Source organism: Synechococcus sp. Nb3U1, assembly GCF_021533835.1.
GTDB lineage: Bacteria > Cyanobacteriota > Cyanobacteriia > Thermostichales > Thermostichaceae > Thermostichus.
Genome location: NZ_JAKFYQ010000002.1, coordinates 57672 through 113941 on the forward strand (window position 1 = coordinate 57672; position 56270 = coordinate 113941).

Here is a 56270-nt window from a genome sequence, read left to right on the forward strand (position 1 = left end):
GGTGCGGATCGGGATCCCGGCCAACTCAAACCGTAGCCCACTGAAGGCGAACGCCAACAACGCCAGCCAAAGCACCAACCACAATCCCCGTGCCACTGGGAAGGGGATCCCTTTCTGAAGGGGTGGCGGCGGCTGGGTGGGTTGCCCCAGCGGGATAGAGTCCTTGTTCACTCGACTTTTTTTGTTAAATCAATGCCGTAGTAACGCTCCGAGAGTGTCGTCAGGGTGCCATCGGCGTGCATGGCTTCCAGAATCTCGGTAATTTCGGCTTGCAAACTCTCTGAGTTGGCAGGACTGGAGCGATCCAACGCTACCGCCAGGGCTTCCTAATAGACGGGATCCCCAAGCGTTTTCAGCGGTAGACCTTCTTGAATGGCATCTTCTGCGGTCGGTAAAGCCGTGAGAACCGCATCCAGCCGGGTACCATCTCCCAGAGCCAAATCTTGGATGGCCAAACTATCCGTATCGTAGATACGAATATCCACACTCGGGGCTGGTATGGCTATGGTCTCCCCCTCCAGGGTGAGAGTACCCTCCAGGTAGGCTTGATAGGTGGTAGCAGTGCCAACCCCAACCCGTTTGCCCTCCAGGGCGGGGATATCGGCTGTGGTGGAGGTTTCATGCACGATAAAACTGGCAGGGGTGTAGTAGTAGGGAATGGTGAAGAGCAGGGCTTGCTGGCGTTCAGCGGTCACGGTCATGGAGCCGACATTCACATCCCAGCGGCCATTCCAGGAGCCGGCGGTAATTACATCAAAATTGATATCCAAAAACTCAGCTTCTACCCCCAAGCGACTGGCGATCTCCCGGGCCACATCCACATCAAAGCCCTCCCAAGTGCCGTCGGGGTTGAGGTAGCTTTGGGGACGATAGTTGGAGTCGGTAGAAACCCGCAGCACCCCCCGTTCCTTCACCTGAGCCAGCAGATCGTTGCTTTGGGCCAGCAGGGATCCCTGGGCTGTACCCAAGGTTAGGCATCCGGCTAGGGTGAACAAAAGGGCTTGTAAGGATCTGCGTCGAGAGACAAACATCATCGACAAAACCTCGGGTGAATGTGAAGAGCAACCCCACTGGGATCCAACTGGGATCCATCTAAGATATCAAAGGCTGTCATAGTCTCCGCCACAAGACGGTATCACCCGACACGAACCCGTCAAGCAGGGATCCCACAGAGCAGAACGGATCCAGATGAGCCAGGTTAGCTGAGATTATTCTCAATTCTTTATACTTACAGCAATCCGTCTTGAAGCCTACACCTTGTCAATCGTGCCGTGTTCCGCCAGAATTTTCTCGATGCGGGTTTCATCCAGGCGTGAGAACAACCGCGAAGCCTCTGCCTCTTGCTTGTCTCGAATGGTTTTCGCCAACTGACATCCTCCCTATGCCAACCGCAAGTTGGGGAAAGCTGGATTTCCTAAACGGACAGAGCCTCTTGCCGATGTTGCAGCAGTCGCTCTGGGGTGAGAGGACCTTCAAGGTGATCCCAAGGCAAGGGATCCCCAGGGATCCAATGGCTGTGGACATAGTATTCCAAAGGCGGAAGCTGCCCCTTGAGTTCCTTAAAAGCCCGTTTGTAGCTCCCCAAAGACTCCCCAAACTCTCGTGCCAAAATCAACACTTTGCCCACACGGCGATCCCCTCGCGAAATTAGGGCTTGAATCACTGACCAGCTATAGCTTTCGGGGCGAAAATCGATCCCTAAAGGTCGCAATTGTTTCTGAAAAAACTGCAATTTTTTCTCTGCTTTTGGGTCTACTCCGTACCACTGAAAAGGCGTGTGGGCCTTGGGCACAAAGGTACTGCAACCCAGAGTGAAGCGCAAACGGGGAGCCACCTGTTTCAGCTCTTTGAACAGGGCAACGGTTTGCTCCAAATCGGCTTGTGTTTCTGCCGGGATCCCGGCCATGCCGTAGAATTTGATGCCCCCTAACCCGCCGGATTGGGCATGGACTGCCGCTGCCAGAATTTCTGAGTTGCTGAGTTTCTTGTTGACGATTTGCCGTAGCCGCTCTGAGCCACTTTCAATCGCCACCGTAATGGACTTGCTGCCCCGACTGGACAACACTTGGGCCAAACGGGGAGTAACGGTGCCCGTCCGCACCGAGGCCAAGCTGAGGCGCACTTGCTCAAAGCGATCCTGGGCCAAGTAGTCCAGCAGCTGCTCAAACTGCGGATGTTGGGTGACCGAAGCCCCCAGCAGGCCAATCCGTTGGGTGACCTGTAGCCCCCGCTCCACCGCTGGGATCAAATGCCCCTCCACATCCGCGACGCGAAAAGGCAAAGTCAGGTAGCTGGCTAAGCAAAAGCGACACATCTCCGGGCAACTGCGCACCACCTCCAGCATGTAGATGTTTTCCCAGGCGGCTTTGGGGGTGACCACCGTTGAGACTGAAAGGGTATTGCCGCGGAAGGTATGTTTGCGGATCCTCTCTGGGATCCCTGCCCGCTTGGGCAGGATCTTCTCCACAGGACCTGTTGGCTCCAAGTATTGAGGTTCGTAAAGGCTGGGCACATAAATCCCCGGCACTTGTGCCAGAGCCAGTAACTTTTGGGCACGGGATCCGCCCCGCACCGGTTGGTAGGACTGGATCAATTCATCGACCAATCCTTCCCCATCCCCTAATAGGATCACATCGAAGAAGTCTGCAAAAGGCTCTGGATTGGCCGTCAGCACAGGGCCACCCCCGAAAATCAGCGGATCCGATTCACCCCGCGCCTGAGACTGGATCGGGAGCCGGTGCTGTTCCAACAGGGCCAGAATATGGACATAGTCCAGCTCCCAGGACACCGAAAAGCCAAATAGCTCCGGTTGCTGGGGCAAAGGCTCAGACAGATCGGTGAACAGGCGGCACACGGCCACATCCCTACGGCTGGCTAACATACTCCAGATCACCTGGTAGCCCAGGCTGGTAATGCCCACCGAGTAGGTATTGGGAAAAGCGTAAACCACCCGTACCGCCTCTGCATCGGGTGTGGCCGGGGTAAACAGCAGTTGTTCAAAGTCAAAATCTGAGCTGGCCAAGGGATCCCACTATGGAGGTTTCAATTGTCTATTTTGATGTGCCTGCTTTCCCACCTTAGTCGGAGACTTGGGAGACTTCCAAATGGCAGGATCAATCTGGATCAACCATACGGATGCCCAGGAGCTAATCCATGACCTCTGCCCTCAACCAACGTATTCGCAACTTTTATGATGCTTCTTCGGGCCTGTGGGAGCAGGTATGGGGAGAGCATATGCACCATGGCTATTACGAAGCGGGGCAACCGGGTAAAGGACGGCGGCAAGCGCAAATGCATTTGATCAACAAGGTCATCAAGTGGGGCCACATTGGGGATCCCTTCTCACCCCGACACATCCTCGACTTGGGCTGTGGCATTGGCGGCAGCAGCTTGGAGTTGGCCCAACGCTTCGGGGCCAGAGTGACGGGCATTACCTTAAGTCCTGTACAGATGAAACGGGCCCAGGAACGCGCCGAGGCTGTCGGCCTGAGCCAGCAGGTACAGTTTCAGGTGGCGGATGCCCTGCAAATGCCATTTGAGACGGGATCCTTCGATCTGGTGTGGTCTTTGGAAAGTGGCGAACATATGCCCGATAAGCACCAGTTTTTGGCGGAATGTTGGCGAGTTCTGCGACCGGGCGGACAACTGTTGTTAGTGACCTGGTGCCACCGCGAGGGATCCCTAAGCCCGCAGGATCGGCAGCATTTGCAGAAGATCTACGATGTCTACTGCCTGCCCTATGTGATCAGCCTGTCAGAATACGTTCACTTGGCCCAGCAGGTGGGGTTTGAGCAGATTTACCAGGCCGACTGGTCGGAACAGGTGGCCCCCTTTTGGGATGAGGTGATCGCTTCTGCCCTCGATTGGCGGTGGATCCCAGGTTTACTGCGCAGTGGTTGGGGGACGATCCGGGGAGCCTTGGGCTTGGGTCTGATGCGTCGCGGCTATGCTAGTGGCCTAGTGCGCTTCGGCCTCCTGAGCGGATTCAAACCAGTAGCCCATTGCAGAGACAAATCAACCTAACGCTGAGACGATTTGGCCCCGTCACGGTCAATAAACTTCCCCCCACCACCCAATCCAGATCCGCATCGGCAAAGGCTGGGAGCAAGACCAGAACAGGGTGTCAGGCTGCAATACCGTGAAATACCGTGATCGTGAGGGAGATAGAGTTGCCCTGTGGGATCCGATAGGCTGGATCCACCCTTAAGGTGTCGGCTTATGGCTTTGCAAACTCCAACCCTACTGCTAGTCGATGGGCACTCGCTAGCTTACCGATCCTTTTACGCCTTCGCCTACAGCCGCGAGGGGGGGTTGCGCACATCCACCGGGATCCCCACCAGCGTCAGCTTTGGTTTTTTGAAATCGTTACTGGAGGTGCTGGATAAACATACACCGACCCATGTAGCCGTTGCTTTTGATACTCGCCAACCCACCTTTCGCCATGAAGCCGACGAAACCTACAAAGCCGGTCGCCCAGAAACTCCACCGGAATTTATTGAAGACGTGGAAAACCTCAAGCAGTTGTTAACGGCGCTGCGGATCCCCATCTTGATGGCTCCAGGGTTTGAGGCAGATGATATATTGGGCACCCTCAGTACAGCATCTGCCAAAGACTATAAAGTCCAGATTTTAAGTGGGGATCAAGATCTCTTTCAGCTCATTGACAACGATGGAAAGATTCGGGTTTTACACTTGAACAACAAAGATCGAATTAGCGAGTTCGGCCCGGAGCAAGTGAAAGAAAAGCTAGGGATCTGGCCCTGGCAGGTGGTAGACTACAAAGCCCTTTGTGGAGATTCTTCCGATAATATCCCTGGAGTCAAAGGGATCGGCCCCAAACGAGCCGTAGAGCTGTTGGAACGCTACGGTAGCCTGACGGAGATTTTCAAGCATATTCCTGAAATTAAAGGCAAGGTTCAGCAATATCTACAGGAAGGGATCCAAGCTGCTCAGCATTCCCAGTTTATGGCCCAAATCAAGATGGATGTACCTTTGCCCCTAGACTGGGAGAGCATGAGACTCACAGGGTTTGATCAGGAGGAGTTAATCCCTCTTTTGGAAAAATTGGAATTTCAGAGTTTCATCAATCAAGTTCGTAAAATCCAGGCTTCCTTGGGCGGGATCCAAGCGGAATTAGGGGATCCCAGCGAAGGGAATAGCTCAACAGATTCGGAAAAAATTGTAGACAATGACGAAGCTCTTTGGTTTGATTTTGCCTTAGCTCCTACCCGCACCTTACCTGCGGTGTGGATTGTGGATACTCCCGAGAAGTTAGCTATTTGGGTTCAGGATTTGTTGGCCTGTGAAGGGATCGTGGCCTGGGACACAGAAACCACCAGTTTGGATCCGCGAGATGCCCAGTTGGTGGGCATTGGCTGTTGCTGGTCAGAACAGGATATTGCCTATTTGCCCATCGCTCACAGCAGTGGCACCAACCTGAATTGGGAACTTGTCAAATCAGCCCTTCAACCGATCTGGGAGGATCCCCAACGGCCCAAGAGCTTACAAAATTGCAAATATGATCTGAGCGTCCTACGTGCCCAAGGGATCCGACTGCGAGGGATCCAATTCGATCCGATGTTGGCCAGCTACGTTTTGGATCCGGAAGCCAGTCACAATTTGGGGGATCTAGCAGCCACCTATCTGAATTTACCCACCACCCGTTATCAAGACTTAGTCGGGAAGAAGGGATCCATCGCCGATATTAGCATTCCCCAAGTGGCGGAATACTGCGGCTCCGATGCCTATTGTGCCTACCAACTGGTGCCCATACTCACCGAAAAACTCCAACAGACCGGCCCACGTCTTTGGGATCTCTTCACCCAAGTTGAGTTACCTCTGGCGTTGATCCTAGAAGAAATGGAGTGGCTGGGCATTCGTATTGACACAGAGTTTCTCCGTCAACTCTCTCAGGAATTACAAGCAGAACTAGAAGCCCTCGAAAACACCGCCTATACACAAGCTGGGGAGACCTTCAACCTCAACTCCCCCAAACAACTGGGATCCCTGCTGTTTGAAAAACTAAAACTGGATATTCGGAAAACCCGCAAAACAGCCACAGGCTACTCTACAGATGCCTCTGTTTTGGAAAAACTAGAAGGAGATCATCCCCTAATCGCGACCATCCTCCAACACCGCACTTTGGCCAAGCTAAAATCTACCTATGTGGATGCCCTGCCAGCCCTAGTGAGAAACGATACCGGCAGAGTGCATACGGACTTTAACCAAACCGTGACTGCGACGGGCAGGCTGAGTTCCTCAAACCCTAACCTGCAAAACATTCCGATCCGCACCGAGTTTAGCCGCCGTATTCGACAGGCCTTTATTCCCCAAGCAGGGTGGTTGTTGGCTGCTGCCGACTATTCCCAAATTGAACTGCGCATCCTGGCCCATCTGAGTCAGGAACCCACCTTGGTACAAGGTTTCCAATCAGGAGAAGATGTACATATCCTCACAGCTCGTTTATTGCTGGATAAATCAGAAGTCACCAGTGAAGAACGGCGATTGGCCAAAACCATTAACTATGGGGTGATCTACGGCATGGGAGCACAACGCTTTGCCCGTACTGCTGGGGTTTCTCTTTCGGAAGCGAAGCAATTTTTGGAACGATTCAATGAACGCTATGCTGGGATTTTTACCTATATGCGCTCCACGGAAGCCTTTGTAGAAGAGTATGGCTATGTGGAAACGATTTTGGGCCGCCGCCGCTACTTTCCCAACCTGTCTCGATTAACGGGCTATCGCAAACAAGCAGAATTACGAGCAGCCATCAATGCCCCAATTCAGGGATCCGCCTCTGACATTATCAAAGTAGCTATGGTGCACCTGCAAAAGAAACTCCAGCAATTTCAGTCACGATTGTTGTTGCAAGTGCACGATGAATTGGTTTTCGAGGTTGAGCCCTCTGAATGGCAGGAGTTGCAACCTTTGATTCGTTCGGAAATGGAGGGAGCCCTCCCCCTATCCGTGCCGCTAACCGTGGATCTGCAAATCGGCCAGAATTGGAAAGAAGCCAAATAATCCTGGTTGACAAGCCTAGGGATCCTTCTCTAACAAGAGTGTTAAGATATATAAAAGCATTCTTTGATTCTGCTATGGCTGTTGAAATCTACACTTGGCGCTTCTGTCCCTTTTGCATTCGAGCCAAGCAACTTCTGGATCGCAAAGGTGTGAAATACACAGAATACGCCATCGATGGAGACGAGGTGGCGCGGGCGGAAATGGCTAAGCGAGCCAATGGCCGCCGTTCTCTACCGCAGATTTTCATCAACAACCAGCACATCGGCGGTTGTGATGACCTACACCATCTTGAGGCCCAAGGTCAGTTGGATCCCCTCCTGCAACAAGCCAGTTGAAGGTAAATTTTCCCGCTACTTCCGAACCTGAGCACGGGCCTGTTTCACCATCTCGATCAGGGTGTGGTGAGCATCCTCTGAATCTTTAAGAGGATGGTCGAATCGAATCCGAACCGTCTGCTCTCCCTCTTCCCCCTGCACCTGCAAATCCATGCCCTCAGAGTCAATGGCTTGCATCTGGGCCTGAGTAGCCCCCTTGACCTGCCCAAACACCAGGGCATAGAGCACTACGGCGTCAGCGTGGTCGTCATTCATGTGCTTGCAGATGCGGTCGCTAACTTGCGGGGTGAGAAGGTCAGGCATGGCAAGGGATCCCTTCTGGATCGGCTACTGGCTTCAGTTTAGCCCCGGAATGGCTCTACCTCACCGTTTGGGATCCCCTTTCATCTCGTCAATTTCAAGCAAGTTGATCAAGACCCCCGTCACCGGGATCGCCAGGAAAACCCCCAGTAACCCTGCCAGAGTCCCGCCCACAAATAGGGAAAAGAACATTACCACCGGGCTGATATTCAGGGATCCCTGCATCACGCGGGGCAAGAGCAAGTTCTCCTCCACCTGCTGCAAAGAAATACAAATCACCAGCACCTGGATCGACAGCCACACACTTTTTGGCAACAAAATGAGCGCGATCAGGCTAATACCAATCGTGGCACCAATACCCGGAATTAGGTCGAATAAACCCGCGATCATCGATAAAGTCAAAGCGGAGGGAATCCGAAAGACTAGAAAAACCAAAAAGCTAGAAACAGCAAAGAAAAACGATAGGACGACTCTCCCCCAAAAGAAACCCAAGAAATTTCGCCGCACCGTTTCAGTGATGCGGGTTTGCCACTCATCGGAAAAAGGCTTAAGGAACAAGCTCCACAATCGTTTGCCATCCAACAGCATAAAAAAGGCAACGATGAAGATCAAAAATAAATTCACCAAACTCAGGAGCAAACTGCGCAAAGTCAATACCCCAGATCCCAGCAGGTTCAGGGTTTGATCTTTGATCTGTTGTTCAAACTCTTGGATGTCGATTTCGATATTGAAGTTACCCAGTAGGAGCTCTAGTTGGTCGATGGCGTTAAAAACGGTATTCAAGAAAGTGGCAATACTTTCCTGAAGCTGTGGCAACTGGGAAATCAACGTTAGGCCCAATACTGCCGTCATGCTGGACAGAGAAATGACAGTAACAAAGGTAACTAGATAAACCGAAAAATTATGGGAAAAAAAGTGTGTCAGCCAGCCGACGGGGTAACTGAGCAAGTAAGCCAAAATAGCCGCGATCACAAAAATGGTGATCACCAGCTCGAAGTAGCTAAGCACCTGAGACAAAGCCCACGCGCAGGCCAAGAATAGCAAAATACGCAACAACTGAGAGTTGTTCAGTTTCGCCCAAACAGGCCAACGGGAAGGCTCAGGCATCAGGATCCTGTCTAAACAGTTTTCCTATCTTCTCTCATCCAGACAAAGGCTGCTCCACCAGGATCGGCGGTCGCAACTGCTCACTGCGCCGAGACCACCAGACAGCCCCCAAGCCGACCCCCAAGTTGGCAATACAGGAGGCCAAGAAAACACCATTCACGCCGATCAACTGGCTGCCCACATAGGCCAGCGGGACATAAACCAAAAACATACGGGTCAGAGATAGGATCACAGCAGCCAGAGGCTTACCCAAGGCATTAAAAGCGGCACTCACCGTCAGGAGCAGCCCAGTCCCGGCATAGCTGAGGGGCACAATGCGTAGATAAGAAGCCGTGACCTCAATCACCGCAGGATTGCTATCAAACTGGGCGGCAATGGCCGTGGATCCCAGCCCCAACAGCACGGCCATCAGAACACCCCAGCCCAGACAAAAGAAAAAACTCAGGCGCAAACTCTCCTGAACACGCTGATACTGTTTGGCTCCCCAATTTTGGCCGATGAAAGGAGCGACACTGGTGGAAAGAGCTGCTAGAGCAGACAGGGAGAGTAACTCCAGCCGTGAAGCCACCCCAAACCCCGCCACCGCCTCTGGGCCAAACCCGGCCATCAAGCTGGTGATGATCCCCGCTGAGATCGGGATCACCATATTGGTTCCAGCAGCAGGCAACCCCACATGCAAAATTCTCGACCAACAGCCCCGTACATCCTCCCAAGTGGGCAGAAATAAGCTGAGCATGTGCTGGCGAAAATGCAAAAAGAGCAAGGCCAAAACCAAGCTTAAGGCCCGTGCTGCCACCGTTGCCAAAGCGGCTCCCTGCAATTCCAGTCGGGGGAACCCGCCCAAGCCAAAGATCAACAGCGGGTTCAGGCCAATATTGGTGATGGCCGCCAAGGTCATGATCAGGCTGGGGATCTCGGAGTTGCCAGCGGCTCGGATTGCCGTATTGCCCACCATCGGTACCACCAGAAACACCATGCCCAGATACCAAATGTGCATGTACTTCCGGATCAGGGGCAGGATGTCTGGTTCCGCCCCCAGCGCGGTGAACAAGGGATCCAACGTCAAAAACCCAAAGAGGACACACACCGCCACGATCAGCAAGGACAGGAACAGGCTATTGGTGGTCAGGCGTTGCACCCGCTGCGGGTTGCCTTCCCCGATCGCCCGCGCGATCACCGAAGAAGCCCCCACCCCCAAGCCAATCGCCAAGTTACTGAGCACCATCGTCACCGGGAAGGTGAAGCTCATGGCCGCCAGCTCCAGCGTGCCCAGTTGCCCGACGAAATAGGCATCCGCCAGCTCGATCGCCATGACGGCAAAAATGCCCCAGATCATCGGCAGAGTGAGGCGAATCAGCTGGGATCCAACCGGGCCTTCGGTAAGGGTTTGGCGCGGGGTAGGTTGTGACATGTAGGTTCTCAAATAGGCAAGATGTACGGAATTATTTAATTCACTTCCTAATTAAGACACATCTCCCCAATGGATGTCTGTCTGGGATCCCACGCTTTTTCTGGTGGGGGAGAGAGCTTTCGGTAAGATCGAACGGGTATTCCCAATCAACCAAAAAAGCAGAAACAAACGTGCGACAACAAGTCTTAGGGTTGGGCATTGCCGGGCAGGCAGCAGCAAGGCTCTTGCGAGCCCAAGGGCATGAGGTACTGGCCTGGGATGAGAAAAACTCGGATCGGCTCCAGCAGATTCAGCAAGAACTGGAACCAGAAGGGATCCTGGTTCGATTGGGGGAACCGTTTCAACTGCAAGCGGGGGTGGAGCAGGTGGTGGTCAGTCCTGGCATCCGCTGGGATCATCCTCTGTTAGAGCAGGCCCGACAGAAGGGCATTGCAGTTCTGGGGGAGGCGGAATTGGCCTGGCAAAGTCTGGACTTTTTACCTTGGGTGGGGATCACCGGCACCAACGGCAAAAGCACCACCACTGCACTCATTGCAGAAATGGTTCAGGCAGCAGGCTTGAAAGGGATCCCCTGTGGCAACATTGGCCTCCCCCTCTGTCAGGTAGCTCTGGACACCTTACGGGGTGAGCGGCAACCGGATTGGATCGTGGCAGAACTCAGCAGCTATCAACTGGAGGCCAGCACCAGCCTGATGAGCAGCAGCCCATCTGGGCCAGCTCGGATCGGGGTTTGGACAACCTTTACCCCGGATCACCTAGAACGGCATGGCACCCTGGAGCGCTATGCCAGCTTCAAAGCCCGTCTGGTGGATCGGGCCACCTGGCGGGTGCTCAATGGCGAGGATCCCTATCTTTTGGGCCGCAAGCAGGATTGGCCAAACACCTACTGGATCTGCACTCAGGATCAGTCGGCGCCGGTGCATCTGCGCAAGAATAGCCTTTGGATTCAAGCAGAACCCATTGCCGAATTGGAAGCCTTTGGTGAACGGTGCCCAGGTCACCACAACCTACAGAACCTGCTCATGGCAGCAACAGCAGCCCATCTGGCCGGGATCCCCAACACGGCGATTCAACAGGCGATTCGATCTTTTGCTGGGATGCCCCACCGCCTGGAGCGTGTTGCCCAACTGCACATCGGCCCCACCCCCATTCGCTTCGTCAACGACAGCAAAGCCACCAACTACGATGCCGCCTGGGTTGGGTTGAATGCAGTGGAGCCCCCGATCCTCTTAATTGCGGGAGGAAAGGCCAAACAGGGAGATGCTCAAGCCTGGTTAAATCTAATTCAAACCAAGGTGGCGCGGGTGCTGCTGATTGGGGAGGCTGCCCCCGCTTTTGCCGCCGCTCTGGACAGGATCCACTATACTGGCGTTGAGCTCGTGCAAACCCTAGATGTAGCGGTGGTGAGAGCCTTTGAGGCGGCTCGCTCCCTAGCCCAAACCCTGACGGATCCCACCCAACCGATCACGGTCTTGTTCTCTCCCGCTTGCGCCAGTTTTGACCAGTACCGCAGTTTCGAACACCGTGGCGACCATTTCCGCACCTGCTGCCAAGCCCTCCAGGGATCCCTCGCCTGCTCTGGATCTGAGTCTGCCTTGGAACCCTGAAGCCCGCTTGTTGCGCTGGCTAACCCTAATCTGGGTGGTGCTGGGGCTGGCGATGCTGTTTTCCGCCTCCTACCCCGTGGCCCAAAGAATCACCGGGGATGGCCTCTACTTCTTTAAGCGCCAGTTGATCTGGGTGGGGCTAGGGGCGCTCAGTTTTCTGGTCTTGGTGCAGATCCCGTTGCGCCGCTGGTTCCCGTGGGCCGGACTCCTCTGTCTACTGGGAATTGGCTTGGTCTGGGCCACCCAAGTGCCGGGGTTGGGGGTGACCCGGTTGGAAGCCAGCCGTTGGCTGGATTTGAAAGTGATCCCGATCATCCAACCCTCGGAATTTCTCAAACCCCTGCTAGTACTGCAAGGAGCCTGGGTGTTTGGGCGTTGGTTTCATCATCCCCGCTGGTTTCGCTGTGTTTGGGTGGGCATTTTCGGTATCAGTCTGTTGGGCATTCTCACCCAACCCAATTTGGGCACAACCGCCATTTGTGGCCTCACCCTCTGGATCATGGCCTGGACAGCAGGGATCCCTGCTCTGACGTTATTTGGCACAGCCGGCTTGGGGGCAATGGCAGCGGTGCTGAGCATCCTCAGCAAAGAGTACCAGCGGCGGCGGATATTGGCCTTTTTGGATCCCTGGGCTAGCGCCCAAGGGGATGGCTATCAACTGGTGCAAAGTCTCTTGGCGATTGGCTCCGGGGGGTTATGGGGCAAAGGCTACGGCCTCTCCCAACAGAAGCTCTTTTATCTGCCCATTCAATACACAGACTTCATCTTCTCAGTGTTTGCAGAAGAATTTGGCCTGGTTGGATCCCTGTCGTTTTTGGGGTTGCTGTCGCTCTATGCCTTGGTGGGGCTACGGGTGATGATGCGCTGCCGGGAGCTCCCGATCCGCCTAGTGGCCTGTGGCTGTGTGGTGTTTTTGGTGGGGCAGTCGCTGCTGAACATTGGCGTGGTCACCGGGGCATTGCCCACAACAGGGGTGCCCTTGCCGCTGTTCAGCCATGGGGGCAGCTCTATTTTGGCGGGGTTAATCACAGCAGGATTATTAGTACGGGCGGCACGAGAATCGGAACTTTGAATTAGGACTAGAACAAAAGAGCGCATTTCCATCGGGATCCCTTACGAAAGTCCGCATTCTAACAGTGCGGAAAAATGGGTTGACGGGATCCTATTCCTGAACTAACCTAAGTAGGGCTGAAGAGTTTCTCTTCTGGCTCTGCTAGTTTTGTGCTAGCGAAAGTTCTTTCGAGGAAAACGATCAATAATGGACGCTTCTGGCAGTAGTTTGTGTGCTACCGAGCAGGAATTTGTCCTCGCGGATGAAGACCCTTATGGGCCCAGGTGTGGCCTACCCTGCCCTGAAAATGGCTGGGATCATTGGGTGATCGGGTTAGTGAGCTTGCTAAGTTAATTTTTGGCTTGGGGAGCTCATCTCGGTCGGCGATGAACCTAGCGACTGAGCAGAGCTCCGACAGGGTGTTCCTTGTGAGAGTTTGTGTGAGCCGATTTGGCTTGCCTTGTTCAGAATTTGGGCAGCTTTGGGTGCTTCGGAGGAGAGGTTATCTCTATCCGGGCACCCTGCTTGTTGCGTCATCAATCCAAGAGGGATCCCTTGGGATGACCGATATTGGTTTGTACATTCTTATGTGCATCCTTAACAGGACAGCTACATTTTTTAGGTGTTCATAGGCTATCTGTGAGCAACAAATTTCTGTGCTGAAGATGGCCAATGATTTTAGTGATCCTGGCGATCTTTAGGGATTGGTTTTGAGCGTTTACGGAAGGAGCATCATCCTGAGTTAATCCAAACGACTGGAGGTGTATTATGCAAAGCAAAGCCAACGTACTCAACGATCTCCTGCAACCCTTTGCTCTAGAAGCCGCCAAGCAAGAGGCCAATCGCATTGCGGCGGTGGAGCTGGTGCAGCTGTTGCTGGAACTACCCCACCACAAGCGGATCCTGGCCTTTCGGTTGTTGGAAAAAGACAAAGCAATAGCGGTGTTTGAGTACCTGCGACCGGAGCAGCAAGCGGATCTGATTCGCTCCATGGAAAGCCCAGAGGCCCTGGGATTAATCGAATCCCTTAAGCCAGATGACCGGGTGCGCCTGTTCGACGAGCTACCCGCCAAGGTGACCAAGCGATTGATGGCCAACCTTAGCCCCCAGGCGCGGGAGAGCATCAACCTGTTGTTAGGCTATCCTCCCCGCAGTGTCGGGCACATTATGAACGTCCGCTACCTAGCGGTGCGGGATACCGTTACCAATCGAGAAGCCCTAGAGCTGGTGCGGCAATCAAATCTTTCGGATAACGAGCTGGCCATTGTCTTCGTAGTCGATAGCCAGCGGTTTTACCGGGGGTTTGTGCGTACCATTCGCCTACTCAAAGCGGATCCTGATCTGCCCATTACCTCTCTAACCGAGGGGCAGCGCATCAGCATTGCTGCTACCGAACGGGATCTGATGGCGGCCAAGCTGCTCAAAGATCACGATCTACCAGCGGTGGCAGTGGTGGACAAAGAAGGCCGTCTGATCGGCGACATCACCTTCGACGATGTGATCGATCTGGTAGAAGAAGAGGCCACCGATGCTGCCTTTGCCAAAGCCGGGGTGGGCAACCTCCTCAGCCGAGACAAAGTCTGGAGCGAGAACCTAGTCAAAGGATCCATGTGGTACAGCGTCCGCCTGCGGATTCTGTTTTTGATCGTCACCCTCATCGGCGGAATGATCGTCGGGACGGTGATCACCACCTATGAGGAGGTTTTAGAAGCGGTGGCGGTGGCGGCCGTCTTCATCCCAGTGGTAATGGATATGGGGGGCAACACAGGGACTCAATCCACCACCATCTTTGCCCGGGGTTTGGCGTGGCAACACGTCAACACCAACCGGATCATCCCCTACATCCTGCGAGAAGCCCGGATTGGCGCCACCATGGGGGCTGTTTTGGGAGTTGCAGCTGGGGTGATCGCTTACTTTTGGCAAGGGTTGCCTAATGATGTCCCGCAATTGGGCTTGGCAGTAGGGCTGGCTTTGTTCTTTGTGGTCACCTTGGGGGCCGTCTTGGGGGCCATCCTACCTTGGGCTCTGTTAAAAATGGGCTTCGATCATGGGCCTGGAGCAGATCCATTCATCACCACCATCAAAGATTTCACCGGCTTGTGGTTTTACTTTGTCATGGTGTCGTGGTTGCTCGGCATTCAGGTTGAGTAGCCTTCTGATTGAACTAAGCAAACAGGAAGCACACAGGAAGAATCTGGTGAGAACCCTGATATCTCAGGGTTCTCCTGGTAACTCCTAAGATTGAACATCAAATTTGGAAACTTTGCCTACGCATCTAGGAGGTGTGTCATGAACCGCTTTCCCTCTCAAGCTCCCCTAGAGCAGTTTGAAAAGAAGCTACAGTATTTTGCCCATCGAATCTCGATCATCACGGCTCTAGAAACCGGGGGCAAGTTATCTCCTGGCCAAGCCTTTGACATGATGGAATCCCTTTGGGTAAATCTAGAATCAACGGGTGATGAAGCGTTTTTAGCCATCAGTTATGACTATGAAGGGGGTGAGAGCTGATTCACAAACAGAATCCATGAGATGGATCAGGGTTTAGGGCTGGTCAACAGATCTTGAGGGCTACCGGAGAGACAATAACAAACTGCAAAACTCCTCCCATCCGGGATGCTTGACTTTCGCAACTTTCGTAACAGAAAGCACATTTTTGCTTCAGGGCAGATCCTAGCCTAAGCCCATGACACAGCTACTTTCTGAGACCGCCCGCACCCAGGGCATCGACTATTTTCTGCTCTCCTTTACGGATCTATTCGGGATCCAGCGGGCCAAGCTGGTGCCTACCTCAGCGATCGACGCGATGGCGGATGGTCAGGCGGGGTTTGCCGGGTTTGCTGCCTGGCTGGATCTCACCCCGGCTGACCCGGATGTGTTTGCTCAACCGGATCGAGAGCGACTCTACCAACTGCCCTGGCAGCCTGAGCTGGGCTGGATGCCTGCTGATCTGATCCAGGCGAACGGGGATCCCCTCGAGCAAACGCCCCGCTGGGTTTTGAAAAGGGTGCTCGCTCAGGCGGAGGCCATGGGCTTGCGGGCGAAGACGGGGGTGGAGTGCGAGTTCATGCTCTTCTCCCCCGAAGAGTGGGCGGTTTCCGATCCGCGAGATCAGCAGGCTAAGCCCTGTTATGACCAACAGAGCCTGATGCGCCGCTTCTCGGTGATTCGAGACATTTGCGATGGCATGCAAAAGCTGGGCTGGAATCCTTATCAAAACGACCACGAAGATGCCAATGGTCAGTTTGAGATGAACTGGCTATTTGATGATGCCCTCGTTACCGCCGATCGCCATGCTTTTTTTAAGTACATGGTGAAAAGCATTGCCGAGCAGCAGGGCTACCGCGCCACCTTTATGCCCAAGCCCTTCCCCCATCTGACGGGCAACGGCTGCCATACCCACATTTCCCTCTGGGATCCCTCGGGGACAACCAATCTGTTTACCGATGCGACTGGAGAGTTGGGCCTGTCTAAGCTGGCCTATCACTTCATAGCGGGGGTGCTGCACCATGCCCCGGCACTGTGTGCCCTAACCAACCCAACGGTGAATTCCTATCGCCGCCTCAATGCACCCGTTACCCTCTCGGGTGCCACCTGGTCTCCCAGTACCATCAGCTACAGCGGCAACAATCGCACCCATACGATTCGTATTCCGGATGGGGGGCGGTTTGAGCTGCGTTTAGCGGATGCCTCGGCTAACCCCTATCTGCTGACAGCGGGCCTGATTGCAGCGGGCCTGGACGGGATCCAACAGCAGCGGGATCCTGGGCCTCGGTCTGATAACAACACGTACACTGCTCCGACTGCTAATGCCCCGATTCTACCAGGCTCTCTGCATGAGGCGCTGGATAACTTGGCTCAAAGTTCCGTCTTGAGAACAGCTTTAGGGGATCCGTTTGTGAATGCCTATTTGAAGCTGAAGCGGCAGCAGTGGCAGGAGTTTAGCCACCAGATCACCCCTTGGGAGCGAGAGACTACTTTAGATTGTTGAAGAGGGTCTCCACAACAGCCACAGAATCGGGGATAGTTGAGGCATCCTCCCTGCTTCCACCCATGCTCAGGCGACCTGGCGCTTTCGGCCTCTCCTCTATCCTGTTGCTAGGCAGCCTTTTGACGGTAATCCGTTCCGAGGAACCTACCCTGGCCTTGGAAGTGTTGCAACGGGGCATCACCGTCACCGTCCCGGCGGGAGAAGGAGCGATCACCCTCTACGAGGATGTCAATCTGTTGGGGCGCTCTCTGACCTTGGTGCGAGATAGCGACTTCTTGGGCCATCAAAACTTTAACGACCGTGCCTCCAGCCTGCAAGTGCATTCTGGCCAATGGCAGCTTTGCCCCGATGCCTACTACGGGGCGGGCTATGTCGGCAGGTGGGGCCAGGGGTATATCCGAATCTGGCCAGCCTCGGGATCCCCAACGATACCCTCAGCTCGGTGCGATGGGTCAGCGGTGGGGGCAGTGGGGGCTCCGTGTTGCCCCCTAGCGGCGGCATTCAACCTCTCCCGCAACCGATCGGATCCCTGATCCTCTACGAAAACGCCAACTACCAGGGCCGTTCTTTGGGGGTATCCGACAGCCTGCGCGACCTCAACACTCAAGGGTTTAACGACCTCACCACCAGCTTGCAAATCAACAGCGGGGTTTGGGATCTCTGTGAAGATGTCAACTGGCAGGGTTACTGTCGCCGCTTGGGGCCAGGACGCTATCCAGATGTCCGGTTGGTGGGCATCAACAATGACACCATCAGCTCCGTCCGCTTGGTTTCCGTCGATGGCTCCGGTGGATCGGGGGGAACCATTCTGCTGCCGCCCTCGGTCGTCTATCCACCCTATGTGCCCTCTGTGCCACCCCCTCGAGACAACTATGGCCGCGACAGCAGCGGTTGCTTGGATGGCTACTATCGCCAAGGGGCCTATTGCGTGCGGTACTGATTCGGTTACAGAGGAGAACCGACTGGCAAGGCGGTTGCAGACTGCTTTGTCGCCAGCTTGTCTCCTCCAATCAGGGCATTGAGGCTTGCTGCCAAACCAAACCCTCCTGTTGCGAACTGGGTTAGTACCTGCGGGGCCAGATCTCCGAGGCGATACAAACTGACCCCCGCCACCAGCCCTGGAAAGAGGCCACTACCCCAGCCTCCCCACAGCCAAGATCCCAGCCCTTCCGCCAACAGCAGCAGGGCACTATTCACCACCAGCGGTCGCCACAAGCCCTCCTGACGGGATCCTAGCGCCCCACGTAGCGTTCCCCAGGGCAGTCTCAGTCGCAGACAGAGGCCCAACAGCCACAGGCCATCCAGGAGCGGGGCCAGCAGCAGATCCAACCCCAGGGGGGCCAACCCGATCCCAAGCCCTTTGGCGAGGCTACAGGCTTTGCTCCACCGATCCACAAAACCGGCATGATGCTGCCATTGTTTGCGGAGAATTTGGGCCTGAAGGCGATCCAGCCGCTTCAACACATTCAAAGCCAGCAGGGATCCCGCCTCTGTTTGCAGAATCTGCAAAATTCGCCCCCGCAAAGCATCCATCTGGGGCGCAGGACGTTCCCAGTCGGTGGTGATGCGGCCATCCGGCCAGTGGGTACGCACCTTAACCGGTTTGGGGCAGGCGGCTACGGTTAAAATCTCTAACCCCAGGCCCAACTGCGGACGACTGATCTGGGCGCGAATTGCTTCCAAATCCTCTGCGGAATAGAGGTCGCACTTGTTCAACACCAGTAGGATCGGCTTGTGCAGGGTGCGCAGCTCGAGTAGCGCCTGATACTCCAATTGGGTCAAATCGGCGGCGATGACAAACAAGATCAGATCTGCCGAGCGGGCCACATCCCAGGCCAACTGCTCACGGGCTTCCCCTTCTACTTCGTTCAAACCAGGGGTATCGATCAGCCTCACCCGCCACGGAATCCCTGACTCTGGACGCCACAGCATCGATTGCGGCTGTTGAGTCACTCCATTCAAAGGCCCTACTTTCAATCGTGTTTCCCCGGTCAGAGCATTCAACACTGCCGATTTACCTCGATTCACCAAACCAAACACAGCAATGGAAAACAGCCGCGATCCAAGCCGCTTGCGTAACTCCGACAAAGACCGTAACTCCGGCTTCAGATCAGCACGGTTGGCGACCGCTTGCCAGTGCTCCCAGCAGTGATTCAAAACAGTTTCCGCTTGGGCTAGGGGAGTGATCATAGACACCCGCGAACAGCTAACCCTCACTCTAGTGGGAATTGCCCGCCACAGCCAGCCCACCTCTGCCTCCCCCCGAGCGTGGGGAAATGCGACTGGATCCGAACCCCTGAGAATAGGGCATGATCACTTTAGGATGTGCTTGCGCTATCCCATGGTTAACAATTGACCAAGCTAGACACCCTCATCCTTGGCTGCCATGCGCTATTCCATCCCCAAATCCCTCCGGTGGTTACGTCTAGGGGGATCCCATCGCTCCAAACAGGAGCGCATGATCGTGCGGGGTCTGCTGGCCTTTTCCGGGGCACTCCTGATTATGGATATTGTGCTTTTGAGCCTTCTTCCCTGACCGATTCAAATCGGGGCGACAAGGCCCCCTTGGGCTTAGCTGTGCGCTTTCGGCAACAAGGGAAAGATCAGGAATAATAGAAGCGGCCCGGGAAGAGCACGAGCTCCAGAGCCTGGGTTGTCCTATTTTCCATTGTTTGAGGTCGATTATGGCTTTGCACGAGGCGGCTAATACGCCCCGGATTAATGCGCGTGAGTTCGATGCTTTCGATATTTTCAACCTCAAGCACTACCTCGGCCCCAACCCCTACCTAAATACCGCTGCCCTCACCTTCGACTTCACCCTCACCTACTCCCTCAAGCCGTTACCCATCGAGAGCTATCTAGCCCAGGTGTGTCAGCATCTACCGCAGCTACAGGGAGAAAGCTACCTGTCCTATGCCCACTTGTTTGCCCACCTAGTGGCGGAGGTGAACCGGTTGCAAATGGGCTTACACCTCTACCGTTGGAGCTTCCGCCTCTTTCCGGAGTATGTGCGCATTGCCGTTCAAACCTTGCATGGCCGCACCACCCGTGCCGCTGTGTACCTGGCCTGGGATTGGTTAGAGGCAATCACTCAAGAGCAGTTGTTTGATTTTGAAGGCGAGCTGCGTCGTCTACAGCAATTGTTTCGGGAGTCGGTGTATGGGGGGCCGACAGTGTACGCCCTGTTGCGAGCTGCCCACGAACGCGGCATCCCCACCTATTACCTGTGGGATGAGGGGGTGATGCAATACGGCTATGGACGCAAGCAAGTGCGCGGGGTTGCCACCACCTTTCACAGCGACAGCAACCTCGACTCCGCCTTCACCACCCGTAAAGACGATTGCAAAGCCTTTTTGGCAGCTCAAGGGTTTCCAGTACCGCCAGGGGAGGTAGTCACCTCCTTGGCAGAAGCCCTAGAGCAGGCTGCAGGGATTGGTTACCCAGTTGTACTCAAGCCGGTGGTCGGCCATAAGGGCATTGGGGTCACCGCCCACATTCGCACCCCGGAGGAGTTGCAGTTTGCCTATGACAAAGCTGTAGATGCTATTCCTTACGAACAGCCGATTCAGTTGATTTTAGAAAAACATTTGCAGGGCAGCGACTTTCGTCTATTGTGTGTGGGTGGGCGTTTTGTAGCGGCTACAGAACGGCGTCCAGCTTCGGTGACAGGAGATGGCCAGAGCACCATCGGTCAGCTGATCCACCAAGCCAATCAGGATCCCGCCCGTTGGGATACCCCCACTTCCCCCTTGGGGCCAATCCAGTGGGATGACGCCATGGAGCATTTTTTGGCGGAGCAGGGCCTGACGGTGGAAAGTGTGCTTGAGCCGGGGCGGACGGTTTATCTGCGCAAGGTGTCTAATCTTTCGGCGGGGGGGGTGAGCCGGGATGTTACCGCCAGCGTTCATCCCGATAATATTGTCTTGGCCCAAACCATTGCCCAACAGTTTTCGCTGGTGTGTCTGGGCATTGATGTGATTGCCACCAGCCTGGAACGCTCCTGGACTGAGGGATCCCTGGGCATCATCGAGATCAACGCAGCGCCGGGGGTGCTGATGCACCAGAAACCTGCTATCGGGGATGGGGTAGATGTGCCAGGGGCGATCCTCAACCATCTATTTCCGGCCAAGGCAACCGCCCGTATTCCGATTTTGACCTTCAATCGTTTGGCTCTAGGAGAGGTGCAGGCCTTGGTGGAGCACATTTTGGCTGCCCATCCCCAGTGGTGTGTGGGATCCCTCTGTCGCGAAGGAGTCTTGCTCAACCGGACTGTGAGACCGCGACAAGGCAGCCATTTCCGCCAGGTGAAAACCCTGTTGCGCCATCCTCACCTAGATCTACTTCTGGTGGAAATCGACGAAGATGTTCTGGAGCACGAGGGCTTGGCCTATGAGGGCAGTGATCTGGTGGTGTTGCGGGATCCCTCTGAAAAAGAGCAGCAGATGCTCAAGCGGGATCTCAACCCCGGTGGCACCTTGATCCTGCAACAGGGATCCACCGTAACCCTGACAGTGGCGGGCCAAGTGGAACGGTTTGATCTGATCGGGGCAGAACCGTTGCAGGGGATCCTGTTGCGTGCGGTGAGCCAGCTGCTCCAGACGTGGCGTGGGTAGAGGAGTTTGGATTTTTTTCAGATTCCCGGCAAAGGCAGAAAGGATGGGGGATCCCTGCCGGGCACACAGGGGTGCTCGCAGGTCAACTCTACACCAATCGAAAAGAAACGTTATCATAGAAGTCTGCTGGAGAGTCCCCCTTGGTAGCTCTGTAAACCCTACGAGGCAGATCGGAATGGATTGGGTGGAAAAAGTTCTGGAAAAGATCCGGGAATGGGTGGAACGTGTGCTCGACACCCTATTAGGGGATCCCCAGCCGCAGCCGCAACCGATTCCCATTCCGGTAGAAAATGGATCCCATCGTCGTCGCTGATCCGACCGCCATTGCCCCCGGCCTGGAGGTTCTCAGCTTACTCGTGTTGCACGGCCCCAATCTGAACCTGCTGGGGGTACGTGAGGTTGGTATCTACGGATCCCTGTCTTTGGAGCAGATTGATCGGGCCCTGCACCAGCAGGCTCACTCCCTCAAAGCTAAGTTGGAGCTCCTGCAATCCAACCATGAAGGGGTGTTGATCGATGCCATTCACCGCGCCCACCAGCAGCACCAAGGCATTTTGATCAACCCCGGCGCCTATACCCATACCAGCATTGCCCTACGGGATGCGATTGCCGGAGTGGGCTTACCGACGGTGGAAGTACACCTGAGCAACATTCATCGCCGCGAAGCTTTCCGCCAGCACTCCTACATCGCCGCGGTAGCAATCGGGCAAATCAGTGGGTTCGGGGCACAAAGCTACCTGCTGGGGTTGCAAGCCCTGGTGCAGCACCTGCGACTGCAAACTTCTTAGCTTCAGCTCAACAGACTGGGGTAGCATTTTGAGTAGCTGTTGCACCGATGGATAGGTTATCCGATGGGATCCGGTTACCGCAAAGCGTTGTTGATCCTGGCAGGTTTGTCCTTGAGCTTGGGCGTTCCGGTAGCCTGGGGGCAAACCTCCAGCACGTTTCAGCCTGGGTTTTTCCAGCCTGTGGCCCGTTTTGATCCCAGCCGCCCGGTGCAAGTCGTGTTGATCAACTGCTCCGACGCAACTGTGGAATATGGGATTACCACCGATCTTGGCTCTGATCAGGAGCTGCTGCCGGATGAACAAGTGACCCTCACCATCCGCGAGTTGCCTGCCTACCTATCTATTCATACCCCCAGCCGACCTCCCTTTTCCGAGATCAGCCTGCGGTATGTGGTTTCAGGCGATGCAGACCAAAATCGGATCACCGTGAATGTGGTAGTGAATCTGCTGCAGGAAGGGGGAGGAGATCGCACCCTCGACTTCAACCCAGAAGGAGGAGTCTACGTTTATTAGTCTTATTGAGTCTTATTGTATTAGTCTTAGTCCAGTATCACCAAGTACAGCCTTTTCCGACTTCACGCAGGCCCTTGAGCTAGGCAAAAAACCTTATGGAGGGGGTTGAGATCCCCGGGGTACTGCGATTTGGGATTAATGAACCTCCGGTTCAAGATTGGGCTTGCTTTCTGAAAAAGTACGGCGCAACAACAACGAGTTCAAAACAACACTGACGGAACTAAAGGCCATCAACCCACCTGCCATGGCCGGGCTGAGTACAATGCCGAACTTGGGCAAGAGCACACCCGCCGCCACAGGGATCCCCAACAGGTTGTAGCCAAAGGCCCACACTAGGTTCTGGCGAATTTTGCGGAAGGTGGCCGAACTCAGCCGAATCGCTTCCACCACATCCCAAAGGCGGTTGCGCATCAGGATGATATCGGCAGTTTCAATCGCCACATCCGTAGCCGAATGCAGAGAAATACCCATATCCGCCTGCGCTAGGGCGGGAGCATCGTTAATGCCATCTCCCACCATGCCCACCCTGATTCCTTGGGCTTGTAACTCTCGGATCACTTCTGCCTTGGCAGCCGGATGCACATTGGCAATCACTCGGATCCCTGGCAAGTTCAAAGACTGAATCATCTGTTCGGCCACTTCAGCTCGGTCGCCGGTGAGGAGCATCACCTGCAAGCCCATCTTTTGCAGTTGTTGCAGCGTGGCCCGAGCATCGGGACGCAGTTGATCTTGGGCGGCGATTAGCCCCATCAGGGATCCCTGTGGGCCGGAGCCTGGCGCACCCTGCACCACCACTCCCACCACGGTCTTTCCTGCCCCCACTAGAGCATCGATCTGGGCTTGAGCCTCTGGAGAAATCGGGATCCCCAGATCCGCTAACCCGTGCAGGGATCTCAAGATCACCCGTTGCCCCTCCACCTGAGCGGCAACCCCCAACCCCGGCTCCGTTTGAAATGCTGTGGCGGAAAGCAGCGGCAACCCCTGAGCGCGGGCTGCCCGTAAAATGGCTTCTGCCAAAGGATGGCGGGTTCCAGCTTCTACGGTGGCGGCCAGTTGTAGCAATCGGGTCGGGTTTAGGGAGGCATCCAGACTCAAGCAATCCGTCAGGCGGGGATCCCCTTGGGTGAGGGTGCCGGTTTTGTCGAACACCAACGTTTGCAGGTGATGGACCTTTTCCAAGACATCTCCCCCTCGGATCAACAGGCCCCGTTCTGCCCCCAGGCCCGTACCCACCAAAATGGCCGTCGGGGTGGCCAACCCCAACGCACAGGGACAGGCCACCACCAAAACCGCGATCGCCAACTTGAGGCTATTGAGCAAGGGAGTAGGGTGAGGAACATGGTCACTGGCCAGCAGGTGTGTACCCAGATGCAGACTCTGCCCCATCAGCCACTCGCTACCCCAAAGGGGGATCCCGATCCAATACCAAAACCCGAAGGTGAGCAGGGCCAGCGTCACCACCCCGTAGGTAAAATAGCCCGCCACAGTATCGGCAATCCCTTGAATCGGGGCTTTGCGAGCTTGGGCTTCTTCCACCAGGTTGATGATTTGAGCCAGGGTAGTCTCTTTTCCGGTGCGGGTGGCCCGACAGACCAGCACCCCCGACTGGTTCAAGGTTCCGGCCACAACGGCATCCCCCGGCTGCTTCAGCACCGGCAACGGTTCCCCGGTCAACATCGCTTCATTGACTGTCGCCTGTCCTGCAATCACCTCGCCATCTACCGGGATCTGCTCTCCGGCCCGTACCTGTAGATAATCCCCCACCCGCACTTGCTCGATCGGGCACCATTCCTCAGCTTGTGACCCAAGGTCTAGGTCACCTTCTGTCAAGCCGGAAGGAGAAAGTTCAGCTTCGCCTCCCTGCGCGCCGGCGCCTGGCGCATCCTTGGTTTGTCGAGTAACTTGTCGAGCCAAACTCGGGCGCAAGTTCACCAGCGCTTGCAGACTGCTGGCAGCCCGCATACGGCTGTGTTGTTCCAGGGCTCGCCCCAGCAAGATAAAACTGAGCAGCATCACGGGCTCATCGAAAAAGCATTCCCAGCCCACCTGCGGCGCCAAAAGCCCCACCAAACTGGCGGCATAGGCCGAGCCGGATCCCAGAGCCACCAAGGTGTTCATGTTGGGAGCCAGTCGTCGCGCTCCTTTCCAGCCATCCCAGATAATGCCTCGCGCCGGGCCGACAAATGTGAGGGTGGCCAATCCCCAGTGCAACCAGACATCGTTCAGAATCGGCAAACCCACACGAGTAAACAGGTTGAGATGTCCTGCCCCAGAGATCACCAGCAAAAAGGCAGCCGTCAACACTTGGCGAATTTGCTGTTGGGTCTGTTGTCGTTGTTGGGTCACCGGATCGGCAGGGATCCCGATCTCGGCACTAGGTTCGGTCTTGTCTATGGGCAGACGGGGGTGACTTGGAAACCCGGCTTCTGTCAAGATTTCTGCCAAATGCTCTGGGTCGGGCCTGATCCCTGCCGCAAACTCTACCAAGGCTGACTCGGTAATTAAGTTAACGCTGGCCTTGACCACCCCTGGCTGTTTCAACAGCTCCTGCTCCACAGCCCGGACACACCCGGCGCAACTCATACCCCCCACATCCAACGAAAGGGATCCCGCTGTGGTGATAGCCTGCTCAACCGGATCCCTCAGCGTGGCCACTGCATCAATATCAATGATGGGCATTGTGCTGTCTTTCATGGTCAACTGCCTAAGCTCTCTGGGGAGCGCTTCCTCTACAACGTTCTAAAATCAAGCTCTAGGAATCCTCCACCCCCAGTGTCTGCAACTGTTCTGCCAGCCGTGCTGCCTGTTGCTCAGCCTGCTTTGCTCGCTCGTTCGCTTCTTATTCTGGCGTCGGGATCCATCCTGCTGATCACGTCCCTGATCCACCTCAATCGTCCTGGGGGAAAGCCATTCCACCACCACAATCAAGGAGCGACCTTCTTGCCAAACTACATAGCTGAGTCGGCCATGATCCAGAAGGGGGGGCACGCCCACAACCGCAAACCAGTCGGGACGCTTATATAGGTGAGTCCGCTGCGAGTCGTAGTCAAGATTCAGATCCGAAGCTGTAAAGACTTGTTCCGGGGGATAGGTTTTCGATTGTGGCTGCCACAGGTGAAATTCATCTGGCAAACCCGGATCCTCTGGGTACTCGCTGGGCAGATCATACATGCTGGGCAAGATCTGCTGCTGAGAGGAGATAAGGGTCAGGGCCATAGACAGGGAAAAAAAGAGCGCTCCCTCATCCTAGCGTTCTGAGTTGGAGGAGTTTGCAGCTTATCTATCCGTTCTGAACCCGCCGCTCGAACTCATCGCGGGTGGCATCCACCAGCTGCACAGCCTCTGGGTAGATTTCAGCATGGTTTTGCTTCAGCCAGCTAAGCAGACGCGCCAGTTGTGCCGCACACAAGTCCAAATCTGCTTGGAAGATCACCGCTGCTGCCATGTGTTGGGCATAGTGCGGCGGATGCCCCTGCTTGGCCAGCTCGCTGGTGAGGGCAGCTAAGGCTTGCTGACGGATCAACTCAGGGGAAGCATCGGAAGGCATAAGCTGGAGGGTTAGGAGTGGGGGTAGCGCCGCAGCACCAGAGTGACGTTGTGGCCACCAAAACCAAAGGCATTCACTAAGGCCACTTGCAAAGGCATCTGGCGAGCTTTGTGGGGGATAAAATCCAGATCACACTCGGGATCCGGGTTGTCCAGGTTGAGGGTGGGGGGAGCCCAACCGTGGTGAACCGCTAGGGCTGTCGCAATGGTGGCAATGCCGCCGGATCCCCCCAACAGGTGGCCGGTCATGGACTTGGTGGCGCTGATGGCCAAGGCGTGGGCATGCTCCCCAAAGACGGCTTTGATCGCCTGGACTTCTGCGATATCCCCCACGCCGGTGCTGGTGGCATGGGCGTTGATGTATTGCACCGCTTGTACGGGGATCCCGGCATCTTTGAGGGCTAGGCGCATCGCTCGGGCCGCACCCTCTCCTCCAGGGGCGGGGTTGGTCATGTGGTGGGCATCGCAGGTGAGGCCGTAGCCGGCGATCTCGGCGTAAATACTCGCCCCACGAGCACGGGCATGTTCCAGCTCCTCCAACAGGAGGATCCCGGCTCCCTCTCCCATAACAAAGCCGTCCCGATCCCGATCGAAGGGGCGACAGGCTTGCTCTGGGGCCTCGTTGCGGGTGGAGAGGGCCTTCATAGAGGCGAACCCCGCCATCGACAGGGGGGTAACCGCCGCTTCTGTCCCGCCCGTGATCACCGCCTGCGCATCCCCCCGCTGAATCAGTCGGAAGGCATCCCCAATCGCATTGGATCCCGAGGCACAGGCCGTCACTGTGCAGGAGTTGGGGCCTTTGGCCCCGAAATGAATGGCCAACTGACCGGCGGCCATATTGGCAATCATCATCGGCACCATAAAGGGGCTACAGCGATCCGGCCCTTTTTGCAGGTAGATCGTCTGCTGTTCCTCCAGGACGCGAATGCCGCCGATGCCGGTACCCAGAATTACCCCCACCTGCTCAGCATTGAGATCGGTGATTTGAAAGCGGGCATCTTCTAGGGCCTGTTGGGTTGCCGCCAGCGCCAGATGTACAAAACGATCGTTGCGCTTGACATCCTTGCGATCCAGATAGTCGAGGGGATCAAATCCCTTCACCTCCCCCGCGATACGACAATCGTGGTGAGAGGCATCGAAGAGGGTAATCGGCCCAATGCCAGAACGTCCCGCCAGCAAGCCCTGCCAAAACTCGGCCGGGGAGTTGCCGATCGGGGTCAGCGCACCCAAACCCGTAATCACAACGCGGCGATGACCCTCCGGGTCGTGCGGAGCACGATAGGGAGTTGGCTGAGCAGGCATAGAGGCAATTTCGGGATCCATAACAACAACTATCCGGTTAAGTCAGGAGCGGCAAAAGGGAAATCCCTTTACAGTCAGGCAGCTTTTTTGGAGATGTAATCGACAGCATCTTGCACCGTGGCAATGCCTTCTGCATCTTCGTCGGGGATTTCCAGGTCGAATTCTTCTTCAAAGGCCATGACCAGTTCCACCGTATCGAGGCTATCGGCCCCCAGGTCGTTCTGGAAATTGGCTTCCGGGGTCACTTTGCCGTCTTCTACCCCCAGCTGATCCGACACGATCTTGCGAACACGGCTATAAACGTCATCTGCGCTCATGCTTGGAACCTTAGATATCGATAGAAGTGTCTTGGCCGAGCCAACCGGCGGCCATTGAAGCAACTTTTATTCTATCGGAGAACGGATCCCCTCTACTGGGAGGTATGGCCCTTGTCTACCAACGCTAGCAGGGCCCAACTCTTGAAGTTCTTGGGTCACGATCTTTTCGATCGCCAGTTGAAGAAGTTAAGATAACCAACTGCGTCTCTACTGATTGATATTGATCTTAATCCCCAAAGGAGAACCCACTTCCATGCCCCGCGCCTATGAAACGATGCTGATTTTGCGTCCTGACATGTCGGATGAACCTCTCGAGCAGCTGCTCAACAGTCAGGAGGCGATCCTGCGAGAAAATGGGGCGGCCAATTTGGAGACCACCAACAAAGGGAAGCGCCGCTTTGCTGGGTTTGAGATGAAAGGCTTTAAGGAAGGGCTTTACATCCACATGAACTACGAAGCGGAACCCAGCGCCGTGGCCACCTGGGAAAAAGGATTGCGCCTGAATGAGAGTGTGTTGCGCTACATGACGACCCGGCCCGATTTGGTTTGACGGGATCCCGGTCTGTGGGCATGATGGAGTTGCTTTGAGCTGCCCTTCTACACCCTGCTGGTACTGAGATGAACTCGATCGTCTTGATCGGTGAGGTTCTGGCCGAACCGGAGCTTCGCTACACTCCTGACAACCTAGCCGTGACTTCTCTCCTGCTCAGCTTCCCTAGTTTGCGTCCTGAAGAGCCAGCGTATCAGGTGCGGGTTTCTTCTTTCGGGGAGCTGGCGCAAAAGGTGGTGGATAACTGCCGTGTGGGGGATCAGGTGACGGTGGAAGGGCAACTGCACATGAACCTGGTGGAGCGAGACGGACGCAAGGAGAAACTGGCAGAAATTACTGCCCGACGCATCCATCAACTGGGAGCCGGCCAGGTGCTCTCTTTAACGGGGATGAGCGAATCCTCAACTGCCGTTCGCGATAGCGGGACGGAGTCCTTATCGCCCAAGCCTGCCCCTGCTGCTGCTCCGTCTAACCCGGACGAGATCCCGTTTTAGCTTTTTGCCGGGTCAAGCCCATACCGCAAGAGCTCAGCACCAGTGTCCAAAGGATCCAAACCCTTTTGTCATCCCTGGAGTTGAGGGAGCAATCTGATCTGATTCGGATCACTGAAGGGGAAATCATTGCTGTTGTCGCCCAGCCCGGGAGGATCAAAGTTGGTCGTTCTACCCTGAGACATGCCATTTGCAAGCCGCGGAGCGGAGGACTGACCGAGAGTGCAGCACCCAGAAAAGAGCGAATTGCCCCGGCAGCAGGTTCTCGGATATTCAGTGCAGGGGCGGCCTATCCACCTGTGGCAACTCACCCAAGGGATCCCTTCCCTACTTCTGATCGGAGGGGTTCACGGCAATGAGGTAGAGGGGTACAACCTGATCGAGCAGTATGTGACCTCAGGCCTTTGGGGATCCCTGGCAGGCAGAGCAAGCCTGTGGGTGATCCCACGACTGAATCCGGATGGCTGTGCAGTGGGGCAGAGGGTGAACGCTCGCGGCGTGGATCTCAACCGCAACATGCCCACCCAAGATTGGATTCAAACTCCCTTAGAAGCCCGTTATCCACCGGGATCGGCGCCAGGATCCGAACCGGAAACGCAGGTATTGCTAGCTTGTCTGGAGCAGATCCAACCCCAACTCATTCTCTCCGCCCATGCTTGCGAGAAAAATCCTTGTGTGAATTACAATGGCCCTGCCCTAGAGCTAGCAGAGGTGATGGCTACCCACAACGGTTTGCCGGTCACCGACGACATTGGCTACCCCACCCCTGGCTCTCTGGGCACTTGGGCCGGCTGGGAACGGGGGATCCCCACCCTGACCCTAGAAATCTTGCGGGGTACGCCCCTAAACCAGGTTTGGCAGGAGCAAGCTCAGGCGCTGCAGGCACTGTTGGAATATGTGGCGCGGCTGTCAAGCGAATAAATTTTGGATTGTGTCAAGATCCTTGAATTTTGGTTACTGTTCCAATGCCGGGCTGGGCATGTTCACAATTTCCTCACTTAGATCTTCTACAACGCAAATAGGGGGCAAGGAAAAGGAAGTTGGAGTCGAAACCCAAGTCAACCATCTCATCTCCATCCCTTGCTCGGCTGTTGACAACCTGGAGGAAGCCAATATGTACAGCAGAATTTTGGTGGCCTTGGATCGGTCAGAATTGAGCGACATGGTGTTTCAGAAGGCGATCCAACTGGCGGAAGCCATGCAAGCCAATCTGATGGTGCTGCATGTTCTATCCCACGAAGAGCCTGGCGCCCCAGAACCGCCGATGATCTTGGGAGTGGACTATAGTTCCACCATTAGCGCCGAGCTGTGGCAATCCTATCGGGAGCAGTGCGCTATCTTCGAGCAAAACCAGCTGGATTATCTGCGCTCGCTGACCGATAAAGCCAGTGAACGCGGGATCCACGCTGAATTTAGCCTTAACTACGGTAATCCCGGTCGCGTGATCTGCGATCTGGCCCGCTCTTGGGAGGCCGATTTGGTGGTGGTGGGCCGCCGAGGGCACTCCGGCTTAAGTGAGTTGTTCATGGGTAGCGTCAGCAACTACGTGTTGCACCGCGCCCCCTGCTCCGTGCTAACGGTGCAAGGGGAAATCCTGAAGAAAACGGCTGCTCCCGTGGCAGAGATGGCGACTGCCAGTTAAGGATATACCTAGACCTACGCCAACGACTTGCCTCATTCCTCAAACAGCAGATTCACTTCTGTTTCCAGAGTGTTGAAGGTGCTCAGGTCAATCACGGCGATATCCGGTTGGTAGCTGCTCTGCACATAGGCCCGTAACCCCGCAGAAGCTAGGCTCAAAGTCAGGGGATCCTGCCCAGAATCTGGTGTTGGCCGGAAGGTCAGCCGCAGGGCGGGATCCTTCAAGGTGTTTTGGGCCTCTGGGTCGTCCTGCAGAAACTCGCTGGCTCGGGTGGAGTTGAGGGTGGAAAAAATGGTATTCAGTTCCACCGCTTGCCCCGGTCGGTTGGGGTTTTCCCAGCGTGGGTTGAGGGATCCCGATTCAGCAGGCAGCCGTTGCAGGGTGATCTCCTCTCCATCGGCTTCTAGGGTGATTTCCTCAATTTGGTTGATATTGAGGCGGGCAATGCGATGATCCCGCAGATCCTCGAGATCGGAGCGCAGAATATCTGCCGTACTGGTGAGTAGGGTGGCCACCGCCGGATTCTGTGAGGTGATCACGTACACTTGTTGATTGTCGTTTTCCGAGCCGAGGGCAACAGTGAGGGTTTCTGGCGGGGAGCCTTCCGGGGGGTTGGCAAGGTGAATCGTGAACTGGGCCGAGGGCTGATCCAGACCGTAGGGGGCCAAATCCGCTTGGGTTTCGGCGGGGAACTCAACGGCTTGTAAACGGGCCAGGGTATTGAGCAGACGGTTCACATTGGCATCATCGGCAGGTAGCACTTTCGGCTCGACAATCTGCCAGCCATTGCCCTGCCGCTCAATCTGAAATTGCTCGGGCTCTGCTTCCGCTAGCCGCACCTGGAAAGAATCCACCTCAGCCGAATCAAAGCTGAGCAGGGTTTTATCCCGTAGGGCCAGCAGCGAGGGCAACAGGGATCCCTTTTGGTTACTGGCGATCAGCACCACTTCCCCGTCATTAGCACGAGCGTAGAAACCGGAGCCATCAAAGTTGTCGTTGCCGATCGAGAGCCGATAGGGATCCCCTTCCCGAGGAATAAGGGTGATCTGCTGTTGGGGACTATCCAGGCCAAAGGCCGCACCATCGGGGTTATCCAGAGCTCCCTCGAGGGTGATTTCCGGGGTGAGGCGGGAGAAGGTCACCAACAGACTGGAGATGGGAAAATCCAGAGCTGTCGACTGAATGGGGCTGAGAATCTGCCACTGGGGGGGATCCGCATCGGCAACCCGTTCCAGGATCAGCTCTTCCGGCTCATCAGGGCGATTTTGGCGAATCTCGATGCGGGCAATCGTATCGGTCTGGAAATGGAACAGTTTTGCCCGCTCGGCTTCCGCCTGTTGGCGCAGTTGTTGGACATTGTCCAAGAGGAAATAGCCGAGGATGCAGGCCACGGCCAAACCCAACAGGATCAGTGTGGTGCGCTTGAACATCGTCCTCCTTGCTCCTCTGATTCTCTGATTCAGATCAAGATTATTTGATTAGATTATTTGACTATTTAGATTAGATCTTTAGATCTATCCAGAGATTGATCCAGATTCACGGGCATCCAATCGATTGGGAATCCCTTCTCCCACCCGGCCAGCAGCCCCATTTCTCTACCGTCTTTGCCACCAGAGTACTGCACCGGATCCCAAGGCCAGCAAGGGCAGGAGCACCGTTGATCCAAGGATCAGCAGGTTCAGATTTTGCCCCGTCAGAGTCAGGCGACGGTTGGTGATCGATTTGGGTCGAATGGAGATTTGATCCGTTTGTTCTGTCAACCAGTTCAGGGTGTTCAAGAATAAGTCGCGGTTACCCTGCTGTTGTAAGTTGCCATTGACGGCAAAATTGACGTTGCCGATCACCACGAAGCGGGCCTCTTCCGGTTCAGATCCCCCCTCAGATTCAGCCTCGTCGTTCTCCGGGCTGCGGGTTAGAGCCACTCCTAGGGTTAGGGGGCCGGGCTTGTCGCGATCGGGATCAAATTGCACTGGGGTATTCTCCAGGTCGGTGCTGGTCTCCCCCCAACTTTGCGGGCTGGTGCGAAGCAGAGGCGTGGCCTGGATCCCTGAGCGCTCCTCGGTTTCGACGGAACGAGCCAGCGGGAAGAGGGTCATCAACCGCTGGGCTGCCAAGGGTGCGGTGATCGGGTGATCGCCATAGCTGGTGACCAGAGCGACGGCCGGGCCTGTCCCCAAAAGCTGGCTAACGCTGCTGGCTTCAACAACAATGTCATCCGCCAAGACCACCCCCCACTCCTCCAACAAAGGATCCAGTCCGGCCTCCACCCGAGGGCCAATCAACAACAAAACTCTGCCTCCATCGGCTAAGTAGTCTTGCAGCTTCTCGACTTCCCCTGGGAACAAAGGCCGCTGTGGCCCCGCTAGCACCAGCACGTCCGCATCCTCAGGGATCTCCGCCTGCACCAAGTTCAGGGGTTCAGCCCGGTAGCCTTCCCGCCCCAGGGATCCCACCGCCTGGACAAAACTGAGGTTGCCGCCACCGGCTTCCAGAGAGACCTCGCCATGTCCTTGTACAAAGTAGGCCACAGCTTCTCCCCGGTTCACCACCCTAGCAAGAATTGGGGTGAGGTTGCTTTCCAGATCGGGGGCGGGCGGTTGCGGCAGTTGTTGGCGGCTGTCTCCCGATTCCACCACCAAGGTATTGCTCTGGGTAACCTGGAGACGTTGGGCCACCAAGGGGTTGCGGTTGGGATCCACAAATTCAAACTGGAAGCGGCTGGGGTTGAGGTGCTGGTAGCGTTCCAGTTGTTCTCGCAAGTTGGGATCCGCAGCGGTGGTTACCACCCACACTTTCACCGGGCGCGGTAGGCCCTGTACCAATTGCTGGGTTTGGGGAGACAGGGTAAATAGCCCCCCTTCGGTCAGATCCAGGCGGCCATCGTAACGCACCGCCACCACATTCAGCAGCACCAGAATCACCCCCATGGCTGCCACCGATACGAGGATATTGGCGTTGGTTTGGGTGGAGCGCAAGCCCAGGAAGGATCCTACCTGTTGCCGGTGGGTGATACCCCAAAACACCAGCAGCCCCAACCCGGTGGCCAGCACAGCAAAGGGAATGGCTGTCCAACCCGTCAGGGCGGATCCCAGCATCAAACCGATGGCAATCACCCCAATGCCGACGATGCCCGTCCAATCGGATAAGGCTTGCCAGTCTTTCATCCTCCACCTCCTAAACCGCTATTTTCGGTCATGCCCAAATCTTGAGTGCTCAGCCTGAAACCTTGTCATCTTTTGGCCATCTATGAGTAGATCCCGTAGCGATCGCCCCTCCGCTCTAGCTCTGTTGCCAGCGCAGGCTCTCCACCGATTGCACCGTGGCAAATAACCCCAACACCGTGATGCTAAGGAACAAGATCAGGCCGCTGCTGCTGACGAGCCCCTGCACCCAGTTGCCATACTGCTGCAACAAAGACAAATGTCTGAGGGTGGCCGCAATCCAGTTGCTCTCCTGCCCAGCCGCCGCATCCACCACCCAAAGCAGCAGCACCAAGCCAAAGGTGGCTACCGCCGCAATCAAGGTATTGTCGGTGAGGGAGGAGACGAATAACCCCAAGGCCATGACACTGCCCGCCATCAGCGCCAACCCGATATAGCCCACCAGGGGCAGCCGATAATCCACTGCCGGATTGGAACTGCTTAAGGTGAGCAACTGGTACACCAAAGGCGGGATGAGCAGCGTAATAAAGAACACCCACACCGCCAGCCACTTGCCCACCGCCACCGCCAAGTTGGTGACTGGGGAGGTGGCCAGCAACTCCATCGTGCCCCGCCGCCGTTCTTCGGCATAGGATCCCATCGTCAGGATCGGCAGCAAAAACAGAAAAATCGTGCCCAACAGGTTCAAAAACTGCTGCGAGAGGATGGTGGCCGCATCGAAGGAGCTGTCTTGGCCAAATTGGGCGAACACATCCACCTGCTGAGAATAGTTGATCACCCGCACCAAGATATTGGTGAAAAAGAACCCGGCCAAGCCCCAAAAGACGGCAGCCACTACGTAGGCAATCGGGGAGGTGAAATAGCCGCGCAACTCTTTGCGGAAAATGGCAATCACTCCGTTCATGCTGCTACCTCCTCAGGGTTCTCAGAGTCTGGGGCTGAGTCGGATCCCTCTTGGCCAGCTCCCTCTTGGGTAGTCAGTTGCAGGAAAATTTCCTCTAAAGAGGCCTGGGAACGACCAATTTCGTAGAGAGCTATCTCCGACTGAACCAGAGCTTTGGCCACTCCAGGGATCCACTTATCGGCAGGGGTGCTGCTGCTCAGTTGCAGTTGCCAACGTTGGCCCTCTGCTGGGGGGCTGGGTTCCAGGCTTAGAATTTGTACCTGTGGGATCCGTTCTACGGCTTCGCGGATGGCGGTTTCGCTGGAAGCACCGATGTGCAGATGGGCCTGGTGTTGCCCCTGAAATTGCGCCGTTAGCTCACCGGGGGTACCGATGGCCGCTACCTGGCCGCGGTTGATGATCACCACCCGGTCACAGGTCATGCTCACCTCCGGCAGGATGTGGGTAGAGAGGATGATCGTGTGTTCCCCGGCTAGGCTTTTGATCAGATTTCGCACCTCAATAATCTGCTTGGGATCCAGGCCAACAGTCGGCTCATCCAGGATGATCACAGGCGGATCATGAACGAGCGCCTGGGCAATCCCCACCCGTTGCTTAAACCCCTTAGAGAGCTTGCGGATCAGGGTGTGGCGTTTTTCTTCTAGGCTGCAGCGCTGAATCGCTCGATCCACCTGGGTAGCTCGGTTGCCGGGGCTGACCCGCTTCAGTTGCGCCACAAAATGTAGATAACCCTCCACCGTCATTTCGGTGTACAGGGGGGGATTTTCCGGCAGGTAACCGATGTGTTGCCGCACCGCCATAGAATCTTGGTGGATATCGAACCCCGCCACCCGTGCTGTGCCTTCACTGGCGGGCAAAAATCCGGTCAGAATGCGCATGGAGGTGGTTTTTCCAGCCCCGTTGGGCCCTAAGAACCCCATGATCTCTCCGGCATTCACCTGAAAAGAAATATCCCGGATAGCGGTGAAAGTGCCGTAGGTTTTGCTCAGATGTTCAACTTCGATCGCGTTTCCTAGAACGGTCATCAGTGGCTCCTACAGGGTCATCGATGGCTCGCAAACGGCCCTGGTGTGTGAACCTCAGAGGCTGTCGCGGGTTGTCTGCATCCCCTTGCGGGACATAGGCAACTGTGCTTAGGCCACATGCAAACTTAGCATAGCCAAGCATGGTTTCGCGGGAACGGGATCCCGTTCCCCCTTTTGGTGGGGATCCCGCTCATCTCAGAGGGATCCCCAATTCTCAAGACCCAAGACTCGTACAGGGTCTTCCCCAGAACTGGCCCGCCCCGGGGCTGAGGCCACCACTTCCCCAATGGCCTGGGCTTCCGGCAAGAGAGTTTGCACCTGCGCCTGTGCCTCGGGGGGCACTACCAACACGTAACCCACCCCCAAATTAAAGGTTCGGAACATCTCGGCAGTCTCCACCTGCCCCTGTTCCTGCAACCAGCGAAACTCCGGCGGGATCCGCCAACTGTGGGGCTCAAGACGAGCGGCCTGGGTAGGAGCCAAACAGCGGGGCAAATTTTCCGGAATGCCGCCGCCGGTGATGTGGGCCATGCCGTGAATAGGAATTCCTGCTTGCTGAAGCTGGTGTACGGCCCCAGCGTAGATACGGGTCGGGGTGAGAAACACTTCCCCCAAGGGCCGATCCCATCCCTGCGGTTGATGATCCCAAGTCCATCCTCTCTCAGCCACAATCCGGCGTACCAAGCTGTAGCCGTTGCTGTGAATGCCGCTGCTGGGCAGGGCCAACAGTTGGTCTCCGATGTGTACCCGGGATCCGTCTAGGATGGCGGGTTTCTCCACAATGCCCACACAAAATCCTGCCAAGTCGTACTCTCCGGGGGGATAAAATCCCGGCATCTCCGCCGTCTCGCCGCCGAGCAGTTCACAGCCTGCCTGTTGACAGCCCTCCAGGATCCCGTCGATCACCTGCAGGAGGGCGGCTGGCTCCAGCTTGCCTGTGGCGATGTAATCCAGGAAAAACAGCGGCTTTGCTCCCACCGTCAGCACATCGTTGACGCACATGGCCACCAAATCGATGCCGACGCCGCGGTGCTGACCCCATTGCTGAGCAATCTGCAGCTTGGTGCCCACCCCATCCGTCCCCGCCACCAAAACCGGTGCTTGATAGCCCCCCGGCAACTCAAACAAACCGGCAAACCCACCGATCCCCCCTAGCGTTCCTGAGGAACTTGAAGACGGAACTTTAGCACGTGCAACTCGTTCCTGGATCGCCTTGACAAGGGCACGACCCAGATCTATGTCAACCCCTGCCGAACGGTAGTCCAATGTGCCGAGAGTCCTTTGCTGGCGAGACTTGGTCTTTTCGTGCCACGTTGCCGTAACTTGTCAACTTAAAAACCTATGGTACATTAGCTTTTGCTTCAACTGTCGCATCGGAAGTTGTACAAGTTTGGAGAGGAGCGCGGCCTCATGCGAAATTGGAAACAGCTTGGACAGGGACTCGAGCCCGCCCAGAAATTGGGCTTAGTCAGTTGCCTCTGTGTCACGGCTTTGGGCTTGCCTATCGGAATTGTCGGTAGTTTTGCCCCACGGGCACAAGCCTCGACTCGAGTGGGATCCCCCAGTGGTTGGGCAGCAGAGTTGTTAGCCGAGCCTATTCCCCCAGTCCCAACTGCCGACCTCATCCCTGCAGTCCAATCCAGCACCGTTGGAATGGCTCAAGCGGGATCCCGGGTCGAACCCAAGAAAAATCCTGCCACTGCTACTGTTCCTGCCCCTGCCAAGCCGGGCACTCTCAATTTGGAACAGCTCCTGGAGCAGGCCCGCCAAGCGATTCCCACTCCTGCCGAAGAATCTGCCCTCAAGATTGGTGAACAACAGCAGCAACCCAGCCAGCCCATCTCCACCCTGTACAGTTACCAGATGGACGGCCAGCAGGTGGTGACGGTTTATGTGCGAGATCTGCCCGTGGTCAGCTTTGTGGAGCGACCGGAGTTGGATGCTCCACTAGAACGAGCAACTTCTCTGGTGGCTCAGCTGAACCAAATGGCCCAGGGATCCCTGAAAGACACGACGATCACCCTCGATTGGACAGAACCGGAGCCGCACGAGACGGAGTCAGCCCCCCTCCTCTACGCCATCCATGTCAACGACGAGGAATTGCTGCGCATCGACAATGGGGTTCTGTTGGTGGATAACCAGCGTCAGGTAGATACAGCAGTTTTGGCTACCAACCGCTTGCGCCGTCTGTTACTGGATGCCCCCCCCATTCAAGCCCCAGCTTTGCCTCAAGCTCCCACCCTAACTGCCACCGCCCACGAGACGGGATCCCCGCAACCACCGGTTCCTACTGCCACTCGCGTCGTTGGGCCTGTGCAAGAGGGCATTGCCTCCTGGTACGACCTGCACAAAACCCGCTACGAAATGACCGCCGCCCACCCCACCTTGCCCTTTGGCACAGAGGTACGGGTCACCAATGTGGAAAATGGCCGCCAGGCCATTGTGCGCATCAACGATCGAGGCCCTTTTATTCCTGGTCGTATTATTGATGTCTCCCTCCGAGCAGCAGAGGTGCTAGGGATGGTGCGCTCCGGGGTTGTCCCTGTACGGGTGGAAGTGGTGCAGCCCTAAGGAATGGGGGAAAACCGCTTGGAATCTGAAGAATACCGCCAGGAGATGCCATCGGGATCCCGGCTGCGGCTCCACTCAGGAAACCCTGTTTTGAATTTCCAGTAGGTGATGGCGGAAACCACCACCCCTAGACGTTCTGCCAACTGAGTTTGGTTGAGGGGGCGTAGCGTCGCCCGTGGTACCGTGATCGCCTCACCCGTAACCACCGGGGTCGCAGGGGGAAAAGTTGAAACTGCTGCCTGCATAGGCATAGTAGCGACTCCAGCGGGCGGAGTTGGCGCAGACAGAGTGGGCCTTTCCCCTTCCGCCAGCCGACCCTGACTAGGTTCCTGAGGCCGCAAGAGGCTGAATTGGCTAAGCAGGCCGACATTTTCCAAGTTGAGTAGCTCTTCCAGGTTAGAGGTCTGGTGGATCAGCTCCAACTCGCGGCGAAATTCGTCTTCGAACACCTGCAGATAGTGCTCGCGCTTGGGGTCAACCTCAGCATCCTTAAGAAGTTCCAAAGCAAAGCTGAGGTTGGATAGCGGCTCGCTCAGATCCTGCAAGAACTTTTTGAACAGAGTGTCCTTCACATCGGTAAACTGCTGCAGCTTTTGGAGGTTTTGCCTTAGCTCCTCGATTTTTTTCTCCTCTGATTTGCGGTTTTCAATATTCTGCCGGTGATTGTGCAGGGCGATCTCGATGGTGGTGTACAGCTCCCGCTCTTTGAAGGGTTTGATGATGTAGCCGAAGGGCTGAGTTTCCTTGACACGAGCCAAAGTGTCATCGTCGGCATAGGCAGTCAGATGCACCACCGGAATATGGAACCGCTCAGTAATGCGCTTAGCCGCCTCTATACCGTCGATATTCCCTTTCAGGACGATATCCATTAAGACCAAATCCACACGGGCCTCTTCCAACCGCCGGATCGCTTCTTCTCCCGAGGAGGCAATGGCAGGCACGGTATAACCAAATTTTTTCAGAACGGTGGCGATATCCTTGGCAATAATCTTTTCGTCTTCGACGACCAGAATACTGCCTTTGACCAGTGGGGAAACTTTCTTCAAGACTCGATCCTCGGGAAGGTAATGATGAAGGTTGTACCAGCTTTGCTTTTTAATTCTATCTTGCCCTCCAGCTGATCGGTGAGAGTTGCAACCAGTTGTAAACCCAAAGATTGAGTTTCCTTGAAATCGAAATCGGGAGGTAGGCCGATGCCATTGTCAGAGACCCGCAGTTGCGTGTTTTTATGAGTTTGGCTGAAGTGGACGCGGATTTCGCCACTGCCCCCCTTCGGAAAGGCGTATTTGAGGCTGTTGGTCACCAGCTCGTTGATGATCAGGCCACACAAGACGGCATCATCAATGCTGAGGCGGATCCCTTCGGCCCGAATGCTGGCGCGAATGCTCTCCGGGTTAACTCCATAGGAGTGAAAGAGGTTGGAGATCAAATTGTGGAGGTACTGGTTCAGATCCACCGCAGCCAGATTGGTAGATTGGTACAAACCCTCGTGGATGAGGGACATGGCTTGAATGCGGCTGCCGGCATCCTTAAACACACGGGCATACTTGCGGCTTTTGATCTGGTCGGCCTGTAGGCGCAGCAGACTGGAGATGATTTGCAAGTTGTTCTTAACACGGTGATGGATCTCCCGTAGCAAAATTTCTTTTTCCTGGAGGGCCGCCTGAATTTGCAGCTCGGCTCGCTTCTCTTCGGTGATATCTTCAGAGATGCCGATGGTGAAAAGGTTCTTGCCCTCTGGGTCGCGTACAGAAGAGACTGCCAGTCGGCACCAAAACACCTGTCCGTTGCGGTGGATGTAGCGTTTTTCCAGGCGATAATGATCCCGTCGACCATTTAGAATTTCCTGAAAAAGCTGCCAATTTTGGGGGGCATCCTCAGGATGAGTGAAGTCGCAAAAGCTCATGTTGGCCAGCTCGGCAGCGCTATAGCCCAACATCTCTTCTAGGGCAGGGTTGACTTTAATGTAGTGGCCGCTTTGATCGGCGATGAAGATACCCAAAGCCGATTGCTCGAAGATACCCCGTAAACTCAGCTCGCTTTGGCGCAGGGCTGCTTCTGTTTGTTTTCGCTCAGTGATGTCGAGAATTTGGCTGAGAAAGTAGCTGGGATCCCCTTGGGCTGTGCGCACAAGGGTGATACGGAGGATTGCGTAGACGATTTGGCCATTTTTGTGAAGGTAGCGTTTTTCCTGTTCACACTGATGCGCAGCTCCAGTCAACAGCTGGTTGCCATTCTCTACTGTGGCCGCCACGTCCTCGGGATGAGTAATGTCAAGGATGGTTTTATCTTGTAGATCAGTCAGGGTGTAGCCAAGGGTTTGGGTAAAAGCTGAGTTGATTTGTAGGTATTCACCCTTGAGATTGGTCATAGATTTAGCGATGGGAGCCAATTCAAAGGTCTGCCGAAACCGTTCTTCGCTCTCTTTCAGAGCATGCTCTGCTTCAACACGGGCGCTGATGTCGATCACCTGCACCAGAAATTCGGTAGGATTGCTCGCTTCATCTGTCAGTAGAGTGACCCGAAAGAGCAGGTGAATCACCTGACCCGAACGATGGGTGTAGCGAATTTGCCGCTGGCTAACCGATGTTTTCCCGGTGAGGAGCGCCTCGTTAGCCTCTAGCAATTGGGTGATATCTTCTGGGTAAAGGATATCGAGCTGTTGCTGTCCCCTCAATTCTTCGGGGGTGTATCCAATAATTTGGGCAAAAGCATCATTGACCTGGATAAACCGTCCCTGCAAGTCGATAAGGGCAATGCCATTGGGAGCCAGTTGAAAGATTTGTCGAAAATGTTCGGCGCTTTGTTGCAAAGCTTGTTCGATCTGGCGTCGTTCGGCTTCTAGTTTCTTGGATTCTGTAATATCTTCGGCAATGCCCGCTACCCGGTAGACCTTTCCGTTTTTATCACGAATGGGAAAACTGCGTTCCCGCAGCCAAATTAGTTGACCATCAGTGCGAATAATACGAAAGATAACATCCGTTTTTTGGCCTTCCGATTGGGCCTTTAAGATGGCGGGGAACAGCCAACGATCGTCGGGATGAATCTGACGGATCCAGGCCTGAGGATTAGCATAAGAATCTTCAACAGAGCGTCCCCAAATAGTCTCACAAGCAGGACTAACATAGAGGAGATCTTTGCTGTAAACTGTGGTAATCCAAAATAGTTGTTGGGTATTCTCCGCTAGTTGTAAAAAGCGAAACTCGCTCTCTCGCAAGGCTTCTTCCGATTGCCGCTGTCGTTCTTTTAGCTGATGGGCTGCTGTGATGTCGGTCACGAACCCTTCAAAATAAAGGGGCTCTCCTTGGTCGTTATAAATGGTGCGAGCATTGAGAGAAACCCAGATCAGTTTTCCATCTTTACGACACACCTGATGTTCAAAATCCACCACTTGGCCTTCGGTCAGCATTCGCTGTACAAACTCTGCACGGCGTTCTGAATCGGCATAGATCTGGCTACCAATATCTGAGACATTATGCATCAGATCTTCTGGGGAGTCGTACCCAAAAATGTGGGCCAAAGCTGGGTTGGCAACCAAGTGTTTGCCCTCTGGGGTGGTTTGAAAAATACCTTCGATGGCGTTTTCGAAGATCTGTCGGTAGCGGGTGGCACTGTTTTGGCTGTCTTGTAGTTGTGTCTGGAGATGTTCTTGGACTCGCTGATGTTCTTGGAGCTGAATGAGCATTCGCTTGAGGCTAAGGGCAATTAGGGCCATCTGCTCACGTTCAGAGGGACTCAGTTGGCGGGGGTGGCAGTCGAATAGATGAAGATCCGCCAGCCGGAATCCTTGGTCATCTTGCAAGCCAATCGATTGATGAAAGAGCCACTGTTCAGGAGCTAGGTGAAGATCGGGGCCGAACCGATCCCCATTGGGCAAAAGCTGTGGATCTCGATAAAGGATCTCCTCGGAAGCTGAGAATGAGCAGGACTTGGCTCTGAGCGGGTCAAGTTCCAGGTAGATCAAAGGAACCTTCAGCAGGCGTCCTAACACTTGCAGCAACGGGTACAGCGGTGAGGCTGATTCAGGATCAGCTTCAACAGGGGCAGCCTGTTGAGCAACCAAGCCATTGACAGGGGATCCCGGCAAGCGAGAAATAGGAGGTGACATGAGAAAACCTGGCTAAGGGGTTAGCTCAATCCAACCCATCACATCTGAAGTACCCGATTGGGGGGATCCGCAGCTAGGAAGAGTCCGGGATCCCTTGCAGCTATATCAGGTCTGCCCTCAATTTTAGTGAAACTCTAGTGAAACATGCTGCTGACAGAGCTGTCTTCGTGGATACGCCAAATCGCCTCCCCCAGCACGTTAGCCACCGACAGAATGGTCAGTTCTGGGAAACGCTGTTCTGCGGGAACGGGGATGGTGTTGGTGACGATCACCTCTTCAAACAACCCACCCTGAAGGCGCTGAATGGCGGGCTCAGAGAAAACAGGATGGATAGCACAGGCGTAAACAGCCTTGGCTCCCAGCTTGCGCAACAGCTTTGCCCCTTCGGAAATGGTGCCCGCCGTATCGATCATGTCATCCACAAGGATGGCGGTTTTGTCCCGTACATCCCCGATCAAATTCATCACTTCTACGTCGTTATGGGCTTGGCGGCGCTTGTCGATGATCGCCAGAGGGGCTTCCTTGAGTTTTTTGGCAAAGGCGCGGGCGCGGGCTACCCCTCCCACATCCGGTGAAACCACCACGATCTCTTCGTTTAGCACCCCCTTCTCTTTCAAATAAGCTTGCAACACCGGCTGAGCATAGACGTGATCAAGAGGGATGTCGAAGTAGCCTTGGATTTGGGCCGAGTGAAGATCCATGGCCAGTACCCGATGTGCCCCCGCCTGGGTGATCATGTTGGCCACTAGCTTGGCGGTTATCGCTTCACGCCCTGCAGTTTTCCGATCAGCACGAGCATAGCCATAGTAGGGCAAGACTGCGGTGATTTGTCGGGCAGAGGCGCGGCGGCAGGCATCGATGATCACCAGCAATTCCATCAGGTGATCATTAACGGGACGACAGGTGGGCTGCACCAGGTAAACATCCGCACCACGAATCGACTCTTGAATCTGGATATACAGCTCGCCATCGGCAAAGCGCTTTTGCACCATGGGGCCCAGATCCATGCCCAAATAGCGTGCTACCTCCTGAGCCAGAGCTGGGTTAGCACTGCCCGAGAAGATCTTGAGGCGGTTGCTGTCTGAGATCGGAACTAGAGGGGAAGGGGGGAGAAGGGGAGCAGAGCGAACCACAGATTGGAGTTGAACTCGTCCGTAGCCAACGCCTGACGGCGAGCTGTCGCTATCGTAGCACCGGCACTTCTCACCTCAGCAACCGTATTTTTAGATAAGAGGTTGATCTGGAGAGCGGGGCAACAAGTGAACAAACTGATATTCCACTGCCCCTGTGATCCGGTTGTTCTCGGGGAAAGCCATGCCGCGGCGACTCAGTTCTTGCAGCGCCTGTTCGATCTCATCAAAATCAGCAGGCAAGTCGATGGCAATTTCCGAGAGGGTGAGGATCCCCTGACGCTGTTGGGCCAGTCGTAGGATCTCCCGCATTAGGGCCTGTCCTTTCAGGGGTTCCTGGGGTAGGGAAGCCGGTGTTGTCTGGGTTGGAGGTTCCAGGCTGGGCTGGGATCCCTGGCTGCGGAGAACCGCTTGCTTGAAGTTGTAATCTTCCACCATGCCTGGGATCAAAAACAGGTCGATCAACTGGCCAATGCCTAACAACCCAAAAGTGAGTAGCCAGAGGATGCCTGTGCCGGTTTTGCCTGCATAGAGACGGTGGATGCCACAAGCTCCGAAGAAACCCAAACACCAAAAGGCATAGGCTGTACCGGTGGATTTGGGGGTCATCGGAACTAAGTAGCGGGAACTCATAGAATATTGACCAGGTATACCTTCAGTCTGCCATCTCCTACTCTTGGCAGGCAAAGGGGAGCTGGAGAGCCTGATCCCCGATTCAGCCACTGGAACTGGGATGGGATCCCTCCCTCAGCCAGAGCACCCGCCTGCTTTGATCCCACATCCCTTGCGATTCAAAAGGAACGGAGTTTTTGTGTGCAAGTCCCCGGGTGGATCCCAGAGGGTGGAAAGCGAGATGGACAGGAGCAACTCTCGGGATAAACTTTTAGTGACAGGCTGGTTTGCAACTGGCCTGGGTTCTGATGGGTTCGGGTAAGGATGGTTTCCCGCTCCTCTTGGATCTCTGGTGCTGCTGCTGCGGGGCTCGGGGTCATGACATTGGCTTTGGTGGTGGGGTTATTCGATCAGATCCTGCCGACACTGCCCAAACTTTCGATTTCGCTGGCTTGGCTCCCTGGGATCCTGGTGGGTGTTGGGGCGACTTATGGGGCTTTGAAGACACTGAGACTGGCCCTGTCATCGGATTCTTGGGCGGACTTGCGAGCGTCATTGCTGGCAACTTGGGTGCCCTTTGATCCGGCGGAGCATGGCGGTAAGCCCCGACAACCTGAGGTGGAGCCCCGCCCTGGGCAAATCGCACAAGAGATCCGACAAATCCAGATCCGCCATCAAAAGCTCCTTAACCGCATCAAGCAACAGGTGCGGGCGGAGATCCAAACCTGTGAACAGGCCCAAGCCCAACTGCGCAGCGAGCAACAACGCTGTCAAGCCCTCCAGGCCCAAGCCCAACAGCTGCAACAGCACTTACAAACTTTGCCCCCGCACACCCCTCCCCCATCCCCAAAAGCCAACCAAGAGGGAGAACTGCGCCGTCAGCTCCGTCAGCTTCAATTTCAAATCATCACCCTCAAAACAGAATTGGAACAGCAAGGGCTCCAACTGCAACACACAGAGGCAGAACGGGCCCAACTGCAACAACAGCAGCAGAAACTGAAGCGCCTGCTGCGCCACATAAAGGCCGAAAACCAGGAGCTGCGCTCACAACAAGACCAATGGGCACAGCAGGCCGAGCAATCTCAACAGCAGCTGCAGGCTCTACAACATTCCTACCGCGCCCTGCAGGTCTTGCGGGAAGTGGAAGTGGACTTATCCCAGAGCGATTCTGCCTGATCCTTCTGATCCCTAGCCCAGAGCCAACCAAGATTCAGTCCAAGATTTAGTCCAAGATTTAGTTCAAGATTTAGTCGCTGAAGCGATAGCGGGTGAGCCGCTCTACCTGTTGGGTTGTTAAACCAAGCTGCCGGGCCAAGTTGAGCGTCACCTCGTTGGGATCCAATTCCGCAAACTCGTACTCCAATTTCCGCAAGACAGGACTGGAGGTGGTGACATCCACCTTGGTGTAGCCCCGGTTCGTGCGGATCTCGGCTTCAATTGCCAAGATATCCAAAACCAAGGTGGCCTGTTGCTGACTGGTAATGGTTAGGGGCTGATCCAGAGGTCGCGGTTGGCTGAGGGCTTGCTCCGTAATCCACTGCCCCCCCACCCAGAATGAAAGCCCCACCAGAGGCAAGGGCAACCAGAACTCCCAGCCCAGCTTGTACAGGAGATGGTGTAAGTGGCGCGCTCTCCCCAGCAACACAGCGGAATCTTTCCTTGCAAACAGCTGTCAACTGCGTTGATCCTAACCTAAGTAGCGTGGAGCAGTGACGTGCGCATTTTGTTGTTGGAGGATGATCCCGAACAACTGGAGCCTCTGCAGGCGGCGCTTCAGGAATCCGGGCATGTGGTGGATCCGGTTCGAGAGGGGGAGACCGCCGCCTGGTTACTGGAGGAAAAGAGCTATGACTTGTTAATTTTGGACTGGATGGTGCCCCTGCAAAGTGGGGTGCAGTTGTGTCGTCAGTATCGGCAAAAGAAGGGGGCAGCACCGGTGCTGATGCTAACCGCCAAAGATACCACCCAGGACGTGGTGCAGGGGTTGGATGCGGGGGCAGATGATTACTTGGTTAAGCCCGTCGATGTGGTGGAATTGCTGGCACGAGTACGGGCTTTGGGACGACGCTCGCCTGAGTGGCGGGAGGATACGCTGGCTCTGGGATCCCTGCAACTGCATTTGACCAGCTTGCGGGTGGAGCGGCACGGGCAGGAGGTGCAGCTTTCGGGCAAAGAATTTCAACTGATGGAATATCTGATGCGTCACCCAGAACAGGTGATGAGTCGTGGGCAAATTGAGCAATCGGTATGGGAGTGGGGATCCGAGCCGGAGAGCAATGCGGTCACGGCGCTTGTGCGGCGGCTGCGGTTACGGTTAAAGGAGGTGGAGGCCCAAGAGTGGATCGAGTCGGTCTATGGCCAGGGCTATCGCCTGAGGATCCCACCAGGGGAAACCTGAAGGGTTATGGTCAGTTGCGGGCTTTTGCAAGAACGGTTAGGGGCGCATGAGTACGGGAACTCCCTCCCAATTGTTTAACCGCAGTCGTCGCCAGTTGGCGGGCAGTTTTACCGCGGTGATGGGCGGGATTTTGGTGGTGTTTGCCGGCTCCCTCTACGCTTGGGAGTCCCACAATCAGTTGCGGGCCTTCGATCAGGATTTGCAGGCTAAGGCCACGGTGATGGCATCGGCAGTGAAGGTGGAACTGCGCCAAGGCCAATGGCGGGTGGTTCTGAACGAGGTGCCTTTTTTGGGGGGCAAAAGCCAGCCCATTGACAATGATCTGGTCTATGTCCGCTGGTTTGAGGCTGATGGATCCCTGCGGCAATACGTGGGATCCCGACCGGAAAGGGTCTTATCCGATGTGCCGGGGTTCAAAACCTTGGGATCCCTGCGTCAGCTCACCATCCCGGTGCAACAGGAAGAGCAGTTGATTGGCTATTTGCAGATGGCGGTACCCCTAACCCCGCTGCACGTAACCCTAGCCCGCTTGCGCTGGATATTGGTGTTGGGAGTGCCGGGAACCTTGGCTTTGATCGCGGGGGCAGGCTGGATCCTGGGGGACTTGGCTATGCAACCGATTCGCCGTTCCTACACCCAGTTGCAACGGTTCACTGCCGATGCTTCCCACGAATTGCGGGCACCCTTGGCAGCTTTGATGAGCAATGCCCAGGTGGGGCTTCTGTCTCCCGACCAAGCTCAGCACCGTCTGGAAAAGGTGGTGAACACCACCCGCCGCATGAGTTTTCTGGTGGAGACTCTGCTCACCTTGGCCCGCCACGAAGGATCCTTGGATGTGGGCCAATTGCCAGAGATAGATTTGACCCAGTTACTTCAGGAGCTGAGCCAGATCTATCAACCCCAGGTCCAAGCGCAAGGGCTGAAATGGGTCTACGAGATTCCGCCTGGAACCTGGCTGGTGCGCGGAGAGCGGCATCTGCTGCGCCAAGCCATCGATAATCTCCTCAGAAATGCCCTGCAATATACCCCAGTCGGGGGATCCGTTCGCCTCAGTCTGGCCCTCCGAGATCGCTGGCTAGAAATTGGGGTTGCCGATACAGGCATTGGCATTCCAGCGGAGCATCTGCCCCACTTGGGGGAGCGGTTTTACCGGGTGGATGAGACACGGGCACGACATACAGGGGGGTTTGGACTGGGATTGGCTCTGGTGAAGCAGATCGCCGCAGCTCATGGGGGATCCGTGCAAGTGACCAGCCAAGTGGGCAAGGGATCCCAGTTCATCCTGCGATGGCCCTTGTCATCTTCTCGTCATCTTTCTTCTGCACCTTTGGAATGTACTGCTCAGACTTCGGTGGAAATACCCGGCTGAGGGGAGCGGATCCCGATTTCGCCACCGGCTGTGGTCACAGAATCCCTGATTTCGAGCGGTCTTGTCTGCATTCGTGTTGTTACGTGTTGTTAGGAACAATCATTCATGATGAACCGTACTTTGAATCCCAACCATACCCGCCTCTTGCCCTTGTTGGTCTTACTTACCCCTCTGCTGTTGGTATCTCCGGCTGCAGCCCAGCGGGGGCGGAATTCTTCTCGGGTAGTCCAACAACCTCAGATCTCTCAACCGGCAGTCTTTGATCAGCGAACCCTGAATCGCGCCGGTCGAGATTTGGCAAAAGCCGAGCGCTCCCTGCTACAGGCGGAGTTTTTCGCGCAGCGGCTATCTTCTTCCGAGGCAGCCACCCTGACCGAGCTGGGTCGGGAGACCCTACAGGAGGCACGGGCTTCCTTCCAGGCAGGCGACTTTTTTGCCGCCAGAGAGGCTGCCAAAGCAGCCGATAACCTTTTCAAGGCAGCTAACGCCCTCTACGAGGGGGAAACTGGCTATATGGGCCATCATTCCAGTCGCTCCTTTTTCGAAGCTCCTTTTCGCGCCCAAGAGAACCTTACTCGCCTGAAAGCAGAGCTAGCTTACTACGGCAACAGTGACAGTAGAGTCTCTGAGCTGATGCAGCAAGCAGAGGACTTGTTAAGCAATGTCAATACAGCTCCCGGCAGCTACAGCTTCAAGGATTTTGCCCAGAGTCGTGCTGCCCGCCACACTGCCCGCGCTGCTCTACACCTGATGGCCTCTGAGCGGGGGTTCTAGCTTCTACCCTCGGCAGGTGACAACCTTCGGGATCCCATCCGACTCGGGATCCCGACAGGGCTTCCTTCGCAGCTAACCTTGTTGCCCCGACCAACCCATGAGTCCTCATCTAGGCAGTCCTGTCTAGCCAACCTGTTCGTCCCCGGCAACACTATTTGACTTTGTGTCGTACATGAAGTCGGAAAAGGCTGTAGCCTAGCTCAAACCGGAAAAAGGGCTGGAAAATGAGAGCTAATCCATTTCTGGCTGCAACTAGGCTTGAGGAAGCACAGGGAGAGAGATGCTCGAGCCAATCTTAATCGGGTTGAGTGCCCTGCTCTGGGGCAGTCTTTGGGGCTACGCTACGCTGTTGATTCTGCTGGTGAATTTTAAAGAGAGCGACTCGGTTTACGCCTACCCGATGCAAACGGTGCTGGATCGCTTCGTAGAATCTTTGGGGTTAGGCTGGCTGAAAACCTTACATGCGATGCAACTAAAGCCCCTGCGCCAGATCAGCTATGCTCTGTTCGGCGCTGTCACTCTAGGAGTAGCCTTCATGCTCTGGGTGTTGGGCTAAGGTATTTTCGCCCCACAATGGGTAAGTTATGAACACGGCTCAACTGATCGCCATCCTCTCCACCGCCATCGCCACCGCCACACCGCTGGTGTTTGCCTGTGTGGGGGAAACCCTCACCGAACGGGCAGGGGTGATCAATCTCTCGGCGGAGGGGACAATCATGCTGGCGGCCATGACCGGGTTTGCAACAGCCAAGCTGACCGGAAACCTCTGGCTGGGTTTTTTAGCCGCTGCAGCCGTAGGAGCAGGGTTTGCGCTGATCGTGGCTTTTGGATCCATTAGTTTGAAAGGATCTCAAATTGCCATTGGCTTTGTCTTGGCCTTGTTGGGGGCGGATTTATCCTCTTTTTTGGGCAACCCGTTTGTGCGGATCCCAGGGCCAACCGTGCCGAGCTGGCCGATTCCTTTTTTGAGAGATGTGCCGCTGTTGGGCCCCCTCTTGTTTCGCGGGGATCTGTTGGTTTATGCCAGCTACGTTCTCATCGTGGGAACCTGGTTCTTTTTTTATTGCACTCGGCCCGGCTTGATGTTGCGAGCCATAGGGGAACAACCGGCGGCAGCTTTTGCTCGCGGCACCGATGTCATTTTCTGGCGATATTTTTACACTCTGCTTGGGGGATCCCTGTTGGGCATCGCCGGAGCTGCTTTTTCTCTGGATTTTAAGGCCGGTTGGAGCCACCGACATACGGCGGGATATGGCTGGATTGCCCTGGCCATCGTGATTTTCGGCGGTTGGAACCCGCTGCGGGCCGCTCTAGGAGCCTATCTATTTGGGATTTTGCAATCCTTTGCCGGGGTTGCCCAAACCACCATCCGTGCTGTACCCACCCAAGTCTTTACAGTTGCCCCCTTTGTGCTGATGATTTCGGTGCTGGTGCTCACCTCCGGGGAATGGTGGGAGTATGGCTTGCGTGGGATCCCGCCACGAGTGCGACGCTGGATTCAGCAAACGGTGAAGGCGACTCCGCCCGCAGCCTTGGGGCAAGTGTTTGAGCCTGATTAGGAGCGAATCTCCCCTCAAAAAACGGCGTGCAGCCGTTGCAGAGCAGTCTGGATTTCGGCGATCTCCGAGGGATCCAACTTTTGAAAGCGCTCTTTTAGATAGGCAATGTGAGCTGGGAAAATGTCCTCAAACAGTTTTTCTCCTGCCTCCGTGAGCACGATCTTGAAGCAGCGTCGATTTTCGGGGGGCACTTCTCGGCGCACCAAGCCCTTTTGCTCCAGACGATCCACAATGCCTGTCAGGGTTCCTTTGGTCACCAACGTTTTTTTGGCCAAAACGTTCATGGTCATGCCGGGGGTATTGCCGAGGGTAACCAACACATCAAACTGGGGGGAGGTCAGCCCCATTTGCCGAACATGCACTCCAGAATAATTTTCAAAGGCTTGATAGGCCCGCGCCAGATCTCGCAACAGCCCCAAAAAGGGTTCGCGGGCGGCCAACACGGAGGGCTTGAGGGGTTCACTTTTCTTGCTGCTGGTGCTGTTTTTGGGGGTGCGAGGAGAACGAGTGGCAGTGGTGGTGGGCATAGTGAAGGTGAGTGAATCGGGCTAAACGATCGAGTACAGTCTTAACTAAATGATAGCCAATTCCAACATAGTCCTAATACAAAGTAAGTATTTGCAATCTCTTTCAGAGCAGCCGAAGAACCTGAACTGGCGATCCGGCAGGGATTTGAGTGGTTCCTGGGGGTAGCACCGCCAAGGCATCACATCCCGCTAGGTTAATTAAGTTACCAGAATGGTGACTGTCGGCGGGCTGAAACTGAATTTGATCTGGCTTGAGGCGCAATTTACCCCAGAGATAGTGCTCGCGCTTGCCATCCGCATGAAGATCTTTAGGGCTAGTAGCCGAAATAACCTCTAAATAAGGCGGCAGGGATCCCCCCATCTTCAACAGGGCCGGGCGCAAAAAGCGCCAGAATGTCACCAAGGCAGAGGCGGGGTTACCCGGCAGGCCAAAGTACAACTGGTCAGGGCCGTGCGGATTCGAAAAACGGGCCACCGTCAGGGGTTTGCCCGGTTTGATCGCCACGCTGCGAATGAAAATCTTTCCCCCCAGCTCCTCCAGCAACTTTTCCACATAGTCAAAATCCCCCACCGACACGCCACCAGAAGAAATCACCCCATCGGCAGCCCCAAGCGCCTGCTGCATGCGCTCCCGCAATACCTGCGGCTGATCGGGCACAATGCCCAGTTTCACGGGGATCCCGCCCGCTGCCCGCACCAAAGCCGCCAAGCCATACTGATTGGAATCGACGATTTGCCCCGGCCCCGGCCCCTGCTGGATCGGCACCAACTCATCCCCAGTCGATAAAATGGCCACCCGTGGCTGACGAAATACCGGCACCACCGCCTGCCGTATGGCTGCCAAGACCGCCAGTTCTGCCCCCCTCAAGCGTTGCCCGGCCTCTAGGATCGGATCCCCTTGACGTGCAAAGCTCCCCTGGGGCCGGACAAATTCGCCCTGCTGTGGATCTTTGAGAATCCGAACTTTGGTTTCTGATGGCCGCTGAGTATATTCCTGCATCACCACCGTATCGGCCCCAGCAGGCAAGACCGAGCCAGTGTAGAGGCGTACTGCCTGCCCCGTTTGTACCTCTGTTGTGGGCGCTTTCCCGGCGGGGATGGTCTCGATCACCTGCAGCTCACAGGGGATCCCCTGTTGCACATCTTCGTAGCGCAAAGCATAGCCATCCATGCTGGAGGTGGGCTGGGCGGGAAAATCCTGCGGGCTACACAAGGTCTGGCCGAGAACCCGGTCTTGGGCGGATCCCAGCTCCACCCACTCCGTACCCAAGGGTTGAACAGCTTGCAAAATGAGAGCTTCCGCTTCGGCAACCGGTAACATCACAGACGGGATCCCCAATCCCCTCTATCCTAAGGCCACGGCCCTGCTGTAGGTATCTGGCTGCGTCACAACCTCCTGAAAGTTCGAGACCACTTCTTCAATCCGTCTTCTCAAGCTCAGAGAAGGTTTGGCAACTCAACAGGTGGGACGCATAGCCGCCGCTGAAGTGACCGGTTGAAAGTCGTGGCTGCGAATCTAGCGGCTAAGACCGTGGAGGCTGGATACTGAATGATACTGAATGAACTGGATCATGCTCAAACGCGGCGAGTGAGGTGCGAATGTTGAATGCTGCCGTCGTCATCACGATCATCCTTGGCTTTTTGGGAGTCGTGGTCAAGCGCAACCTGATTATGAAGATCATTGCTATGGATGTGATGAGTACGGGTGTCATTGCCTTCTTTGTGATTTGGGCGGCGCGGAGCGGTATGTTCACGCCCATTTATAAACCCTGGCGTGAGCTCACCTATGCCGATCCGGTGCCTCAGGGGATAATCCTCACGGCGATTGTGATTGGTCTATCGGTGCAAGCCTTGATGCTGGTGGGAGCGATGAAGCTGGCGCGCAACCACCCCACCCTAGAAGTCGAGAGTATCGAGCAGGCCATCGCAGATGACTGAGCTGACATTGGTATGGGTGGCGCTGCCCTTTTTGTTGGCATTCACAACCTACCTGGTTCCAGCTCTAACACGCTCTGGCGCGATCGGCATGGCAGTGTTGACGGTGGCCTACGCGGTGCAGCACGGGGGCTTGCCCGGTACCACAGCCGTGCCGCTGGAGCTAAGGCTGCTGGATCACTTTGGGGTGACGCTGCGCGTTGATGCCAATGTTGCACCGATGCTCTTGGCCCACGGCCTAGTCACGCTGGTTGTGGCGTTGTATTTGGATCGGCAGTTTGTGGGCAATCGCTTTGTGGCAATGCAACTGCTGATTGTCCACGGCAGTGCCAACGCAGTTGTTATTAGCGCCGATCTGATCAGTGTCTACGTTGCCCTCGAAGTGTTGAGTGTTGGGGTGTTTTTGCTTTTAACCTACGGGCGGCGCGCCGCGCACCAACCGATGGTGGGAGAACGTCAGCTCTGGGTGGGGCTGCGCTACCTGTTTATGAGCAATGTCGCCATGCTCTTCTATTTGATGGGTACGGTGCTGGTTTATGTGCGCACGGGTTCCTTTGCCATGAGCAGTTTGGCTACGGCCCCACCGACTGCTTTGGCGTTGCTTGTCATTGGTCTCTTGGCGAAGGGGGCGATCTTCGTCCCAGGGTTATGGTTGCCCCTGACCTATATCAGTGCCGACCCCGTCATCGTAGCCGTGCTCAGCGGCTTTACGACCAAAGCGGGAGCCATGGCCTTGGTTCGCTGTAGTGAAACTTCGGGGGTCTTAGCGCAGTGGCTACCCTACTTGAGTGCAGGCTCAGCCGTTTTTGGGATCGCGTTTGCCCTGGTATCAACGACACCGCAGCGCCTCTTGGCCTGGAGTTCGGTATCGCAGATGGGATTTGTGATTGCGGCGCCCCAGTGGGCGGGTTTGTATGGCCTTGCCCACGGCTTAGCGAAACCGTTGCTTTTTATCGGCACAGCCGTGACCCATCGCTGGCGCTGGCCGATGCTGATGCTGGGTGCGGCTTCACTGGCGGGGTTGCCGGGGGGGGTGGGCTATGCGGCAAAAGCCCTGAGCTTAGCTGCCCTAGCCCCTTGGCACGAGTGGCTGCTCACGGGAGTGACGGTGGGGACAACCTGTGTGGTAGTACGAGTGCTGTTGGCACCTCCTCCCCAGGCGACAATGAAAATCACCCATCAAGTAGGCTGGCCAGATAAGGCGGCGCTGGTGATTTGGGGTGGGGGCTTGCTCTGGGGCTGGCTACCGGCGGCTTACAGTTCTGCCAGTCTCTTCAAGGCACTGGCCAGCCTCAGTCTTGGGATCCTCCTCGGCTGGTGTTGGGAGCGTGTTCCGCAGAAGCGATGGCGCTTGGATGAGAGGCTAGAAGCGGTGATTGGGGGCTTGAGTGTGGTGTTGGTGCTGATGTTGGTTCTGTTCGGTGGGGTGAACCATGTCGCACTACCCTAAGTTGGGTTTATTAGAAATTGGCCTGCGGCTTTTGATCTGGTTTTTGCTGACGGGCGATCTGAGCTGGGCCAATATCGCCATCGGTGTAGCTGCAACGCTACTGCTGCCGCGTCAAGCCTCCGCCCCAGTGCAATGGCGCGACTGGGGGCGTGTACTCAAGGAAATTGTGCTGGCCATTCCGCAGGCCTACCGGGAAGCCTTTGAGATGATCCTCAAGCCCCACACCGTTGAGGCGGTTGTTCACAAACAAGCACCCCCCAATCGTTCGGCGGGGTTGGTGTTTCTGGATATCTTTTTGATTACCTTTACGCCCAAGACCATTGTGCTCGATTGCGATGCCCAAGGCACTTATGAAGTGCATGTGGTGAAGCCCCGGGAGGAAGTGTGAATTTACTGCTGTTTCTGTTGACACTGACGCTGTGCTTGCCGCTGTATGCTGCGTGGCTGAAGGAGGATATTTGGCAGACGATGCTGGCGTTTGCCAGTTTGGCCACCAAGACATCGATCATGATTTTGGTGGTATCGGTGCTGCGGGATGATTGGATGATCGGCATCGTCGGGGTTTTGATTTTGTCGGTGGGGAATGCGGCGCTGATGCTTTTGGCACATGTGCTCAAGCGTCTTGAAATGCTCTAGGGGGTGGCATGATGGAACGACTGATCGAGGGTCTGAGCTATGTTCTGTTCGCCATCGGGGTGCTGTTTTGGCTTTGGGGAACGGCCCCGCTGATTGGCGATCGCTCGATTTTGTTTAAACTGCATAGTCTTTCGGTGTCCGATACGTTGGGCTCGATGAGCATCATGATCGGGCTGTTGCTGCGGATCCCGCGTGAATGGCCGCTGTTGGTGTTGGCGCTGATTTCGCTGGCGATTTGGAACACGATTTTGGGCTATGTGCTGGCGTTTTGCTCGCAGCGCAAGCCGTTGTAGGAGGATGCGTTCGCGTTAGCGTTGCGGAGCAATATGGAAGAGACTGTGTTGCTGGTGATTGTGTTGCTGCTACCCCTGACGGCGAGTTTGGTGGTCACCCAGGTCAATCCCTATCATGCCTTAGTGATGCGGGGGATTCTGGGGGCAATCGCGGCCTTGATCTATGCCCTGTTTGGGGCGGCGGATGTGGCTCTAACTGAGGCACTGGTGGGTACGATGCTTTCGATTACGCTCTACGCCATCGCGGTGCGTTCGTCGTTGAGTATGCGCCTAGGGGTACTCGAAGGCAGTCCCGTACTGGATGCCAGCACGTCAGCGGCGCGGCAGTTATTGCAGCAGGTTCGTAAGGGGTTGCAGCCGCAGCATATGCGCCTAGAATTGGCCGCCTATGCCAGTCCCGAAACATTGGCGGCAGCGCTTCGCGATCGCGAGGTGCACAGTATTGCCCTTGAGCCCACCAGCGAAACGACTGGCTATCGCCTGATCACGCGCGTGCCCCGCCTGCAAGCCATTTTGGCCCAGCAAACCATCGTCTCTGAGGTGATCGCGGCATGAAATGGCTTTATGGTGTGGCGACGCTACTGGTGGCGTTATGGCTGATTGTCACCGTTCGCGCTAGTGGGACGGAGTCCTCTGCGGGGGCTGTTTTCCCGACGGTTGACGCGGTGAAGGTTCTGGCAACGGAGAGTGGGGTGCCCAATGCAGTGACGGGCTTAATTTTGCGCAATCGTCTCTACGATACGGTCTTTGAAGTGGTTGTATTTTCGACGGCAATTTTGGGTGCGAAATACTTGCTGACAGATGAACAGCCGACGGCAAGTGTGGCTCAGTTTAGCGATATTCCCTCCATTGTGTTGGCGCGAGTCGGGGCGACCATTTCGGCCTTGATTGCGGTCGAGCTAGCGATTCGAGGGCACCTCACTCCGGGCGGCGGCTTTGCTGCAGGGGTGGCCGGGGGTACGGCAATTGGATTGATTGCGATCACGGCCTCTTCGACGTGGATGGAGCAGATCTACACCCAGTGGCGGGCCGCGATGTGGGAGAAGCTGTCGGTGGTGGCGTTTATTGGTGTTGCGATCGTTGCCCTTGCCGGTTGGCAGCTGCCCACAGGCGAACTAGGGGCTCTGATTAGCGGCGGCTGGATCCCGATCCTGAATATCTTGGTTGGGATCAAGGTGGCATTGGGTTCTTGGGCCGCAATTTTAATCTTTATTCGCTACCGCGGTTTGTTGTGAAG

The 56270-nt window shown here is 55.7% G+C and carries 58 protein-coding genes (1 of these 58 only partly in view); 33 read left to right on the forward strand and 25 right to left on the reverse strand.

Going from position 1 to position 56270, the window contains the following annotated elements; translation table 11 throughout:
* The 4 genes from L1047_RS10780 to L1047_RS10795 all read right to left on the reverse strand — a co-directional run.
* Positions 1 to 171, reverse strand: the 5' end (the start) of a protein-coding gene (locus L1047_RS10780; protein WP_235278986.1) for an amino acid ABC transporter permease. 651 nt of this gene lie to the left of the window's left edge; 171 of the gene's 822 nt are visible here — the first part of the coding sequence; its start codon is at positions 169 to 171; the stop codon falls past the left edge of the window.
* Positions 168 to 308 carry a hypothetical protein gene (locus L1047_RS10785; RefSeq protein ID WP_235278987.1) on the reverse strand — a complete coding sequence of 47 codons (141 nt, stop codon included), beginning with the start codon at positions 306 to 308 and terminating at the stop codon, positions 168 to 170. Before L1047_RS10785 ends, L1047_RS10780 begins: the two co-directional genes overlap by 4 nt.
* Positions 309 to 326: 18 nt before the next feature.
* Complete coding sequence (locus L1047_RS10790) at positions 327 to 1034, reverse strand: transporter substrate-binding domain-containing protein (RefSeq protein ID WP_235278988.1); 708 nt, start codon at positions 1032 to 1034, stop codon at positions 327 to 329.
* Between the two features lie 380 nt (positions 1035 to 1414).
* Entirely contained in the window at positions 1415 to 3022 is a 1608-nt protein-coding gene (locus L1047_RS10795) for a B12-binding domain-containing radical SAM protein (RefSeq protein WP_235278989.1), read from the reverse strand.
* Between the two features lie 131 nt (positions 3023 to 3153).
* On the opposite strand from L1047_RS10795, the gene L1047_RS10800 reads away from it, so the two are divergent.
* The 3 genes from L1047_RS10800 (at position 3154) to grxC (ending at position 7355) form a co-directional block, all read left to right on the forward strand.
* On the forward strand, positions 3154 to 4023 hold the full coding sequence (locus L1047_RS10800) for a methyltransferase domain-containing protein (RefSeq protein WP_235278990.1): 870 nt from the start codon (positions 3154 to 3156) through the stop codon (positions 4021 to 4023).
* Between the two features lie 195 nt (positions 4024 to 4218).
* On the forward strand, positions 4219 to 7020 hold the full coding sequence (polA, locus tag L1047_RS10805; protein ID WP_235278991.1) for a DNA polymerase I: 2802 nt from the start codon (positions 4219 to 4221) through the stop codon (positions 7018 to 7020).
* Positions 7021 to 7094: 74 nt separating this feature from the next.
* On the forward strand, positions 7095 to 7355 hold the full coding sequence (gene grxC, locus L1047_RS10810; protein WP_235278992.1) for a glutaredoxin 3: 261 nt from the start codon (positions 7095 to 7097) through the stop codon (positions 7353 to 7355).
* Positions 7356 to 7370: 15 nt separating this feature from the next.
* On the opposite strand, the gene L1047_RS10815 is transcribed toward grxC, so the two are convergent.
* From L1047_RS10815 to L1047_RS10825, 3 genes are read right to left on the reverse strand one after another with little or no spacing between them, the layout of a single operon-like run.
* On the reverse strand, positions 7371 to 7658 hold the full coding sequence (locus tag L1047_RS10815; protein ID WP_235278993.1) for a DUF2470 domain-containing protein: 288 nt from the start codon (positions 7656 to 7658) through the stop codon (positions 7371 to 7373).
* A gap of 60 nt (positions 7659 to 7718) precedes the next feature.
* The gene (locus tag L1047_RS10820) at positions 7719 to 8762 is read right to left on the reverse strand and encodes an AI-2E family transporter (protein WP_235278994.1); all 1044 of its coding nucleotides are present in this window, start codon (positions 8760 to 8762) and stop codon (positions 7719 to 7721) included.
* A 34-nt stretch (positions 8763 to 8796) separates the two neighbouring features.
* Positions 8797 to 10173, reverse strand: coding sequence for an MATE family efflux transporter (locus L1047_RS10825; protein WP_235278995.1), 1377 nt, complete (start codon positions 10171 to 10173; stop codon positions 8797 to 8799).
* A gap of 170 nt (positions 10174 to 10343) precedes the next feature.
* On the opposite strand from L1047_RS10825, the gene murD reads away from it, so the two are divergent.
* From murD to L1047_RS10860, 7 genes are all read left to right on the forward strand, one after another.
* Entirely contained in the window at positions 10344 to 11780 is a 1437-nt protein-coding gene (gene murD / locus L1047_RS10830; protein WP_235278996.1) for a UDP-N-acetylmuramoyl-L-alanine--D-glutamate ligase, read from the forward strand.
* The gene (locus L1047_RS10835) at positions 11707 to 12852 is read left to right on the forward strand and encodes an FtsW/RodA/SpoVE family cell cycle protein (protein ID WP_328286078.1); all 1146 of its coding nucleotides are present in this window, start codon (positions 11707 to 11709) and stop codon (positions 12850 to 12852) included. The genes murD and L1047_RS10835 overlap by 74 nt, the downstream gene beginning before the upstream one ends.
* 747 nt (positions 12853 to 13599) lie before the next feature.
* Entirely contained in the window at positions 13600 to 14982 is a 1383-nt protein-coding gene (mgtE, locus tag L1047_RS10840) for a magnesium transporter (RefSeq protein WP_235278998.1), read from the forward strand.
* Positions 14983 to 15120: 138 nt separating this feature from the next.
* Complete coding sequence (locus L1047_RS10845; protein WP_235278999.1) at positions 15121 to 15339, forward strand: DUF7219 family protein; 219 nt, start codon at positions 15121 to 15123, stop codon at positions 15337 to 15339.
* Positions 15340 to 15514: 175 nt separating this feature from the next.
* On the forward strand, positions 15515 to 16819 hold the full coding sequence (gene glnT, locus L1047_RS10850) for a type III glutamate--ammonia ligase (protein ID WP_235279000.1): 1305 nt from the start codon (positions 15515 to 15517) through the stop codon (positions 16817 to 16819).
* Between the two features lie 62 nt (positions 16820 to 16881).
* Positions 16882 to 17352: a beta/gamma crystallin-related protein gene (locus L1047_RS10855; RefSeq protein ID WP_235279001.1), complete on the forward strand. Its 471-nt coding sequence runs from the start codon at positions 16882 to 16884 to the stop codon at positions 17350 to 17352.
* A complete protein-coding gene (locus tag L1047_RS10860) occupies positions 17262 to 17759 on the forward strand; it encodes a beta/gamma crystallin-related protein (RefSeq protein WP_235279002.1) in 498 nt (165 codons plus the stop codon). The genes L1047_RS10855 and L1047_RS10860 overlap by 91 nt, the downstream gene beginning before the upstream one ends.
* A gap of 5 nt (positions 17760 to 17764) precedes the next feature.
* Here L1047_RS10860 and L1047_RS10865 read toward each other — a convergent pair whose 3' ends face one another.
* Entirely contained in the window at positions 17765 to 19009 is a 1245-nt protein-coding gene (locus tag L1047_RS10865; RefSeq protein WP_235279003.1) for an Era-like GTP-binding protein, read from the reverse strand.
* Between the two features lie 196 nt (positions 19010 to 19205).
* On the opposite strand from L1047_RS10865, the gene L1047_RS10870 reads away from it, so the two are divergent.
* From L1047_RS10870 to L1047_RS10885, 5 genes are all read left to right on the forward strand, one after another.
* Positions 19206 to 19355: a hypothetical protein gene (locus tag L1047_RS10870; RefSeq protein ID WP_235279004.1), complete on the forward strand. Its 150-nt coding sequence runs from the start codon at positions 19206 to 19208 to the stop codon at positions 19353 to 19355.
* Between the two features lie 148 nt (positions 19356 to 19503).
* A complete protein-coding gene (locus tag L1047_RS10875; RefSeq protein WP_235279005.1) occupies positions 19504 to 21432 on the forward strand; it encodes an acetate--CoA ligase family protein in 1929 nt (642 codons plus the stop codon).
* A 184-nt stretch (positions 21433 to 21616) separates the two neighbouring features.
* Positions 21617 to 21745 carry a hypothetical protein gene (locus tag L1047_RS16525; protein ID WP_268836718.1) on the forward strand — a complete coding sequence of 43 codons (129 nt, stop codon included), beginning with the start codon at positions 21617 to 21619 and terminating at the stop codon, positions 21743 to 21745.
* A complete protein-coding gene (gene aroQ / locus L1047_RS10880) occupies positions 21723 to 22220 on the forward strand; it encodes a type II 3-dehydroquinate dehydratase (RefSeq protein ID WP_235279006.1) in 498 nt (165 codons plus the stop codon). Before L1047_RS16525 ends, aroQ begins: the two co-directional genes overlap by 23 nt.
* A gap of 63 nt (positions 22221 to 22283) precedes the next feature.
* Entirely contained in the window at positions 22284 to 22733 is a 450-nt protein-coding gene (locus tag L1047_RS10885; protein WP_235279007.1) for a hypothetical protein, read from the forward strand.
* Between the two features lie 135 nt (positions 22734 to 22868).
* On the opposite strand, the gene L1047_RS10890 is transcribed toward L1047_RS10885, so the two are convergent.
* The 5 genes from L1047_RS10890 to L1047_RS10910 form a co-directional block, all read right to left on the reverse strand.
* Complete coding sequence (locus L1047_RS10890) at positions 22869 to 25427, reverse strand: heavy metal translocating P-type ATPase (protein WP_235279008.1); 2559 nt, start codon at positions 25425 to 25427, stop codon at positions 22869 to 22871.
* A gap of 51 nt (positions 25428 to 25478) precedes the next feature.
* A complete protein-coding gene (locus L1047_RS10895; protein ID WP_235279009.1) occupies positions 25479 to 25949 on the reverse strand; it encodes a hypothetical protein in 471 nt (156 codons plus the stop codon).
* A 64-nt stretch (positions 25950 to 26013) separates the two neighbouring features.
* A complete protein-coding gene (locus tag L1047_RS10900; RefSeq protein ID WP_235279010.1) occupies positions 26014 to 26280 on the reverse strand; it encodes a hypothetical protein in 267 nt (88 codons plus the stop codon).
* Positions 26281 to 26291: 11 nt separating this feature from the next.
* Complete coding sequence (gene fabF / locus L1047_RS10905) at positions 26292 to 27581, reverse strand: beta-ketoacyl-ACP synthase II (protein ID WP_235279648.1); 1290 nt, start codon at positions 27579 to 27581, stop codon at positions 26292 to 26294.
* A 74-nt stretch (positions 27582 to 27655) separates the two neighbouring features.
* Positions 27656 to 27898, reverse strand: coding sequence for an acyl carrier protein (locus L1047_RS10910; protein ID WP_235279011.1), 243 nt, complete (start codon positions 27896 to 27898; stop codon positions 27656 to 27658).
* 253 nt (positions 27899 to 28151) lie between these two features.
* Between L1047_RS10910 and rpsF the strand changes: the two genes are divergently transcribed.
* From rpsF to L1047_RS10930, 4 genes are all read left to right on the forward strand, one after another.
* Entirely contained in the window at positions 28152 to 28448 is a 297-nt protein-coding gene (gene rpsF / locus L1047_RS10915) for a 30S ribosomal protein S6 (protein ID WP_235279012.1), read from the forward strand.
* A 68-nt stretch (positions 28449 to 28516) separates the two neighbouring features.
* Positions 28517 to 28942 carry a single-stranded DNA-binding protein gene (locus L1047_RS10920; protein ID WP_235279013.1) on the forward strand — a complete coding sequence of 142 codons (426 nt, stop codon included), beginning with the start codon at positions 28517 to 28519 and terminating at the stop codon, positions 28940 to 28942.
* A gap of 219 nt (positions 28943 to 29161) precedes the next feature.
* Entirely contained in the window at positions 29162 to 29860 is a 699-nt protein-coding gene (locus tag L1047_RS10925; protein ID WP_235279014.1) for a M14 family zinc carboxypeptidase, read from the forward strand.
* 97 nt (positions 29861 to 29957) lie between these two features.
* Positions 29958 to 30581 carry a universal stress protein gene (locus tag L1047_RS10930; protein ID WP_443081722.1) on the forward strand — a complete coding sequence of 208 codons (624 nt, stop codon included), beginning with the start codon at positions 29958 to 29960 and terminating at the stop codon, positions 30579 to 30581.
* 32 nt (positions 30582 to 30613) lie between these two features.
* Here the strand turns inward: L1047_RS10930 and L1047_RS10935 are convergent, their stop codons facing one another.
* From L1047_RS10935 to purM, 5 genes are all read right to left on the reverse strand, one after another.
* The gene (locus L1047_RS10935; protein ID WP_235279016.1) at positions 30614 to 32011 is read right to left on the reverse strand and encodes a DUF4340 domain-containing protein; all 1398 of its coding nucleotides are present in this window, start codon (positions 32009 to 32011) and stop codon (positions 30614 to 30616) included.
* A gap of 165 nt (positions 32012 to 32176) precedes the next feature.
* Complete coding sequence (locus L1047_RS10940) at positions 32177 to 33745, reverse strand: GldG family protein (protein WP_235279017.1); 1569 nt, start codon at positions 33743 to 33745, stop codon at positions 32177 to 32179.
* A gap of 115 nt (positions 33746 to 33860) precedes the next feature.
* Positions 33861 to 34646 (reverse strand): ABC transporter permease, encoded by a 786-nt coding sequence (locus tag L1047_RS10945; protein ID WP_235279018.1) that lies wholly within the window; start codon positions 34644 to 34646, stop codon positions 33861 to 33863.
* Positions 34643 to 35671: an ABC transporter ATP-binding protein gene (locus L1047_RS10950; RefSeq protein WP_235279019.1), complete on the reverse strand. Its 1029-nt coding sequence runs from the start codon at positions 35669 to 35671 to the stop codon at positions 34643 to 34645. The genes L1047_RS10945 and L1047_RS10950 overlap by 4 nt, the downstream gene beginning before the upstream one ends.
* 195 nt (positions 35672 to 35866) lie before the next feature.
* The gene (purM, locus tag L1047_RS10955; RefSeq protein WP_235279020.1) at positions 35867 to 36937 is read right to left on the reverse strand and encodes a phosphoribosylformylglycinamidine cyclo-ligase; all 1071 of its coding nucleotides are present in this window, start codon (positions 36935 to 36937) and stop codon (positions 35867 to 35869) included.
* Between the two features lie 144 nt (positions 36938 to 37081).
* Between purM and L1047_RS10960 the strand changes: the two genes are divergently transcribed.
* Positions 37082 to 38242 carry a septal ring lytic transglycosylase RlpA family protein gene (locus tag L1047_RS10960; RefSeq protein ID WP_235279021.1) on the forward strand — a complete coding sequence of 387 codons (1161 nt, stop codon included), beginning with the start codon at positions 37082 to 37084 and terminating at the stop codon, positions 38240 to 38242.
* On the opposite strand, the gene L1047_RS10965 is transcribed toward L1047_RS10960, so the two are convergent.
* The 4 genes from L1047_RS10965 to L1047_RS10980 all read right to left on the reverse strand — a co-directional run bounded on the left by L1047_RS10965 (position 38239) and on the right by L1047_RS10980 (position 44113).
* The gene (locus tag L1047_RS10965) at positions 38239 to 39288 is read right to left on the reverse strand and encodes a response regulator (RefSeq protein WP_235279022.1); all 1050 of its coding nucleotides are present in this window, start codon (positions 39286 to 39288) and stop codon (positions 38239 to 38241) included. The two genes, L1047_RS10960 and L1047_RS10965, sit on opposite strands and share 4 nt — an antisense overlap.
* Positions 39285 to 42350, reverse strand: coding sequence for a PAS domain S-box protein (locus L1047_RS10970; RefSeq protein WP_235279023.1), 3066 nt, complete (start codon positions 42348 to 42350; stop codon positions 39285 to 39287). Before L1047_RS10970 ends, L1047_RS10965 begins: the two co-directional genes overlap by 4 nt.
* A 134-nt stretch (positions 42351 to 42484) precedes the next feature.
* A complete protein-coding gene (locus tag L1047_RS10975; RefSeq protein WP_235279024.1) occupies positions 42485 to 43483 on the reverse strand; it encodes a ribose-phosphate pyrophosphokinase in 999 nt (332 codons plus the stop codon).
* Between the two features lie 90 nt (positions 43484 to 43573).
* On the reverse strand, positions 43574 to 44113 hold the full coding sequence (locus L1047_RS10980; protein ID WP_235279025.1) for a TM2 domain-containing protein: 540 nt from the start codon (positions 44111 to 44113) through the stop codon (positions 43574 to 43576).
* Between the two features lie 357 nt (positions 44114 to 44470).
* Between L1047_RS10980 and L1047_RS10985 the strand changes: the two genes are divergently transcribed.
* On the forward strand, positions 44471 to 45268 hold the full coding sequence (locus tag L1047_RS10985) for a hypothetical protein (protein WP_235279026.1): 798 nt from the start codon (positions 44471 to 44473) through the stop codon (positions 45266 to 45268).
* 70 nt (positions 45269 to 45338) lie between these two features.
* Here the strand turns inward: L1047_RS10985 and L1047_RS10990 are convergent, their stop codons facing one another.
* Positions 45339 to 45674, reverse strand: a complete 336-nt coding sequence (locus L1047_RS10990; protein WP_235279027.1) for a hypothetical protein — start codon at positions 45672 to 45674, stop codon at positions 45339 to 45341.
* Positions 45675 to 45806: 132 nt separating this feature from the next.
* Between L1047_RS10990 and rppA the strand changes: the two genes are divergently transcribed.
* The 5 genes from rppA to L1047_RS11015 all read left to right on the forward strand — a co-directional run bounded on the left by rppA (position 45807) and on the right by L1047_RS11015 (position 50192).
* On the forward strand, positions 45807 to 46490 hold the full coding sequence (gene rppA / locus L1047_RS10995; protein ID WP_235279028.1) for a two-component system response regulator RppA: 684 nt from the start codon (positions 45807 to 45809) through the stop codon (positions 46488 to 46490).
* Between the two features lie 46 nt (positions 46491 to 46536).
* Complete coding sequence (locus tag L1047_RS11000; protein ID WP_235279029.1) at positions 46537 to 47859, forward strand: sensor histidine kinase; 1323 nt, start codon at positions 46537 to 46539, stop codon at positions 47857 to 47859.
* 105 nt (positions 47860 to 47964) lie between these two features.
* Positions 47965 to 48633 (forward strand): DNA-binding protein, encoded by a 669-nt coding sequence (locus L1047_RS11005; protein ID WP_235279030.1) that lies wholly within the window; start codon positions 47965 to 47967, stop codon positions 48631 to 48633.
* A 280-nt stretch (positions 48634 to 48913) separates the two neighbouring features.
* Positions 48914 to 49189, forward strand: a complete 276-nt coding sequence (locus tag L1047_RS11010) for a hypothetical protein (RefSeq protein ID WP_235279031.1) — start codon at positions 48914 to 48916, stop codon at positions 49187 to 49189.
* A gap of 28 nt (positions 49190 to 49217) precedes the next feature.
* Entirely contained in the window at positions 49218 to 50192 is a 975-nt protein-coding gene (locus L1047_RS11015) for an ABC transporter permease (RefSeq protein WP_235279032.1), read from the forward strand.
* A 14-nt stretch (positions 50193 to 50206) separates the two neighbouring features.
* On the opposite strand, the gene L1047_RS11020 is transcribed toward L1047_RS11015, so the two are convergent.
* Both L1047_RS11020 and L1047_RS11025 read right to left on the reverse strand, forming a co-directional pair.
* Entirely contained in the window at positions 50207 to 50719 is a 513-nt protein-coding gene (locus L1047_RS11020) for a MarR family winged helix-turn-helix transcriptional regulator (protein ID WP_235279033.1), read from the reverse strand.
* 103 nt (positions 50720 to 50822) lie between these two features.
* Complete coding sequence (locus tag L1047_RS11025; RefSeq protein WP_235279034.1) at positions 50823 to 52040, reverse strand: molybdopterin molybdotransferase MoeA; 1218 nt, start codon at positions 52038 to 52040, stop codon at positions 50823 to 50825.
* A gap of 278 nt (positions 52041 to 52318) precedes the next feature.
* On the opposite strand from L1047_RS11025, the gene L1047_RS11030 reads away from it, so the two are divergent.
* From L1047_RS11030 to L1047_RS11060, 7 genes are read left to right on the forward strand one after another with little or no spacing between them, the layout of a single operon-like run.
* Positions 52319 to 52657 carry a cation:proton antiporter subunit C gene (locus L1047_RS11030; RefSeq protein ID WP_235279649.1) on the forward strand — a complete coding sequence of 113 codons (339 nt, stop codon included), beginning with the start codon at positions 52319 to 52321 and terminating at the stop codon, positions 52655 to 52657.
* A complete protein-coding gene (locus L1047_RS11035; RefSeq protein WP_235279035.1) occupies positions 52650 to 54104 on the forward strand; it encodes a cation:proton antiporter in 1455 nt (484 codons plus the stop codon). The genes L1047_RS11030 and L1047_RS11035 overlap by 8 nt, the downstream gene beginning before the upstream one ends.
* Complete coding sequence (locus tag L1047_RS11040) at positions 54088 to 54492, forward strand: Na+/H+ antiporter subunit E (RefSeq protein ID WP_235279036.1); 405 nt, start codon at positions 54088 to 54090, stop codon at positions 54490 to 54492. The genes L1047_RS11035 and L1047_RS11040 overlap by 17 nt, the downstream gene beginning before the upstream one ends.
* Positions 54489 to 54740 carry a hypothetical protein gene (locus tag L1047_RS11045; protein ID WP_235279037.1) on the forward strand — a complete coding sequence of 84 codons (252 nt, stop codon included), beginning with the start codon at positions 54489 to 54491 and terminating at the stop codon, positions 54738 to 54740. Before L1047_RS11040 ends, L1047_RS11045 begins: the two co-directional genes overlap by 4 nt.
* Before the next feature lie 11 nt (positions 54741 to 54751).
* A complete protein-coding gene (locus L1047_RS11050; RefSeq protein ID WP_235279650.1) occupies positions 54752 to 55033 on the forward strand; it encodes a monovalent cation/H(+) antiporter subunit G in 282 nt (93 codons plus the stop codon).
* 33 nt (positions 55034 to 55066) lie between these two features.
* On the forward strand, positions 55067 to 55588 hold the full coding sequence (locus L1047_RS11055) for a DUF4040 domain-containing protein (protein WP_235279038.1): 522 nt from the start codon (positions 55067 to 55069) through the stop codon (positions 55586 to 55588).
* A complete protein-coding gene (locus L1047_RS11060; RefSeq protein ID WP_235279039.1) occupies positions 55585 to 56268 on the forward strand; it encodes a Na(+)/H(+) antiporter subunit B in 684 nt (227 codons plus the stop codon). Before L1047_RS11055 ends, L1047_RS11060 begins: the two co-directional genes overlap by 4 nt.
* The last annotated feature ends 2 nt before the right edge of the window (positions 56269 to 56270 follow it).

What these genes read in the sequence shown, in the direction of transcription:
- L1047_RS11040 (WP_235279036.1), top strand. Translation starts at nt 54,088, where the DNA reads ATGTCGCACTACCCTAAGTTGGGTTTATTAGAAATTGGCCTGCGGCTT.
- L1047_RS10920 (WP_235279013.1), top strand. Translation starts at nt 28,517, where the DNA reads ATGAACTCGATCGTCTTGATCGGTGAGGTTCTGGCCGAACCGGAGCTT.
- L1047_RS11010 (WP_235279031.1), top strand. Translation starts at nt 48,914, where the DNA reads ATGCTCGAGCCAATCTTAATCGGGTTGAGTGCCCTGCTCTGGGGCAGT.
- L1047_RS10980 (WP_235279025.1), bottom strand. Translation starts at nt 44,113, where the DNA reads ATGAGTTCCCGCTACTTAGTTCCGATGACCCCCAAATCCACCGGTACA.
- L1047_RS10900 (WP_235279010.1), bottom strand. Translation starts at nt 26,280, where the DNA reads ATGCCTTCCGATGCTTCCCCTGAGTTGATCCGTCAGCAAGCCTTAGCT.
- L1047_RS11060 (WP_235279039.1), top strand. Translation starts at nt 55,585, where the DNA reads ATGAAATGGCTTTATGGTGTGGCGACGCTACTGGTGGCGTTATGGCTG.
- polA (WP_235278991.1), top strand. Translation starts at nt 4,219, where the DNA reads ATGGCTTTGCAAACTCCAACCCTACTGCTAGTCGATGGGCACTCGCTA.
- L1047_RS10945 (WP_235279018.1), bottom strand. Translation starts at nt 34,646, where the DNA reads ATGAACGGAGTGATTGCCATTTTCCGCAAAGAGTTGCGCGGCTATTTC.
- L1047_RS11055 (WP_235279038.1), top strand. Translation starts at nt 55,067, where the DNA reads ATGGAAGAGACTGTGTTGCTGGTGATTGTGTTGCTGCTACCCCTGACG.
- L1047_RS10910 (WP_235279011.1), bottom strand. Translation starts at nt 27,898, where the DNA reads ATGAGCGCAGATGACGTTTATAGCCGTGTTCGCAAGATCGTGTCGGAT.
- L1047_RS10815 (WP_235278993.1), bottom strand. Translation starts at nt 7,658, where the DNA reads ATGCCTGACCTTCTCACCCCGCAAGTTAGCGACCGCATCTGCAAGCAC.
- L1047_RS10865 (WP_235279003.1), bottom strand. Translation starts at nt 19,009, where the DNA reads ATGATCACTCCCCTAGCCCAAGCGGAAACTGTTTTGAATCACTGCTGG.
- fabF (WP_235279648.1), bottom strand. Translation starts at nt 27,581, where the DNA reads ATGCCTGCTCAGCCAACTCCCTATCGTGCTCCGCACGACCCGGAGGGT.
- L1047_RS11035 (WP_235279035.1), top strand. Translation starts at nt 52,650, where the DNA reads ATGACTGAGCTGACATTGGTATGGGTGGCGCTGCCCTTTTTGTTGGCA.
- L1047_RS10820 (WP_235278994.1), bottom strand. Translation starts at nt 8,762, where the DNA reads ATGCCTGAGCCTTCCCGTTGGCCTGTTTGGGCGAAACTGAACAACTCT.
- L1047_RS10935 (WP_235279016.1), bottom strand. Translation starts at nt 32,011, where the DNA reads ATGTTCAAGCGCACCACACTGATCCTGTTGGGTTTGGCCGTGGCCTGC.
- L1047_RS10890 (WP_235279008.1), bottom strand. Translation starts at nt 25,427, where the DNA reads ATGAAAGACAGCACAATGCCCATCATTGATATTGATGCAGTGGCCACG.
- L1047_RS11005 (WP_235279030.1), top strand. Translation starts at nt 47,965, where the DNA reads ATGATGAACCGTACTTTGAATCCCAACCATACCCGCCTCTTGCCCTTG.
- L1047_RS11000 (WP_235279029.1), top strand. Translation starts at nt 46,537, where the DNA reads ATGAGTACGGGAACTCCCTCCCAATTGTTTAACCGCAGTCGTCGCCAG.
- L1047_RS11025 (WP_235279034.1), bottom strand. Translation starts at nt 52,040, where the DNA reads ATGTTACCGGTTGCCGAAGCGGAAGCTCTCATTTTGCAAGCTGTTCAA.
- L1047_RS10885 (WP_235279007.1), top strand. Translation starts at nt 22,284, where the DNA reads ATGGGATCCGGTTACCGCAAAGCGTTGTTGATCCTGGCAGGTTTGTCC.
- aroQ (WP_235279006.1), top strand. Translation starts at nt 21,723, where the DNA reads ATGGATCCCATCGTCGTCGCTGATCCGACCGCCATTGCCCCCGGCCTG.
- L1047_RS10790 (WP_235278988.1), bottom strand. Translation starts at nt 1,034, where the DNA reads ATGATGTTTGTCTCTCGACGCAGATCCTTACAAGCCCTTTTGTTCACC.
- grxC (WP_235278992.1), top strand. Translation starts at nt 7,095, where the DNA reads ATGGCTGTTGAAATCTACACTTGGCGCTTCTGTCCCTTTTGCATTCGA.
- L1047_RS10960 (WP_235279021.1), top strand. Translation starts at nt 37,082, where the DNA reads ATGCGAAATTGGAAACAGCTTGGACAGGGACTCGAGCCCGCCCAGAAA.
- glnT (WP_235279000.1), top strand. Translation starts at nt 15,515, where the DNA reads ATGACACAGCTACTTTCTGAGACCGCCCGCACCCAGGGCATCGACTAT.
- L1047_RS10855 (WP_235279001.1), top strand. Translation starts at nt 16,882, where the DNA reads ATGCTCAGGCGACCTGGCGCTTTCGGCCTCTCCTCTATCCTGTTGCTA.
- L1047_RS10895 (WP_235279009.1), bottom strand. Translation starts at nt 25,949, where the DNA reads ATGGCCCTGACCCTTATCTCCTCTCAGCAGCAGATCTTGCCCAGCATG.
- L1047_RS11020 (WP_235279033.1), bottom strand. Translation starts at nt 50,719, where the DNA reads ATGCCCACCACCACTGCCACTCGTTCTCCTCGCACCCCCAAAAACAGC.
- L1047_RS10875 (WP_235279005.1), top strand. Translation starts at nt 19,504, where the DNA reads ATGGCTTTGCACGAGGCGGCTAATACGCCCCGGATTAATGCGCGTGAG.
- L1047_RS10950 (WP_235279019.1), bottom strand. Translation starts at nt 35,671, where the DNA reads ATGACCGTTCTAGGAAACGCGATCGAAGTTGAACATCTGAGCAAAACC.
- L1047_RS11015 (WP_235279032.1), top strand. Translation starts at nt 49,218, where the DNA reads ATGAACACGGCTCAACTGATCGCCATCCTCTCCACCGCCATCGCCACC.
- rpsF (WP_235279012.1), top strand. Translation starts at nt 28,152, where the DNA reads ATGCCCCGCGCCTATGAAACGATGCTGATTTTGCGTCCTGACATGTCG.
- L1047_RS10870 (WP_235279004.1), top strand. Translation starts at nt 19,206, where the DNA reads ATGCGCTATTCCATCCCCAAATCCCTCCGGTGGTTACGTCTAGGGGGA.
- L1047_RS10940 (WP_235279017.1), bottom strand. Translation starts at nt 33,745, where the DNA reads ATGAAAGACTGGCAAGCCTTATCCGATTGGACGGGCATCGTCGGCATT.
- L1047_RS11030 (WP_235279649.1), top strand. Translation starts at nt 52,319, where the DNA reads ATGTTGAATGCTGCCGTCGTCATCACGATCATCCTTGGCTTTTTGGGA.
- L1047_RS11050 (WP_235279650.1), top strand. Translation starts at nt 54,752, where the DNA reads ATGGAACGACTGATCGAGGGTCTGAGCTATGTTCTGTTCGCCATCGGG.
- L1047_RS10845 (WP_235278999.1), top strand. Translation starts at nt 15,121, where the DNA reads ATGAACCGCTTTCCCTCTCAAGCTCCCCTAGAGCAGTTTGAAAAGAAG.
- mgtE (WP_235278998.1), top strand. Translation starts at nt 13,600, where the DNA reads ATGCAAAGCAAAGCCAACGTACTCAACGATCTCCTGCAACCCTTTGCT.
- L1047_RS10985 (WP_235279026.1), top strand. Translation starts at nt 44,471, where the DNA reads ATGACATTGGCTTTGGTGGTGGGGTTATTCGATCAGATCCTGCCGACA.
- L1047_RS10800 (WP_235278990.1), top strand. Translation starts at nt 3,154, where the DNA reads ATGACCTCTGCCCTCAACCAACGTATTCGCAACTTTTATGATGCTTCT.
- L1047_RS10970 (WP_235279023.1), bottom strand. Translation starts at nt 42,350, where the DNA reads ATGTCACCTCCTATTTCTCGCTTGCCGGGATCCCCTGTCAATGGCTTG.
- L1047_RS10825 (WP_235278995.1), bottom strand. Translation starts at nt 10,173, where the DNA reads ATGTCACAACCTACCCCGCGCCAAACCCTTACCGAAGGCCCGGTTGGA.